Raw genomic sequence first — 53,978 nt, 5'->3', positions numbered from 1 at the left:
TGGCGGGTCTGCCCCGAGCACGGCAACACCCTCGCCTCCAGAGCCGGCGTCTCCACATGCCGGGTGTGCGGTCGCACCTGGAACTACAGCCAGCTCGGCCAGCCGTGCGTGGAGCCGGTGACGTGGAAGGTGCTCGACCGGGCCGGAACGGAGACGAGGATGTGCGACGGGCACGTCCTCGGCGCCCGCGCGGCCGCCGCCGGCGCGACTTTCGTACGCCTCGACCAGCCATGACGTCGCCGGCGTGTTCCTGCTGCTGTCAGAGCTGAAGCAGGCTGCCGTGGTGGTCGATGCGGTCGGCCGACTCGTCGTCGAACCACACGCCGCCGGTTGCCAGGTAGCGGAAGCGGTGGGTCCCCGGAGGGAGGATCACCGACACCGTACGCAGGCCGTTGCGGCGGGGCAGGAGTTCGTGGCGGCCGGGTGACCAGTCGTTGAAGTCGCCGACCACGCTGACGATGCCGGCTGGCTGGTCCGGGGGCAGGGTGAAGGTGATGCGGGTCTTCGTACCGAACAGGGGCGTACGCCTGAGCATGGCAAATCCTCCCGGGGGGCGGGGAACGCCCCTAGCTTGATGGGGCTGGAGAGTCGGGAGGAATAGGACACGCGGGGGCGTAACCTAGTTTTCACGAGAGTTCACAGAACGGCAGCGTAAGACCGGGCTGGGCGGGGCTAGACGTCGACATTCACGTGGGCTTGCCACACGCCGTCGGTCTTGCCGAAGCGCAGGTGGCGTACGGCGACCGCCTTGGGCACCGGGCCCACCCGGTCCACGGTGGCGACCGGCACGGTGGCCAGGCGTACCTCGACCTGCCCTGCAGTGGCCTTTGTGCGCTCGTCGACAGAGACGTCCACCGCCACCCGCCGGCACGCCTCCACCTGGTAGATCGCCTCGTCCAGCACATCGAGGAGCAGCGCCTCGTCCGTCTCCTCGGCCGAGACGATCACGATGCTGTCGTCCGGCACGGCGTCGCCCACGTCGGCGAAGTTCTCCACCAGCGCCTGCACTGCCTCCGCCAGGCACTCCTCGCGAGTGTCCGCCCATGCCTCCACGGCGATGCCGGCGATGTGCGGCACCGCGCGATGCCCCCTACTCACACTGTCCACTCCATCATCAACACGAACCGCTGGGAAGAGGGCGGGGCGATTAGCGGCAAGGAGGGGGACACAGCTGAACGTTTCGATCATGATTGGGCAAGCAGTGCTCCCGCCGACCCCCTCCGGCCGAGAAAGGTGGATCTGGTGATGGCGATGACCGCTTATGGCTCGCTCGCCGAGGAGTCATTAGCCGACCTCATGGTGATCCTGCCCGGCATCGTGCTTTCGGCGTTAATCGCGTTGGCCATTCTCATTCTCGTTCCCGTGCTCGTCGCGCGGACGAAAAGCCCGCGCCGTTCGATACACTCGGCCCCCCCGCCGGACGGGTCTTGGGCGTGGCGTGCCCGCCCTGGCCAGATCTGGTGGGCAGATGTCCCGTACCGCGGCGGAGAGGGATCCAAGGAACGTCCCTGCCTCGTCGTACGCACACACCAGGACGGGATCGAAGTGCTCCAGATAACCAGCAAAGCCAAGCCCCACCTGCCCTTCCGCATGCAAATCCCGACGAAATCATGGGACCCGAAGGCGCGTACGGACAGCACGCTTGACTTCAGTGGCACGCCGCGGTTTGTGGACAACCACCGAGTTCGCCGTCTTCTCGGATCCTGTGATGCCCGGGTGTGGAATGTCGTAACGCAATACCACCAACCTGGCTGGGTTTATGACGCTCAAGAGCCTCGTCGATGAGATGGATCTCGACGAGTTCGCGCTGTACGGGATCGGCGAGCACGAGTTCTGCGACGAGTCGAGCCGGCTGCGTCCGATGAACCTGCGACCTGGTCGAGCCGGGACACCTGCGTGTGCAGGTGTCACCGGACGGCCAGGAGCCGATCAGTGACCGCGCACGGCGCACAGCAGCCGGTTGTTCCCGCGCTGCCAGAGCGTGCCGATCTCGGTGAAGCCGGCCGCGCGCAGCGCCTCGACGTGGTGCGACATCAGGTGTGACTCGGAGCCGTCGTGGGTGGCCCCGGCCGTGGTGCGCTCCTGGTCGAGCTCGGCGAACATCGGGTCCGCCGTGATCGCCTCCCACCAGGCCCGCCACTCCTCCGGCCGGTCCGCGCCGAACGCCCGCTCGGTCTGGCGGTCGTGCACGGCGCGCTCCAGCCGCGCAAGGACGGGCGTGGCGTCGTCGGTGTCCATGTGGTCACCGTTGAGCAGCACCCCGCCCGGCCGCAGCACCTCCGCCAATTCCGCGTAAACGCGGCGCAAGTCAGGACCGGAGATCCAGTGCAGCGCGGTCGTGCTGACCGCGGCGTCGGCGGGCCGGTCCAGGCCGAGCAGCCCCGTCCACCCGCTCGTCCGCAGGTCGGCGGGCACGAACGTCAGCTGCGGATACGCGGCCCGCCCGAGCCCGAGCAGCAGCGGATCGGCGTCGACCGACACGACGGTGGCCTTGGGCAGCCGGTCGAGCAGTCGCGCGGACAACGACCCCGGCCCGCACCCCAGGTCGATGACCAGCGGATCGGGCCGTCCCAGCGCCTCCACGGCGTCGATCAACGCGGTGAACCGCTCCTCGCGGTCGGGAAGGTAGCCCTCCTGCTGCCGGTCCCAGCGCGCGATCCATGCGAGTGCGGCATCGTGAGTGAGCACGAACATCTCCCTGTGACTGTCGTTTAAGCTTTCGGTAGTCACAACGTAAACTACGAAGGTGTAACCGGTCAATTGGATTACAACAGTCACACAGATGCCGTGGTCAGGGTCACGGTCGCCCTGGTGAACGCCCTGACCCCGGGCGAGCAGCGCGGACGCGCCTTTCCAGCGCCTGCCGACGCCGGCGCCGCCGCCGCCGAGGGCCTGGGCAGCGTCTACTCGTCCTACCGCGAGATCACCGCGGAAGAGGGCGCGGAGCTGGCCGAGGTCGCCGCCCGGCTGCGGATGGTCTTCGCCGCCGTCGCCGCGGGAGACATCGACGCCGCGGCCACGCGGGTCAACGAGCTCCTGGAGGAGACCCGCGCCAGACCGCTGCTCGAGAAGCACGACGGCGAGCCCTGGCACCTGCACTTCCACGGCCGCGGCGGCACCATGGCCGGCGACTGGGCGGCCAGTTGCGCGACCGGGCTGGCGATCGTGCTGGGCAGCGAGTTCAGCGACCGCCTCGGGGTCTGCACGGCGCCGCACTGCGACCGCGTCTACGTGGACGTGTCCCGCAACGGCACCCGCAGGTTCTGCTCCACGGCCTGCCAGAACCGCGTCAAGACGGCTGCCTTCCGCGCCAGGACCAAGGCTGACTGATCATTCGGCATCGAGAGAGCCCTCTTACCGCAGGGCGGCTTTCCCCTTACTAGGTCGAACCGCACATACCACGCTCGTCGCGCTCCCCGGCGCGGCCAGCGCGGAAACCCCCAATAACCACATCAACCGGGTCAAGATGACCGGCAAGCAGGAAGTCCCCGGTCCCGGCGACCGGAACGGCTTCGGCGTCTTCGCGTACCAGATCCGCGACGGCAAGCTCTGCTACACCATCACGGCCCGCAAGATCAGATCGGCCACGATGGCCCACATCCACGCGGGCAAGAAGGGTGTGGCAGGCCCGGTCGTCGTCACGCTCAAGGCCCCGGCGAAGGGCTTCGCGAGCGGCTGCGTCAAGGCGGTCAGGCACCAGAACAAGAAGAACGCCGTCGTCGTCCTCACCTTCCGTGAGCTGCGCGGCATCGTGAAGTGGCCGCACCTGTACTACGTCAACGTCCACAACAAGAAGTTCCCGGCCGGCGCCATCCGTGGCCAGCTCGGCTAGAGGTGAGCCCCTGCTCCAGCTCCCCGGCGCGGGCCGGGGAGCTGGAGCCCGTTCATTCGGCGGCCAGCCGTTCTGCCTCTTCGTGCAGCGCGAGGATGAGGACCAGCTCCAGCTGGAGCTTTTCCAGATCCGGCGCCGCAAGGCCGTCAAGGACGCGCATAATGGGCCTCCCTGACTGAACGACGCCCCACAAGTCACAGTGGTTTACCTGCTACGTCTCGCTTCTGAACCGTTCCCACGCTGATTGGCGTGTCATTCCGAGCGAGGCGCCGATGCGCTCCCAGCTGACGTCCCTGCCGCGCAGGTGCCCCACCCAGTCGCGCAGATTGTCGTCGACTTGAGCCTGCACGGCCGCGATTTTCGGTAGATGGTCGAGTATCTGCTCTTCGGTCATCGACTCCCACATGGGAAGGCGGGGCTCGGTGGAGGAGGCGAGTCGTTCCTCTTCGAGGATTGCATTGCACAGCTCGACGCATTGGTCACAAATGTGCACACCAGGACCGGCGATGATTTTCTCCACGTCCGTGCTCTTCTTGTGGCAGAAGGAGCAGCGGATCTTGTCTTTCCAGTCAGGCATGCCCTGACACTAATCCTGTCAGGCGGCACCTGACAACCCCGCACGCCGATCATGTTCCATCTGCGCCTGCAGGATGGCCTGCCGCTCCTCGGTGATCCTGCGGCAGATCGTCACATACGCGGTCAGCACTTTGGAGTACGCCTGGCGGGCCTGCTCCACCTGGGCCCGAAGGCACAGGATGCGATCGGCGTCGCCGAGGCGTTCGGCCCGGGCCAGCAGTGTGCGGGCCTCGTCGACGATCTCTTCGGCCCGCATCCTCGTGCGGCGCAACAGGGCGGCGCATTCGTGCAGCTCCGTCAATCGAGCCGAAGAGACGATGAACTCGGCAGTGTGCACAGATGATCCAGCCGTTCGCCTGCGGAGATCCGCTCCCATTCCCGCCACCTCCCGGTCAAGGTTGCCTAACTGTAGACGCGCAACCCTCGCCGGCGGATCACTCGGACCGCCGGTGGAAGACGTCCCTGCACCCTCCGGAGAGGTTTCTCCTCCCCGGAGGGAAAACCTCTTTCCTGAAGCCCGTTCGGTCGCGGCTGAATGTGGTACTTGACGCCCTTGCCGGGGCCTATTCGAAGAATGCCGTGAATATCCGTTCTCCGGAAAAGCAGGGGATGAAGACCTGCGATCGGGCCCATGACGCCGACCGTTCGTCACATACTGAAACGGAGCGACAGCGGACCGTAGCCCGGGAGTGGTGGCGATGCCGGCGACAGGCAACGACGACGCGGTGGACGTCAGCGTCGTCATCCCCGCACACAACTGCCGGGACTACCTCGACAGATGCCTCACATCCGTGCTCGTGCAGCGGGTCAAGAAGGAGATCGTCGTCATCGACGACGGCTCCACGGACGGCAGTGCCGATCTGCTCGACCTCTACGCCGCCTACCACAAGGCCAGCATCAAGGTGGTGCGCGTCGAGCGCAGCGGCGGCGCGGGCCGCCCGCGCAACGTCGGCCTCGAGCACGCCACCGGGCGATACGTGTTCTTCTGCGACGCCGACGACTACCTCGGCCCCGAGGCGCTGGAGCGGATGGTCGCCATGGGCGACAGGAACGGCTCCGACATCGTCCTGGGCAAGATCGTGGGGCACGGCAGGCGGGCGCCGGCGTCGATGTTCCAGCACAGCGCCGACCGGGCGGAGCTCGGCGAGAGCACCGTCTACAACAGCCTGTGCTGCTTCAAGCTGTTCAGGAGGGACCTGCTCGAACGCCACCGCATCAGGTTCGGCGAGGGCATGCGCGTCGGCGAGGACATCATCTTCACGGTCCACGCCTACTGCCACGCCCGCGTGATCTCGGTGGTCGCCGACTATGACTGCTACCACCTCGTCGCCAGGCCCGACGGCAGCAGCGTCATGCAGCAGCCGGGCAGCAGGGACCCGCTCGCCTGGCTCGCCATGATCAGGGAGCCGATCCGGCTCATGGCCAGGCACATCGAGCCTGGCCCGATCCGTGACCACCTGCTCCGCAGGCATTTCAGGCTTGACGCGTTCGCGCAGCTGGGGGCGGTGTTCCTGGAGAGCGACGACATCCGGCGCAAGGACATCGCGCGGGAGGTCGCCGCTCTCTGCGACGAGTGGTACACGCCGGGCGTGCACGAGCGGCTGGCCAGCATCGACCGGCAGCGTGCGGGTGCGCTGGACGACATCGACCGCCTGGTGCGCCTGGCCCGCATCGAGAGCGCCACCGTGCGGCGCACGCTGACCGGGCTGCGCTGGGACGGCGACCGCCTGGTGGTGACGGGCGCCGCCCGGCTCGACGGCATCAGCAGGGACGACGGCGTGGCCGTGGTGCTGCGCTCACGGTACGCCCCGCACACCGAGCTGGTCGTGCCCGCGCAGCGCAAGGGCGGCGAGTTCACCGTCCGCGTCGAGGCGGGCGCGCTCGACTCCGGCATCTGGGACCTGCGGGTGGCGGTCGAGCTGGAGGGGGTCGTGCGCTTCGGCAGGCTCGGCGCGGAGCGCGACAGCGGCATCACCCTGCCGCTCCCCAGGCTGGTCGGCGACCGGGCGGTCCTGCCGTACTTCACCAGGGACAACGGCAACCTGAGCATCGACGTCGGCGGGCACGTGATCGGGATACCGGGCACGGCCAGGCTGATCAGGACCAGATGGGGGCTCGGACGCCGGCTGCAGGTGGACGGCGAGGTCGCCGTCGCCGGCACCACCCCGGCGGCCGCGGCGATCAGGCGGATCGTCTGGCGCGAGCGGCGCACCGGCCGCGAGCGTACCGAGCCGGTGACGGCGCTGCCCGGGGGCGGGTTCACGGCCAGGCCCGCGGTGGGCAAGCTCGCGCCCGGCACCTGGGACGCCTATCTGGAGCTCGATCTGGGTGGGCCGCCCGCGCGGTTCAGGATCGAGGCCGAGGCCGAGGCGGTCGCGCCGCCGCGCAGGTGGTGGTTCGCCGCCCTGCTGCGGAGCGTGCGGCCGTACGCGACGCCGGACAAGGGGCGGCTGAGCACGGTCGTGCGGCGGCTGACGGCCGGGTCGGTCGTCAGAAAGATCATGCGCTAATTGCCATCTATGTGCAGGTGCAACACGATGCTCTAAAGTAGGAGCGGTTGTTCGTCCCCTTTGGGAGGCATTGTCGTGCACGTACCCGATGGCTTCTTCAATGCAGTTACGTCGGTGTCGGCCGGGGTCGTGGCTGCTGCTGGGGTCGCGGTGTGCCTCCGCGGGGCCCGGCGTGAGCTCGACGACCGCACCGCGCCCATGGCCGGGCTCGTCGCGGCCTTCATCTTCGCCGTGCAGATGCTCAACTTCCCCGTCGCGGCGGGGACCAGCGGCCACCTGATGGGCGGGGCGCTGGCCGCGATACTCGTCGGGCCTTATACCGGCGTCTTGTGCATGGCCGTGGTCCTCCTCGTCCAGAGCGTGTTCTTCGCCGACGGCGGGCTGACCGCGCTGGGCGTCAACATCACGATCATGGGCCTCGTCGGCGTGCTGGTCGGCTGGGCGGTCTTCCGGCTGGTCGCCGGACTGGCCAGGGGTAAGGGCGGGGTCACGCTGGCGGCGTTCCTGTCCGCGCTGATCTCCGTTCCGGCCTCCGCGATGGTGTTCACACTGCTGTTCTCGATCGGCGGCACGGCGCCGATCGAGGTGTCGGCGGTGGCGGCCGCCATGGGCGGCGTGCACCTGCTGATCGGCATCGGCGAGGGCGTGATCACGGCGCTGACCGTCGGCGCGGTGCTCGCCGTCCGCCCCGACCTCGTGTACGGCGCCCGCGGCCTGGCCAAACCGCTCGTCCTGCGCGGCGCGGAGGGCACGACCACCGTAGGCGCGCCCGAGCCCGCTCCTGTCCGCGGCGCCGGCCGGCCGTTCCTGCTCGGCGGGATCGGGGTGACGCTGGTGCTCGCCGGGCTGGTGTCGTTCTTCGCCTCCTCCTCGCCTGACGGGCTGGAGTCGGTGGCCGAGAGCAAGGGTTTCCTCGACCGGGCCACCGACCACGTGTTCAGCGGGTGGGCGCTGGCCGACTACGGTGAGGTGGGCGGGATCCCCGTCGGAGTGGCCGGGATCGTCGGCGTCGGGCTCGTGTTGCTCGTCGCCGGAGGTGTGGCCTACGCCGCCAGGAGCCGAGACAGGATCAAGGTCTGAGACGTGGGCGCCGGGCATCATCACCAGCTCTATCTACCGGGCGGCTCGGTCGTGCACCGGCTGCCGCCGCAGTGCAAGCTGATCGCGGTCTTCGCGTTCGCCGTCGTCGTGGTGGCCACGCCGCGTGAGCGGTTCTGGGCTTTCGCGGCCTATGCGGTGTTGCTCGGCGTCGTCGCGGCGCTGGCGCGAGTGCCGGCCACGTACATCGTGCGGCGGATGGTGATCGAGGTGCCCTTCGTGCTGTTCGCGTTCCTCATCCCGGTCATCGGGCTGGGGGAGCGGGTCACCGTGCTGGGGCTCTCGCTGAGCGTGCCCGGTCTCTGGGCGGCCTGGAACATATTGGCCAAGGCCACACTGGGGGTGGCCGCCTCGATCCTGCTGGCGGCTACCACGGAGCCGCGGGTCATCCTCATCGGGGCGCAGCGGCTGCGGCTGCCGAGCCTGCTCGTGCAGATCGCCATGTTCATGTTGCGGTACATGGACGTGATCATGGATGAGATGCGGCGGATGCGGGTGGCGCGGGAGTCCCGGGGGTTCGAGGCCCGAAATTTCCGGCACATCCCCGTGATCGCGCGGTCCGCCGGTGCGTTGTTCATCCGCTCGTACGAGCGGGGCGAGCGGGTGCATCTGGCGATGCTGAGTCGCGGATACTCCGGGCAGATGCCGATAATTCATGACATGTCGGCATCCGTACCCCAATGGGGCACTGCTCTCGCGCTACCCGCCGTGGCACTGGCAGTGTTGGGACTCGGACTGTGAACTCTCTCGAAGTCAGCCAGCTCGCCTATGCCTATCCCGACGGCACGCAGGCGTTGTTCGGCGTGGACCTGTCGATCTCCCGCGCCGAGCGGGTGGCCCTGCTCGGCCCGAACGGCGCCGGCAAGACCACGCTGGTCATGCATCTCAACGGAATCCTCACCGCAGGGCACGGCACTGTCACCGTCGCCGGCACCCCGGTGCGCAAGGACACGCTCAAAGAGGTCAGGCAGCGCGTCGGCCTGGTCTTCCAGGACCCCGATGACCAGCTCTTCATGCCCACGGTCCGTGACGACGTGGCCTTCGGCCCGGCCAACGCCGGCGTGCGGGGCGAGGAGCTGGACCGGGTGGTCAAGGGCGCCCTGGAGCGGGTCGGCATGCTGGAGGCCATGGACCGGCCGCCGCACCATCTGTCGTTCGGCCAGCGGCGCCGGGTGGCGGTGGCGACGGTGCTGGCCATGGAGCCGGAGATCCTGGTGCTCGACGAGCCCTCGTCCAACCTCGACCCGGCCGCCCGCAGGGAGCTGGCCGAGATCCTGCGTTCCCTGGACGTGACGGTGCTCATGGTCACGCACGACCTGCCGTACGCACTGGAGTTGTGCGAGCGCTCGCTCATCCTCTCCGACGGCGTGATCGCCGCCGACGGGCCCACCCGCGAGCTGCTCGCCGACGCTGATTTGCTCGCCAGGCATCGCCTGGAGCTCCCGTACGGCTTCGCCATCCCCGCCGTGTAGGGCGTTCGGCGCCAATCTTCGTAGTCTTGCATGTCCGGTTTCCGGGGATGTCGAAGTACAGTGGCTCATCGAGGAGGGGCCAAATGAAGCTGCGGCTTGCGCGACATGCCCTGGGAGACGCCGTGGTGGTGGCCGTTGAGGGCGAGCTCGACCTGTTCACCGCACCGTTCCTCCGCGACGAGGTGCGCGATGCGATCAAGCAGGACAGCGCCAGACTCGTGCTCGATCTGCAGCAGCTGTCGTTCATGGATTCCAGCGGGCTGTCGGTGCTGATCGAGGCCTGGCGGCTGGCGACCGGAGAGGGCGGCGGAGTGTCGCTGGCGGCGCCGCAGGCGCCCGTGGCGCGCATCCTCCGCACCACGGGGCTGGATCGGCGGATCAAGGTGTACTCCGACGTCGACAGCGCCGTGGGTGAGATTTGACGACCCCCGAGTAGAACTTCATTCGGTCGCCGGGTTAGGGTCCGGTCTATGGACGTGAACGGATCTGCAGCAATCATCTCCGGCGGCGCCAGCGGCCTCGGCGAGGCCACGGCCCGCGAGCTGGCCCGCGCCGGCGCCACGGTGGTCGTCGCCGACCTCAACGAGGAACGTGGCAAGAGCGTCGCCGACGAGCTCGGCGGCGTCTTCGCCAGGACGGATGTGTCGGATGACGAGCAGGTGCAGGCGGCCGTGGACGCCGCCGTGGCCACGGGCAAGCCGCTGCGCGTGGTGGTCAACAGCGCCGGCATCGGCTGGGCGGAGCGTACGGTCAACCGGGACGGCAGCCCGCACAACCCGGCCACTTACCGCAAGGTCATCGAGGTCAACCTGATCGGCACGTTCAACCTCATGCGCATCGCGGCGGCCGCGATCGCCAAGACCGAGCCGGCCGACGCCGACGGGCAGCGCGGCGTGGTGATCAACACGGCGTCGGTGGCGGCCCTGGAGGGTCAGACCGGGCAGCTGGCGTACTCGGCCTCCAAGGGCGGCATCGTCGGCATGACGGTGCCCGCGGCCCGGGATCTGGCGGCCATCGGCGTACGCGTGAACACGATCTGCCCCGGCATCATCGACACCCCGATCTACGGCTTCTCGTCCAACGCCGAGGAGTTCAAGGCCAAGCTGGTCGCGCCGGTGGTCTTCCCCAAGCGCATGGGCCGGGCCGACGAGTTCGCCCACCTGGTGCGCAGCCTGATCGAGAACGACTACATGAACGCCGAGGTCATCCGCTTCGACGGCGGCATCCGCTTCCAGCCCAAGTGAGGTCTCGTGTCTGACGAAGTGCTCGTCGAGGAGTCCGGCAATGTCGCGATCATTACCATCAACCGGCCCAAGGCCCGCAACGCCGTCAATGGGGCGGTGGCGCGCGGGATCGCGGGCGCGCTCGACGAACTCGATACACGTCCCGACATTTCTGCATATGTCCTGACCGGCGCTGGGGGCACGTTCTCGGCGGGGATGGACCTGAAGGGGTTCCTGACCGGCGACTTCCCGGTGGTGGAGGGGCGCGGGTTCGGCGGGGTGACCGAGGCGCCGCCGAAGAAGCCGCTCGTGGCCGCCGTCGAAGGGTACGCGCTCGCAGGCGGGTTCGAGCTCGCGCTGGCCTGTGACGTCATCGTGGCGTCGTCGGAGTCGACCTTCGGGCTGCCAGAGCCCAAGCGCGGGCTGGTGGCCGGAGCGGGCGGCATCATGCGGCTGCCGCGGCGGATCCCGTACCACGTTGCCATGGAGATCGCGCTGACCGGCGAGCACTATCCAGCCTCCCGCCTGTACGAGCTCGGCCTGGTCAACCGGATCACCGAGCCGGGCGCGGCCCTGGAGGGAGCGCTGGAGCTGGCCCGCAAGATCGCCGGCAACGCCCCGCTGGCCCTTGCGGCCACCAAGAAGGTGATCATCGAGTCGCAGGACTGGTCGCTCGAGGAGATGTTCGCCAAGCAAGGCGCGATCATCAATCCGGTGTTCGGCTCCAAGGACGCCATGGAGGGCGCCGCGGCCTTCGCCGAGAAGCGCGCGCCCCAATGGAAGGGCGAATAGCCGTCCCCCTCCCGGGATCGGGAGGGGGATACTTTTAGCGCATTCATAGCTCTTCCTGCGTACGGTAAAGGGAGAAGACGAGCTACTGGGAGTGCGCATGAGCGAGCGTGGCGAGCGACCAGTCGAACACAGCCGACTGTCGCTCATGCGACGTCCGGAGGAGGGCGCATGAGCGATTATTCGGGTCCGCCGAGGTTCGAGTCCGCCAAACGCGGTGCTGGAGCCCTGTTCTCCGGGGCGCTGAGCGCGCTCATCATCGTGGTCGGCATGCTTGTCGTGATGTGGGTCGTCGAAGGCATCGACTTCGTGCTCAACGGCGCGCTCGACCAGTTCGGCATCCTGGGCTGGGACCCCGAAGGGCTGGTCGGCATCCTGTTCGCGCCCTTCCTGCACGGCGGCTTCGCGCACCTCATGGCCAACTCGCTGCCCCTGCTGGTGCTGGGCTTCCTGGCCGGGCTGCGTGACGTGCGCAAGTTCCTGTGGGCGAGCCTGATCATCATCGTGATCGGCGGCCTGGGCACCTGGCTGACCAGCCCTGCCGTCTACACGGTCGGGGCGAGCGGGCTGGTGTTCGGCTACTTCGGCTACATCCTGTCCAGGGGCGTGTTCGACCGGCGCCTGCTCGACATCGTCATCGCCGTGGGCGTGGGCATCGCGTACTACGGGATCCTGGCTGGGCTGCTGCCCAACCAGGAGGGCATCTCTTGGCAGGGGCACCTGTTCGGCCTCATCGGCGGCGTGGTGGCCGGTTGGGTGCTGCGCCACAAGAAGCAGCGGGAGATCCCGGCTTACTGAAGGTGCGACCGCGTGTGCTCGGCGGGGGACGCCGAGAGCAGGCGGTCGATGAAGGCCAGGCCCACGGCGGAGGCCACGAACGCCAGGTGGATGATCGTCTGCCACATGATCTTGTCGTTGGGGGTCGACTGCGCCCTGATGAAGGTCTGCAGCAGGTGCACCGACGAGATGCCGATGATGGCCGTGGCCAGCTTGACCTTCAGCACGTTGGCGTTGACGTGGGAGAGCCACTCCGGCTCGTCGGGATGGTCGTTGAGGTTGATGCGGGAGACGAACGTCTCGTAACCGCCGATGATCACCATGATCAGCAGGTTGGAGATCATCACCACGTCGATGAGCCCCAGGACCGTGAGCATCACCACGACCTCGGCCGACGGCGTGCCGGACGATGCCGGGGCGGCGTGCAGGAACACCGTCTCGATCAGGTGCCAGAGCTCCAGCACGAACTGCCAGACGTAGACCGCCTGCGCCACGATCAGGCCCAGGTAGAGCGGCACCTGGAGCCAGCGGCTGGCGAACATCAGATAACCGAGGCTCTTGGGGCGCACGGTAACCAGGCGTGGGGGGATATCGGGCAAGAGTCGTTTCCTACTGCTCGAGGGGGGAAGGTCCGCACGCCGTACCGCGACGCCTTCAGGCACGCCGCAGCCGGCACCGACCGGTTGGCGGTGCCGGCGCGGTTCGCGCAGCGCGTCGCGGAGGGACGGTTACGCCGTCAGAGGCGCTCGACCACGTAGTGGACGCAGGTCGTCAGAGGCGCTCGACCACGTAGTCGACGCAGGTCGTCAGCGCCTCGATGTCGGCCGGGTCGACGGCCGGGAACATTGCGATCCGCAGCTGGTTGCGGCCCAGCTTGCGGTAGGGCTCGGTGTCGACGATGCCGTTGGCGCGCAGCACCTTGGCCACGGCCGCGGCGTCCACGTCGTCGGAGAAGTCGATCGTGCCGACCACCTGCGAGCGGAACTCGGGAGCGGCGAACGGCGTGGTGTACGAGGACTTCTCGGCCCACGTGTAGAGGCGCGAGGCGGAGTCCGCCGTGCGGGCGGTGGTCCAGGCCAGGCCGCCGTTGCCGTTCATCCAGTCGAGCTGGTCGGCCAGCAGGAACAGCGTGGCCACGGCCGGGGTGTTGTAGGTCTGGTCCTTGGCGGAGTTGTCGATCGCGACCGGGAGGCTGAAGAACTCCGGCACGTAACGGCCGGTCGCGGCGATCTCCTCGACCCTGGCCAGGGCACGCGGCGACATGATCGCGATCCACAGGCCGCCGTCGGAGGCGAAGCTCTTCTGCGGCGCGAAGTAGTAGACGTCGCTCTCGGTGATGTCGACGGGCAGGCCTCCGGCGCCGGAGGTGGCGTCCACGAGCACCAGCGAGTCGTCCGAGCCGACCCGCTTGATCGGCATGGCGACGCCGGTCGAGGTCTCGTTGTGAGTGAGCGCGTAGACGTCCACGCCCTCCTCGGTCACCGCGGTGGGGTGGGTGCCGACCTCGGACTTGATGACGCTCGGCTCGGCCAGCCACGGGGCCTTCTTGGTGACCGTGGCGAACTTCGACGAGAACTCGCCGAACGACAGGTGCTGCGACTTCTCCCGGACCAGCCCGAAGGCGGCGATGTCCCAGAACGCCGTGGTGCCGCCGTTGCCCAGCACGACCTGGTAGCCCTCGGGCAGCGAGAACAGGTCGGCGAGTCCGGAGCGTACGCGGCCGACCAGGCTCTTGACCGGCTTCTGGCGGTGGGAGGTGCCCATGAGGCTCGCGCCGGAGGCGGCGAGCGCGGCCAGTTGCTCGGTGCGAACCTTCGAGGGCCCGCAGCCGAATCGGCCGTCGGCGGGCTTGATGTCAGCGGGAATCACGATGTCAGCCACGTCATGGAGCCTACCGAGCGGCTCGGAGTGGCTCGCACGGGGTCCGGATTCTGAGACCTGTGAAACTTTCACGTACGGATCCCAGGTCAGAGGCGGTCGCGCCGGACGAGGTCCTGACGAAGCGCTCTTTCGCTCTCACGTTCCTCACAAGTCGCGAGAAGCGGTGACGGCCATGGCTGACGTCGACGTCCTCAGCGCCAGGGAACTGGAGGTCCTCTCCCTGGCCGGCTCAGGCCACAGCGCCCAGGGGGCTGGCGCTCGATTTGCTGGATCTTTACCCGGGTGCGCGCCGCCCGCGCGTGCCGTGCGGCCGCGAGCTGGTGGTGATGCACGCCAGGTGCGTCGTGGCGGCCGAGGTGGTGACGCGGGCCATCATCCGGGGCGGCCGGGCGTTGTACGCCGTCCGGGACTGGACCGTCCACGACGCCTCCTGGGCAGCCGGCCTGCGGTTCACCGCGGTGCTCGTGGACCCGCTGCCCGCGGACTGGCTGCTGCCGGCACGCCTCGATGCCCGCACCGTCGCCGTGCCGTCCGCGCCGCCGGGACCCGCCGCCGTGGCCGACGCCGTGCCCGCGGCGCGTTCGCCGTGTTGTGGCTGGAGGACGTGCCCGACCACCTCTGCGCGGTCCTCGACCTGGTGTCCAGGGAGTACGTGGTGCTCGGCGCGAACATGTGCCGCCGCCTCCTGCCCGCCCCCGCCTCACTGCCCGCGAGCACGACGTGCTGGTCTCCATCGCCGGGGGCCACACGATCAGGCAGACCGCCCGCCTGCTGGGCATCGCGAGCAAGATCGTGGAGAGCACCAGGGCCCGCCTGTTCAGGAAGCTCGACGCGCGCAACCGGTCGGAAGCATTCACCAACGCCTACCGGGCGGGCCTGATCCCGCCGGGGCCGTGCGCCGGGGACTGACCCGGCGCACGGCCCCGCCGTCGCTCACTGGCCGCGGCTTGCCGGGTCCACCCGCGCGAACGTGAGCAGGTCCACCATCCGGAAGTCGCCCGGCTCGACGTGCGCGGCAGGTCCTCGAACCTGCCGCCGCTCTCCAGCCGCAGCTTGGCGGGGTCGGAGGGGTTGTGGAGCTGCGGGTCGGCGGCGGGCCCGCCGCCGTAGACGGAGTCGAGGTCGAGCCCCGGCGTTCGGCTGTTGGGCGACTGCTCGGGGCTCGTCGGCACGCCGAGCGGTGAGGTCTCGTCGAACGTGACGTCGTGGTCGATGAACTGGCCCAGGAACGTCACCCCCGCGGTGTGCGCCGTCTTGTCGACGTTGCTCGGACTGAGCTCCGGGTTCGTGACCAGCCGGACCGGTCCCTCCTGCAGCGGGTCCCGCGCGTCGATGACGCCGCCGGGCCGGCCCATCGCCATCAGAGCCTGCCTCAGGGAGGGCGCGTTGAAGTCGGCGAACGGGGTGAGGTTGAAGATCCGGCCGAGTCGTCGGTCGACTGGAGTATGACGTGCCTCCTTGCTGGTCTCCCACCGAAGGAGGGCAGGCGCGCGCCGACAACCCGCTACGCGTGATTGTCCGGCCTGCTCGTGGGAGACTGGGGGGTGCCTGGGCCAAGGCTGGTCCCTCGACAAGAGGCGGTCAAGGACGACTTTCCCTTAAGGCTTTCCGTCCGAGGCAGTCCCGCTCAAGGCTGTCCCGCTCAAGGCTGTTCCGCTCAAAGGCCTTCCCACGAAAAACGGCTACCGGGCGGGTGCAAGCCGCGCAGTAGCCGTTGTGACGTGGATCAGTAAGCGCCGACCACCTGGTCCGCGCCGGGCACCTCGCTGAGCGGACGCGTCGTGGGGCCGACGTAGTTCGCGCTGGGGCGGACCAGCCTGCCCGTGCGCTTCTGCTCCAGGATGTGCGCGGCCCAGCCGGCCGTGCGGGCGCAGGTGAACATCGAGGTGAACATGTGGGACGGCACCTCGGCGAAGTCCAGCACCACGGCCGCCCAGTACTCGACGTTGGTGGCGAGCACCCGGTCGGGCTTGCGTGCGTGCAGTTCCTCCAGCGCGGCCTGCTCCAGCGCCGCCGCGACCTCGTAGCGAGGTGCGTCGAGCTCCTTGGCGGTACGGCGCAGCACGCGGGCCCGCGGGTCCTCGGCGCGGTAGACGCGGTGGCCGAAGCCCATGAGCCTGTTGCCCTTGTCGAGCTCGCTCTGGACGTACTTCTTGGCGTCGCCGAGCTGCTCGACGCCCTCGATCATGTGCAGCACCCGGGCAGGGGCGCCGCCGTGCAGCGGGCCGGACATGGCGCCCACGGCGCCGGAGAGCGCGGCCGCCACGTCCGCGCCGGTGGACGCGATGACGCGGGCGGTGAACGTCGAGGCGTTCATGCCGTGCTCGGCGGCGGAGGTCCAGTAAGCGTCGATGGCCTTCACGTGCTTGGGATCGGGCTCACCGCGCCAGCGGATCATGAAACGTTCGACGATGGTCTTCGCCTCGTCGACCCGGCTCTGCGGCACCATCGGGAGGCCGAGCCCGCGAGCGGACTGCGCCACGAACGACAGCGCCATCACGGAAGCACGCGCCAGCTGGTCGCGGGCCTCCTCGTCACTGATGTCGAGCAGCGGCTTGAAGCCATAGGCGGGAGCCAGCATGGCCAGCGCACTCTGCACGTCTACGCGGATGTCACCGGAGTGGACAGGGATGGGGTACGGCTCCGCCGGGGGCAGGCCCGGCTGGAACGTGTTGTCGACCAGCAGGCCCCACACTGCCCCGAACGGGACACGGCCGACCAGCTCCTCGATGTCAACGCCCCGGTATCGAAGGGCGCCCCCTTCTTTGTCCGGTTCCGCGATCTCGGTCTCGAAAGCTACGACGCCTTCGAGCCCGGGTTTGAAGTCGGACATACTCGGCCGCCTCCCTTTCTGCCATGTTCCGGCAATGCAAAGCCTTGATGTCGAGATACCGGCGGGTCAATTTAACCCCCTAGCAGGTCATGCTTGGTCTCGGGACCCGCCGTAAGGCCAAACCCGCTGGTCGGAGCGGTCTCAGAAGCCGGCATGAGATCGCCATGACACAGCGGTCTCAGTAGTCTGCATGAGATCGCCATGACAGATCGCCGTGACAGATCGGCGTGAGATCGCCGTGACACGACGGTGCGTGGGATCTTCCAGGCAAGCGCGCAAGAATACCGTCTCGTGGATGCCACCCCGCGCCCGCCCGTGTTGGCGGGGCTTCGCCGTACGTACGAGGGCGAGCCGCTGCTCGAATCAGACCTCGCGTCCGATCCCATAGCGCAATTCACTGTCTGGTTCCAGGACGCGGTCGAGGCCGGTCTGCCGGAACCCAACGCCATGATCCTGGCCACCGCCTCCGCCGGCGGCCGGCCCAGCGCCAGGACGGTCCTGCTGAAGGGCTACGACGAACGCGGATTCGTCTTCTACACCAACTACGAGTCGCGCAAGGGCCGCGACCTCGCCGAGAACCCCCGCGCCTCGCTGTTGTTCCCCTGGCACCCCATCCGCCGCCAGGTCCGCATCGAGGGGACCGTCGCCAAGATCTCCCACGAGGAGTCGGCCGAATACTTCAGTTCCCGCCCGTACGGCTCGCGCATCGGCGCGTGGGCCTCGCGCCAGTCGGCCGTCGTCCGCTCCAGGGAGGAGTTGGACGACCGCTACCGCGAGCTGGCTGACCGCTGGCCGGACGATCCGCCGGTGCCCGACTTCTGGGGCGGCTTCCGCGTCGCCCCGATCGAGGTGGAGTTCTGGCAGGGGCAGCTCGACCGGATGCATGACCGGCTTCGTTACCGGAGGACCCGACCCGGCTGGGCCCTGGAGAGACTCGCACCTTAATGTGCATGGAGTGGCATTCGGGGAGTTCGTCAAACGTCATCTGGTGGACACTCGTCCGCTGCGCGTGCCCGCGTACCGGCGGATCTGGGTCGGCCAGGCCGTCTCGCACGTCGGGGTCGGGGTCACCGTCGTGGCGGTCGGCCAGCAGGTCTACGAGCTGACGCACTCCTCGTTCTGGGTCGGGCTGCTCAGCATGGCCAACCTGGTGCCACTGGTGGTGTTCGGCCTGTGGGGCGGGGCGGTCGCCGACGCCCTGGACCGGCGCAGGGTGCTGGTCGTCGGCTCGCTCGTGGCCTGGGCGGCCACCCTGTTCATCCTGGTCCAGGCGCTGCTCGGGCTGGGGAACGTCTACCTGATCTTCGCGGCCGTCGCGTTGAACGCCACCGGATTCGCCATCACCGGGCCGACCAGGGGTGCGATCATCCCGAGGCTCCTGGAGCCCGAGCTGGTGCCCGCCGCCAATGCGCTCAACTCGCTGGTGTACAGCATGGGCGCGGTGATCGGGCCGATGGTCGGGGGCGTGCTGCTCGCCACGGGCGGGTTCGCGGCGGCGTACGCGGTGGATGCCCTGCTGTTCGCCGCAAGCCTCTACGCGGCTCTCAGGCTGCCCTCACTGCCTCCGAAGGGCGAGGTGAGCCGTCCGGGTGCACGGGCGGTGCTGGAGGGGCTCAGCTTCATCGTCAGGAGCCGGGTGCTGCTGATGTCGTTCGTGGTGGACATCATCGCGATGGTGTTCGCGCTGCCGCGGGCGCTGTTCCCGGAGCTGGCCGACAAGTCGTTCGGCGGGTCGGAGATCGCGCTCGGCCTGCTGAACTCGGCCATGGCCGGCGGCTCCGTCATCGGCGCGTTGTTCTCCGGATGGGTGGGTCGGGTCACCCGGCAGGGGATGGCGCTGGTCGTCGTCATCGCCGTCTGGGGGCTGGCCGTGGCCGCGGCGGGGCTGGTCCAGGAGTTGTGGCTGGTGGTGGCGTTCATGGCCGTCGGAGGCGCGGCCGACGTGGTGTCGTCGGTGTGGCGGCAGTCGATCCTGCAGCTGTACGCGCCCGACGAGATGCGGGGACGGCTGCAGGGCGCGTTCATGGTGGTCGTGGCGGGCGGGCCGCGCCTGGGCGACCTGCGGGCCGGCGCGACGGCGACGGCGTTCGGGCTGACCGGCGCGTGGGTGGGCGGCGGACTGGCGTGCGCGGTCGCGGTCCTCGTCGTGGGCCTGTCCGTGGCCACCTTCAGGAACTACCGGGCGGGTACGGCCGGCAAGCATGACCAGGTGCCCGCCCCTGACTAGGCCGCGAGCGGTCAGGCCACCCGCGCCGCCGCTTGGAGGTCGGCGAGGAAGCCCTTGTACGCCGTGTCCCTGTCCGGCGCGCGCAACACGGCCGACGGGTGGATGGTGGCCACGGCGAGCGCGTCCCCGAGCGGCACCGGCTCGCCCCTGTGCTGCGTCACCCGGAACGTCCGTCCCAGCAGCGCCCGCGCGGCCGTGGCCCCCAGCACCACGACCACCCGGGGATCCACCACGGCCAGCTCCGCGTCGAGCCATGGATGGCAGGCCTCGATCTCGGCCGCGGTCGGCTTCTGGTGAATACGCCTTTTTCCCCTCGGCACGAAGGAAAAATGCTTGACCGCGTTGGTGACGTAAACGTCGTCACGCGCGATCCCCGCCTCCGCCAGCCCTTTGTCCAGAATGCGCCCGGCCGGACCGACGAACGGATGCCCCTGGCGGTCCTCCTGGTCCCCGGGCTGCTCGCCCACCAGCATGAACGTCGCCTGGGCCGGCCCCTCGCCGAACACCGTCTGCGTGGCGTTCCTGTACAGCTCGCACCCTTCGCAGCAGGCCGCGGCGCGCCGCAGCGACTCGAGGTCCAACTGGTCGGGAAGGAACTCGGCCGCGCTGTTGTTGCCGTCCTTATCCATCGTCGGTCGTTCTCCCAATAGGGTTCTTGTGAGGCCTGTGCCCAAGGCGGACGGGCTCAGTCCTGGGTCGGGTGGTCAGCCTCCGGAGGGGCCCAAAACGCCACGACCGGCGTAACATTCAGTTGGGAGGACTGTCTTGACCGCACACGGCCTGATCGATACGACGGAGATGTACCTCCGCACGATTTACGAGCTCGAGGAGGAGGGCATCGTCCCCCTTCGCGCGCGCATCGCCGAGCGGCTGCAGCAGAGCGGCCCCACGGTGAGCCAGACCGTCGCGCGCATGGAGCGTGACGGCCTCGTCCGGGTGGAGGGCGACCGGCACTTGTCGATGACGGAGCTCGGCCGTCAGCTCGCCACGCGGGTGATGCGCAAGCACCGGCTCGCGGAGTGCCTGTTGACCCAGGTGATCGGACTTCCCTGGGAAGAGGTGCACATCGAGGCCTGCCGCTGGGAGCACGTCATGTCGGAGTCCGTGGAGGCGCGGCTGGTCACGTTGCTGGACAACCCAACGGTGTGCCCGCACGGCAACCCGATCCCCGGGCTCGCCGAGCTGGGCGCGAAGGAGGCAGACGCCGGCACCAATCAGCTGACCTCCATGAGCGACCTGGCAGGGCCGAGAGATATACCCGTCGTGGTCCGGCGAATTAGCGAACAAGTGCAAAGTGATCCCGCTGTGATGCTTAAACTCAAGCAAGTTGGGATACAACCCGGACGCGAGGTCACGCTCGCGGCGAGCGACGACGGTGTGCGGGTGACAGGTGACGGTGACGCGAACGACACTCCCGCGGAGCTTCCGCGCGATGTTGCCGCGCACGTTTTTGTCTCCAAGCGCTGACGCGCGCGCAGCTGCTTGGTTGAATCCCTCCTGGGAGACCCTCCACTCCCCCCTGGCCAAGACTGTTGCAGGAGCGCTCGTGGTTCGCTTTGCATGCTCGCCACCCCGAGGAGTGGTCTCCGGATGAAGCGTTGGGGGGATCTGTCACAAGATGCGGCTGATCACCTTGCTGCCGGATCCGTGCTAGACCACGCGGAAATGGCGGTGGTCGTCACCGACCGTTTCAGCAACCTCCTCTACTGGAACCCGTTCGCCGAGAAGCTCTTCGGCCGTCCGGGCGGCGCGCCCACCCGGGGCACGTCCGTCCTGTCCCTCGGAATCATGGAGCGGGACCACCCGCTGGCGGTCGAGCTGGCCAAGCACGTGCTCAAGGGCGGTGTGTGGGAGGGCACGTTCGACATCAAGCGCGGCGACGGCACCATCGTCTACGTCCGCGCCCAGGCCGTGCCGTTGCGCCACCCCTCGGGATCGGTGACGGGCATCGTCATCGTGGCCCGCGAGGCGCTGCGCAGCAACGAGCGGGAAAAGGACCGTTTCGGGCTGCTCGAGCGCATCGGCGAGCGGCTGGCCGGCTCGCTCTACGTCGAGGAGACGCTCAAGCGCGTCGCCGAGATGCTCGTCCCGCAGTTCGCCGACCACTGCTTCATCGAGCTGATGGAGGGTGACCGGCTCGTCCGCCGGGTCTCACAACACGTGCAGGGGTGGACGCCGCCGTCGGGCACATGGAAGCCGGTGGGCGCGGAGATCCGCTACCCCTCCGGCCACTACGCGGACACGGCGCTGCGCCGCCAGGAGACCATCCTCGTCGAGGACTTCTCCAGCAGCAACTACCCGTCCCCACACGACGACAGCGCGCGGCTGTGCGGCGAGATCGGCATGACCTCGGCCATCGTCGCCCCCTTGCTGGTGCGCGGTGAGACCCTCGGCCTGATGTACCTCGGCCTGTCCAACCTCACCGACCGCCACAGCCCCCACTACGACGCGTTCGACCGCGACTTCGTGGGCGCCATCGCCACCAGGGTCGCGCTCGCGATCGACAACGCGCTGCTGTTCGAGGAGGAGCGGCACACCGCCGAATCGTTTCAGAAATACCTGCTGCCCAGGGCGCTGCCGCAGCTCGACGGCCTGGAGATCGCGGTGCGCTACTACCCCGCGGCGCCGCTGGCCTCCCACGGGCAGGGCATCCAGACTCAGGTCGGCGGCGACTGGTACGACGTGATCCCGCTGTCCGCGGGTCGCGTCGGCATCGTGATCGGCGACGTCGAGGGCCGGGGCGCCAAGGCGGCGGCCATCATGGGCCAGCTGCGGGCCGCGCTGCGGGCCTTCGCGCAGGACGACAAGTCGCCCGCCGACATCCTGGCTCGGCTCGACGAGTGGACCCGCATCATCGCCACCCCCGAGCAGGACGACAACGGCGCCGACGTCAGCATCCCGCCCATCGTGACCTGCCAATACCTGGTCTACGACGCCTGGTCCAGGCAGCTGTCCTTCGCCAACGCGGGGCACGCCCCGCCGCTGCTGCTGGTCGACGGCCAGTGCGTGGAGCTGGACATCGAGGAGGTCGGCCAGCCGCTCGGCGTACGCGCCAAGGGCATGCACGCCGACCTGGTCTACAAGGAGGAGACCCGCACGCTCCCGCCGGGCGCGGCGCTGCTCCTGTACACCGACGGCCTGGTCGACCGCCGTCCCGGCCGCGACGGCAGGATGCCGAGCGAGGAGGAGACGCTCGGCGTGCTCTGCGACAAGCTGGCCAAGATGGCCGACGCCGACGTCGAGCGCATCGCCGACGCCGCCACGGTCGCGGTGCCCGGCGAGATCGACGACGACATGGCGATCCTGGTCGTGCGCTCCAGCGATGTGGATCTCGACGTCGAGGAGCGGACGTTCCCCGCACAGCCGATCATGGTCGGCGAGGCGCGCCGGATGGCCTCGGAGGCGTTCGCGAGCTGGAACGTGCCCGAGGAGCGGGCCGAGCTGGCCTGCCTGCTGGTCTCCGAAGTCGTGACGAACGTGGTCCTGCACGCCGCCAGCGCCAGCGTGCCGCGCAGGGAGCTGGTCGTGGAGGGCCCGCCGCTGCCGTTCGAGGAGTCCTGGGACATGCCGGGCTTCGAGGACGAAGTGGTCGGCGACAAGGAGTTCATCCTGCGGCTGCGCAGGGGCGAGGAGTCGGTCTGGGTCGAGGTGTTCGACCAGGACCTGCGCCTGCCACGGATCCGCAGCGCGGGGGAGAACGACGAGGGCGGGCGCGGCCTCTACCTCGTCGACCAACTGGCCAGGCGCTGGGGCTCGCGACCCACCAGGGAAGGCAAAGCCGTCTGGTTCGAGATTCCCACGCGCGGCCGATGAGTGATTCACTGGCGGCATGGAGCTGGCCTTCGAACGGCGTGGCGCCGGTCCGCCGCTGATCCTCGTCCACGGCATCGGCCACCACTGGCAGGCCTGGACGCCGGTGCTGGACCGCCTGGCCGCCTCCCGTACCGTGATCGCGATCGACCTGCCCGGGTTCGGGGCGTCGCGAGGGCTGCCTGACGGCACGCCGTACACCGCGGAGTCGCTGGCCGACGCGGTCGAGTCGTTCTGCGCGTTGCTCGGCATCCGCGAGCCGCACGTGGCGGGCAACTCGCTCGGCGGCTACATCGCGCTGGAGCTGGCCGCGCGCGGGGTCGTACGCACGGCCACGGCGTTGTCGCCCGCCGGCTTCTGGTCCCGATCCGAGCTGCTCTACTGCCAGACCGTGCTGCGCGCGTTGCGGGCCACCGCGCGGGCGATGCCGCCCGAGCAGGCCGTCAGGACGGCGGAGAGCCCGCTCCTGCGTGCTCTGTCCACCGGCGTGCTGGTCGCCCACCCGTCCAGGATGGAGCCGGCCGCGCTGATCGCCGCCACGCGGGCGCTGGCCGAGTCGAGCGGCTTCGACGAGACGCTGGAGTCGTTCGCCGGAGTGATGCCGCCCGCGCCGCCCAAGTCGCCGATCACGATCGCCTGGGGCGAGCACGACCGCCTGCTGCTGCGCCGCCAGGCCGTACGCGCGGCCCGGTGGTCGGGGCAGCGGGTCAAGCTGCTGAAGGGCTGCGGGCACGTGCCGATGAGCGATGACCCGGAGCTGGTGGCCCGCGTCCTCCTGGAGGCCTCGGCTTCATGAGGCCACCGGCGCCGTGAGGTTGTCGGCCATGCGGCGAAGCACGTCCACGGTCGTCCGATATTCCTCCGGGGTCACGCCCGCGCCCGCCTGCCGCCTGAACCGGCCCACCCGCTCGGCGATCTCCACGTGCGCGGCCCTCCCTGCCTCGGTGATCCGGCCGTCCGCCAGCCATCCCCGGGCAGTGAGCTGCGCCACCGCCTCCTCCACCCCGGTGAACGGCGCCAGCTCGTCCGGCTGGGCTCCATGCGCGGCGGTATTGAGCACCTGCCACTCGCGCCGGGACATCTGCAGCGCGTCGTCCATGGCGCTTTCCAGCACCGTGTCCAGATTCTTCACCCAATAGCCAATGTGCTTCTCCATGCATGTACAATAACAACTATATGTATAAAGACAAGGAAATTGTGGCGATCGAGCGGGCGATGGTCGCCATCAGGCGCAGGCAGAGCAGGCGGGTGCTGGCGAAGGCCCAAGGTGCCGGACCCGAGTACGACGTGCTGGACGTGATCGAAGGCGCCCGCGAGCCCGTCACCGTGACCGCCGTCGCGCAGGCGTTGAGCGTGGACCAGCCGCGGGCCAGCCGGCTGGTGGCCGCGGCCGTGGAGGCGGGTCTGGTCAGGCGCGAGGCCGACCAGGCGGACGGGCGCAGGTCGCACCTGGCGCTGACGGACGAGGGGAGTGCCGCGCTGGAGCACGCCCACCGCGCCCGGCAGGCGGCGTTCGCGGCGGCGATGGAGGGCTGGTCGGCGGCCGAGCGCGCCGAGTTCGCCCGCCTGCTCACCCGCTTCGTCGACGCGATCGCCTAGATCCTGGCCTGGGCCCTAGACCTTGGTCTGGCCCCAGACGAGCAGCATGGCGATGATGAACACGATCATCACGCCGGCATAGCCCACGGGACCCAGGCGGAACGCCCGGCGCACACGATTGAGCCCCCAGGCGACCAGCAGCGCCAGGAAGACCAGAAGGATCAGGCCGCTGTCCATCGGGGTCGCGCGGAGGGGCTCGCCTGCTTCGGGCGGCGGGGAATCCGCGCTCCCTCCCTTCGGATTTTGTCGGTGCTGGTCGGTACGGTTTGATCAAGCGTGAAAGGCCCAGGGAGGTGGGCGTGCGTAGGTCGTACAAGTTCTTGCTGCGGCCCAGCGATCAATCGGCAGAGATGAAGGGAATTCGCGCCGACGACCCAGGCGGGCAGGGACGGTGGTCGTTCTCCTCCCAGCAAGCCACGCTCCGCCGCCTGGATAAGGCGTTCACGGCGTTCTTCCGGCGGATCGGTCGGGGACGCACGCCCGGTTTCCCTCGTTTCAAGGGGCGAGGCTGGTTTGACACGGTGGAGTGGCCCAAGGATGGTGACGGCTGCCGATGGGACTCTCAGCCAGCGCACCCGACAACGACGTTTGTTCGCCTTCAGGATGTGGGTCACGGACGTGTCCACCAGCACCGCCCTATCAAGGGCCGAGTGAAGACGATCAGTGTGAAGCGGGAGGGCGTTCGCTGGTACGTCGTGCTGTCGTGTGATGAGGTGCCTGCCGATACCTTGCCTGCGACTGGCGCGATGGCCGGGATTGACATGGGCGTGGCCTCGCTTGTCACCACTAGCGATGGCAACCACCTGGTCAACCCGCGCCACCTGGCCAAGACCGCTGACCGTCTTGCGACGGCCCAACGAGACCTTGCCCGTAAGACACGAGGCAGCAAGCGCCGCGTCAAGGCCGTCGCACGGGTTGCCCGACTGCATGCGAAGGTGCGCCGTCAGCGTTTGGACGGCACTCACAAAGCCACGCTCTCGCTGGTTCGCGCCTACGACGTGATTGTGCACGAGGCCTTGCACGTCGCGAACATGACTAGGCGAGCTGCGCCCCAGCCTGATGGCCAGAGTGGATTCCTGCCTAATCGCGCATCCGCCAAATCCGGCCTGAATCGTTCGATCCTCGATGCGGGTTGGGGGGTGTTCCTGACGGTCCTCGCGCACAAGGCTGAAAGCGCCGGTCGAGAGTTGATCGCAGTGAACCCCGCCAACACCTCCCGCATCTGTGCCCGCTGCGGACACAGCGCGAAGGAGAACCGCATCAGCCAAGCCGCGTTCCGATGCACCGCCTGCGGTCATGCGACGCACGCCGACGTCAATGCGGCGATCAACGTTCTCAGGGCAGGGCTTGCCCTTCGCGACGCTGCGGGTGCGGCTTAGCGAGAAGCCGCTCCCCTCAGGGAGCGGAGGAGTCACGCTGTCCAGTATGCGGTGTCGCCCGCTTGCCCGCGCGCCAGGAATCAGAACCCGAATGACCGGCCGATGATCTCCTTCATGATCTCGGTGGTGCCGCCGTAGATGGTCTGGACGCGGCTGTCCAGCCACGCCTTGGCGACCGGGTACTCCGTCATGTAGCCGTACCCGCCGTGGAGCTGGACGCAGCGGTCGATGACCTTGGTCTGCAGCTCGGTCGTCCACCACTTGGCCTTGGCCGCGTCCACCGCGCTGAGCTGCTTGGCGTTGAGCGCCACGATGCACTTGTCGACGTAGTGGCGGGCGATCTCGGTCTCGGTGGCCAGCTCGGCCAGGACGAACCGGGTGTTCTGGAACGAGCCGATGCTGCGGCCGAAGGCCTGGCGGGTCTTGCAGTACTCGATGGTCTGCTCCAGGACGGACTCCGCCGCGGCCACCGCTGCCACGGCGATCGACAGGCGTTCCTGGGGAAGGTTGTGCATGAGCTGGAAGAAACCTTCGCCGTCGTTCGGGCCGAGCCGGTTGGCGACGGGCACGCGGACGTTCTCGAAGAACAACTCGGCGGTGTCCTGTGCCTTCATGCCGACCTTGTCGAGGTTCCGGCCCCGGCCGAACCCCTCCATGCCCCGCTCCACGACGATCAGCGTCGTCCCCCTGGCCCCCGCCTCCGGGTCGGTCTTGGCCACCACGACCACGAGGTCGGCGTTGATGCCGTTGGTGATGAACGTCTTCTGACCGTTGACGACGTAGTGGTCGCCTTCGCGGATGGCCGTGGTCCTGATGCCCTGCAGGTCGCTGCCCGCGCCCGGCTCGCTCATCGCGATCGCGGTGATCAGCTCCCCGCCGGCGAATCCGGGCAACCACCGCTGCTTCTGCTCGTCGTTGGTCAGATCCACCACGTACGGGGCCATGACGTCGTTGTGCAACGAGAAGCCGAGCCCGGTCGCGCCGTGCCGCATGATCTCCTCGACGATCACGGTGTTGTACCGGAAATCCGTGACGCCGGCGCCGCCGTACTCCTCGGGGACCGAGAAGCCGAACATGCCGAGCTCGCCGGCCTTCTTCCACACCTCGCGCGGGACGATGCCGTCCTTCTCCCACTGCGCGTGGTGCGGCACGACCTCGCGAGCCATGAACTCGCGCACCGTGTCCCTGAAGAGCAGGTGTTCCTCGTCGAAGAGGTCTCGTTCCATTCTCGCCTCCCGAACAGGATTCTGTTGCTGGACACGTCTTTATCACAAGTGTTGGAAGATGCCGGATTCAGCATGTGTTGCAGGTGTTTTCGACTCTAAGATCTACCCTCGGTCTATTTGTGGTGATCGGAGTCTCCCGTGAGTCGGTGGCGCAAGGCGTTGATCGCCGCATCGGTGGGCGTGGCCGCGTCAGCGGCGTTCGTGATGACGCCCGCGGACGCGCAGTCGTTCAATCTCGTGGTCGGGTACAGGTGCACGGGCGGCATCGCCGGCAACGGACCCGTGACGCTCGAGGCGCGCGTGAACATCCCGACCGCGGTGCAGGTCGGCGGATCGATGAATCTCGCGTGGACGCTGCGGTACACCGGCAACCGCCGGTTCATGTCGCCGGACTACTACGAGGCGGGGGCCCTGACCTCCGTCCGCGCCAACATGGAGCTCAACGGCGCGTGGAACGGCATACTGACGGCCGACGGCACCAGGGCGCAGGCCGCGCTGCAGCCCAACGTCCGGGTCGAGACGCCGGAAGGGCTGAGCTCTTCCGCCCATCTCACCGAAGAAGGAGTGATCCAGCTCCGTCCCCGGGGCATGACCGTGGACTTCCTCCCGCCGGAGGGTGTGACCGTGGTCAACAACGACAAGCTGGATCGCGTGTCGTACTCGGGCTCCTGGGCGCATGACTCGTCGACTCGGGAGGAGTACCACGACTACCTCCGGGACGTCCACACCCTCACCAACCCCGGCGTTGGGGACAGTGCGAGCATCACGTTCCGTGGCACCGGGTTCGAGTACATCGGCCGCCGCATGCCCGACGTGAGCAGGGTGCGGGTGACCGTGGACGACGACACTTCTGGCGAAGTCGATCCCACGAAGACCACGAGTGGCCAGCCGACGAACGCCATCGAGGGGAACCAGTCCCTCTGGAAGCGGACCGACCTTGATTACGGCGAGCACACGGTCACGATCGAGGCCTTGGACAACGCCCCCATCCACCTGGACGCGTTCAAACTGCACACCAGGTCCATGATCGAGCCGCCGACGCTGCACCGGAGCACGTGCGTGGTGACCAGCGCGCCGGACGTCGTCGAGATCGTCGTCGGCGGGACGAGCACGCCGACGTCCAGCCCGACCTGGACGCCGACGACCGACCCCACGAGCACTGGGACTCCCACCAACGGGACCAGCCCCTCGAACACTCCCACCACGGGCACGCCGAACCCCACCTCGCAGTACACCCATCCTGGGGTCGTGGTCGTCGTCCCCGGGGTCGTGAGTACCGCGACACCGACCACCAGCACCACGACGTCCGTGAAGCCGACGGCGACGAAGTATGTGAGGCCGCAGGTCGCCAAGACCCCCAAGGGGGGAGTGGAGACCGGTGAGGCGCCCGATCCGCCCATGGATACGGGAGCGTACGGACTGATCGCGAGCGGATCCGTGATGATCATGGGTAGTGCGGCCGGAGGCCTGCTGTTCTGGCGCCGTCGCGCCGCGCACGCCGGAGGTGTGAAGTAATGACCGAGCAGCAGCAGCAGAAGTCGCCGCTCAACAAGGCGCTGCCGGGCCTGCTGATCGCCGGTTCGCTGGCCGGGGTGGGCGCTGTCATGGTGGGCCTGCTCTCCCTCGCGCCCCCGGTGGACGACGGCTCAGGACCTGGCCTCGCGGCCATGGAGGAGCCGGGTGCGGTCCAGATCGAGAACGCGGGCGCGTTCGTCCTGCCGCCGACCGTCGGCCCCGGCGGTCAGTCCGGGCTCACCCCGGCCCGCCTCGACGCCCCGCCGCCGCTCGCCGCCGTGCCGACCGTGGCCCCGATCCCGGTGCCCAAGACCAAGGCCGCCAAGGTCAAGGCCAAGCCGTCCCGCATCAAGATCCCCAAGATCAAGGTGAATGCGCCGGTGGGGCCGGTCACGGTGGACATCAAGGGCAACCTGGGGACCCCGCCGCTGTCCAAGCGGAACCAGACCGGCTGGTACCGCTTCTCGCCGGCCCCCGGTGAGGCGGGGCCCTCGATCATCAACGGCCACGTCAGCACTCGCCAGGGCGCCGCTGTTTTCGCCCGCCTGTCGGAGCTGGTCAAGGGTGACCAGATCTACGTGTACCGGTCGGACGGCAAGGTTGTCCGGTACACCGTGAGCGGGATCGAGCAGGTGAGCAAGTCGACGTTCCCGACGAAGCGGGTGTACGGCAACACCGGTGGAGCCGAGCTCAGACTCATCACCTGTGGTGGTGTCTTCAACAAGGGGGCGCACAGCTACAAGGACAACGTCATCGTGTACGCGACGTTGTCCAAGAAGAAGACGTGACGAGATGGCTGTGGCCGATTTGGCGGTTTACGGGAAGTTGACAGGGTCAGTTCGTATGATCTCAACCTAACCGTGACAATCGGCTGGGATTCTGGCACGACTGTTGATACTGCGCTGTATTGGAGATGGAAGTGCAGACGTCCAAGGCGCGGCGCCGCCTCGCCCTCAAGACATCCGCTTTGGCCGTCCTAGGCGCAGGGATCTTCGGCGGGCTACCTGTGGTGGCTGCTATCGCGGCCCCGGTGCCCGTGGTCTACGCCTGCACGGGCGCGGCGCCAGCAGGCGGGGCAATCCCCACCACGACCGTCACCTTCTCCATGGAGGTGAAAACTCCGGCCTCGCGTCCGAGCCCCAGCTCGACAGCGACCCTTACGTGGGAGATCATCCAGCCAGCGGCCAGTCCCTTGCTGGCGACGGCTTCGATCAGTCCGAGCAGCATTGTGACGGCGGCGGGAACCGTCAGCCCCAGCGGCGCACCGGTGGCTTCCGCGCAGGTGGTGGCGACCGGTACAGCCGCGCCTGCGACGGCCATCACGTCGGGTGCTCCCTTGCCCATCCCCACGATGACCATGGTGGTCACACCGACTGCGAGCGGGACGGTCGTTTTCAAGGGTGAAGGCTTCGCGGTCCAGGTCAATGGCGCGAGCTACAACTGTCAGCCGACAGCTTCCGGTGCCGGCCCCGCCGCCACCCTGGTCGTCGGCACCGGCACGAGCACCGCCACCGGCACAAATACCCCAACCACCTCCAACACGCCGAGCACCACGCCGCCGACTTCGAGCACCCCCAGGAACACCAGGACCACCACCGCCACGGTGACCATTACCCCGTCCGAGAACACCAACAAGTCCAAGACCCCCAAGGCAGGCGCGGACACCGGGGCGGGCGGCGAGATGGGCCCCGACGGGCGGATGTTCATTCTGACCGGCACCGCGCTGGTCGCCGCCGCGGCCGTGGGCGGTCTGGTCATGCGACGCCGTAACGCGACCAGGGGCTGACTGAAGTGTCTGGGTACTACCCGTACGGGGGCGGCCAGGCGGCACCGCCCCCACCCGAGGACAAGGGGGGCACGGCGCTCAGGACCGTGCTGATCGTGGCCGTCGTCGCCGGCGTCGTCACCGTGGTGGCCGGGCTGCTGATCGTGCTCCGCTCCCCGGACGAGTACGGCCTCCAGTCCAGCAGGGACAGCCTGGCGCTGCAGTCGCAGCCGAACGGCAGCGGCAAGCCGGAGCAGGCGCTGTTCCAGGCGGCCCCCGACGTGCCGCCGCCGCTGCCGCAGATCACCCCGGCCCCGGCGATGATGCCGTCCACCCCCGTCCGGATCGTGATCAAGCGGCTGGGGATCAACGCGCCGATCAAGGCCGTCGGCCTGGCCAAGGACGGGACGATCCAGGTGCCGCCGCCGGACAACCCCAACCTGGTGGGCTGGTACCGGAACATGTCCACCCCGGGCCAGGCGGGTCCCGCCGTGCTGCTCGGGCACAAGGACACCAGGACGCGCAGCGCGGTGTTCAGCGCGTTGTTCCAGATCAAGAACGGTGACACCATCGAGGTCAAGCGCCAGGACAGGACCACGGCGGTCTTCACCGTGGGTGGCGTGGAGCAGGCGAACAAGAAGACGTTCCCGACCCAGCGGGTCTACGGGCCGCAGGACAACGCCCAGCTTCACCTGATCACCTGTGGCGGGACCTACGACCGGCGTACCGGGCACTACACCGACAACATCATCGTCTACGCGACGATGACGAGCTCCTATCGAAGCTGAGCGCGGAGGCGGACATGGGCTGGATGGCGAAGCGGAGACTGCGTACTGGGCCCACGGCGGCATTGCCGGCCAAACCTGATCCGGCCGAGCTGCTACGCATCGTCCAGCTCGCCGACCCGGGTGCCAGGAAGGACGGCGACGACATCGTCGCCACCGACGTCCGGATCTGCGCGCCCGTGGAGGCGGACACCGACCTGACGGGCGGTGAGCTGGAGAAGGTCTGGGCGGTCCGGGTGGCCGCGGAAGGGCCGCTGCCGCTGGACTTCTTCGACCGCTACCTGGCCGAGGGCATCGCCTTCAGGCTCAAGGGGCTCGCGGTCTGCCGCGGCGAGGTGAGCGATCCGGCCGACGAGGAGAACGCGGGTCCCGCGGTCATCCTCCCGGTACGTCCCACCGCGGAGGAGCTGGCGCCGCTGCTGGAGCCGCAGGAGGACGACGAGTTCACGTTCACCGCCGGCGACATCAAGGCCGTGCTGGTCCCGCAGAAGGGCCAGCCTCCGGCCGTACAGGAGCTGCTGCCCTTCGCTACGGAGCTCACCGCGATCGAGTTGCGCGGCGACGAGCAGGTCAAGCTGGGGACGTTGGCGCTGGAGCTGTCCGAGGCGCTGAACGGCCTGGTCGTGGACCGTTGGCGGTTCAGGGTGGACTCGGCGGAGGATCTTCTGCCTCCGGCGTGAGCAGCGCCCGAACGTCGTTCTGTTGTAGTCTGCCCCTAGTAACCGAATAATGCTCGGTTCCCAGGAGGCACTGTGGCAGAGGCGTACATCGTCGGGGCGGTCCGCACCCCGGTCGGAAAAAAGAAGGGCGGCCTTTCCACCGTCCACCCCACTGACCTGGCCGCGCACACGCTGAAGGCGCTGATCGACCGCACGGGCGTCGACCCCGCGGCGGTCGAGGACGTCATCATGGGGTGCGTCATGCAGTTCGGCCCCCAGAGCATGGACATCGCCCGCAACGCCTGGCTGTCGGCCGGTCTGCCGGAGACGACCGCCGGCGTCACGATCGACCGGCAGTGCGGCTCCTCGCAGCAGTCGATCCACTTCGCCGCGCAGGGCGTCATGTCCGGCACCCAGGACCTGGTCGTGGCCGGCGGCGTCGAGTCGATGAGTATCGTGCCCATGGGCTCCTCGATCACGGCCGCCCTGGAGAAGGGCATGCCGTTCCCGTTCGGCGACAAGTGGGTCGAACGGTACGGCAAGCAGGAGATCTCGCAGTTCCGCGGCGCGGAGCTGATGTGCGAGAAGTGGGGCTACACGCGGGAGGTGCTGGAGCAGTTCGCCCTCGAGTCCCACCAGCGAGCCGCCAAGGCGATCGCGAACGGCCACTTCAAGGACCAGATCGAGCCGATCAACGGCGTCGAGGACGACGAGGGCCCGCGTGCGGACACGACGCTGGAGAAGATGGCCTCGCTGAAGACGCTTAAGGAGGGCGGCCAGATCACCGCCGCCACGTCCTCGCAGATCTCCGACGGCTCGGGCGCGGTGCTGATCGCCTCCGAACAGGCTGTCAGGGACCACGGGCTGACGCCGCGCGCCCGGATTCACCAGCTCGCGCTCATGGGCGACGACCCCATCTATATGCTGACCGCGCCGATCCCCGCCACACGGCGGGCGCTCGAGAAGTCCGGCCTGTCGATCGGCGACATCGACGTCGTGGAGATCAACGAGGCGTTCGCGCCGGTGCCGCTGGCGTGGACGCACGAGCTCGGCGCCGACCCCGCCAAGGTCAACCCCAACGGCGGCGCCATCGCGCTGGGCCACCCGCTCGGCGGCACGGGCGCGATCCTCATGACCAAGCTCCTGCACGAACTGGAGCGCACGGGCGGCCGCTACGGGCTGCAGACGATGTGCGAGGGCGGCGGCCAGGCCAACGTCACGATCATCGAAAGACTGTGAGGGGATGCGAGCGCCGCCTCCGGGCGTAAGAAGGGAGGCGGCGCTCGCGCTAACTACCCATCCAGGTAGTGGTCTCAGCGGCCCTTGGACGGGATGCGCCGGGGCGGCGCGATCGGACGCTGCGGCATCCGGGGCATCTGTCTGGGCCCGGGCGGAAGCTCCCGCCCGGGGAAGGCCGGGGTCTTCTTGCCCTTTTTGGCTGCGCGAACTCGCATGAGAAGCTCCTTTACGTAAGTCACGACGCGGCACACGAAAGGCCGGTCGACATGCTCAGCTGCCGCGTCTGGACGGTCGGACGGGACGCACTGAAGCTGCGAATTACTGGTAAAGGCGCATGTCCATGACAGTACGGGGCATCCGGAACCCCCCGCAACCGAATTAAAGGTCGGCGAAAACGTCAGGTCTCCGGGAGGCGGGTCGGGACGGCCTTCTGGACCTGCTGGAAGACCACCGAGGTGCGGAAGCCGACGATCTCCTTGCGCTTGCTCAGCTTGTCCAGCAGGAACGAGTGCAGGGCGTCCAGGTCCTGGACGGCGACGTGCAGCAGGAAGTCGTCCCCGCCCGCGAGCACGAACACGCTGAGCACCTCGGGCATCTCCGCGGCGGACGACTTGAACGCGTTGATCACCGCCCGGCTGAGCGGCCGTACCTGGACCGAGACCATGGCCTGCACACCGCGATTGAGCGCGGCCGGGTCGATGTCGGCGTGGTAGCCACGGATGACGCCGCGGCGGGTGAGCGATCGGACCCGCTCCAGACAGGTCGAGGGTGCGATGCCGAGTTGTCGAGCGAGCTCCCGGTTGGACTGCCGCGCATCCGTTTGGAGCAGCCGCACGATGGCCGAATCAAGTTCATCCATGTAGGGATATTTGCACGTCTGTCCGGCCAGACGTTCGGTACGCACGCGCCTGTTTCGGTCAGATGAGTAATTTCTGGGGTTATGACACAACGGATGACCGCTGGGCAGGGGACGGCGCTGCTGGTCGGGGCGGTGCTGGGGCCGGGGATGCTGGTGCTGCCGCATCTGGCGGCGGACGCCGCGGGACCTGCCTCGGTGCTGGCCTGGGCCGGGTTACTGGCGCTGAGCGTCCCGGTCGCGCTGACCTTCGCCGCGCTCGGCGCGCGGCACCCGGACGGCGGTGGGGTGGCGAGCTTCGTCGGGCTCGCGTTCGGCCGGCGCGCCTCCGCCGTGGCCGGCTGGTGGTTCTTCGGCGCCGTCCCCATCGGCACCGTCGCCGGCGCCTTCGTGGGCGGTCAGTACGTCGAGGCGTGCCTCGGCGTCGACGGCACCCTCGCCGCCTGGCTCATCATGATCGCTGCCTTCGCCGCCAACGCGGCGGGCCTGCGGACCTCGGGTCGGCTGCAGATCGCCTTCGTCGTGCTCCTCGTCGCCCTGCTGGCCGCCGCCGTGATCAGTGCCGCGCCGCACGCCGACCTGGCCAACTTCACCCCCTTCGCCCCGTACGGTCTGGGGGGCGTGGCCGCCGCGGCCGGGGTGCTCATGTTCGCGTTCGTCGGCTGGGAGGCGGCCAGCCACCTGTCGGCCGAGTTCGCCGACCGGAGGAACGGCCTGGTCAGGGCCACGGTCGTGACGCTCGCCGTGATCGCCGTGTTGTACGTCGGGGTGTCCGTCACCTCGGTGGGCGTGCTGGGCGCGGACATGACCGGCGTGCCGCTGACCGCGATGCTGGAGATCGGCCTCGGCGGGGCCGCCCGTCCGGTGACCGGGGTGGTGGCCGTGCTGCTGACGTTCGGGGCGGTCAACACCTACATCGCCGGAGCCGCGCGGCTGGGGGCGGCTCTGGCCAGGGACGGGGCGCTGCCCGGTTGGTTCGCTGTAGGCGGGGAGCCCGGGCGCGTGCCGTACCGGAGCCTCGGGCTGCTGGCCGTGTTGTGCCTGCCCGTGCTGGTGTGGGCGGTGGATCTGGACCTGCTGATGCGGGCGACCTCGGCGTGTCTGGCCGCGGTCACGGCGGCCGGCGTGGTGGCGGCGGTGCGGATGTTGCCCGCGGGCCGGCACCGGAACACGGCCGTGGTGGGCGCGGTGATGTCGGTCGCCTCGCTCGCGTTCTGCGGGGTCTACCTGGTGCTTCCCGTCGTGCTCGCGCTCGTGGCGACCGCCGTGCGGCCGGTAGGTGCTCGCCGTCCGCTGAAAAAGGGCATATAAACGGCGAAGGGCGCCGTCAGGCGGGCACTACTCATAAGCACAGGACGGCGCAATGTCGGGAGGTGCTATGACCGAGCACGCCAAGTACGAGGAGTCCAGGGCAGTAGGCGAGCAGGCCCGCGAGAAGGACTGGGCCCTGCCGAGCTTCGCCAAGCAGCTGTTCCTCGGCGACTTCCGGCTGGATCTGGTGCATCCGGCACCCGCGCTGCCCGACGAGGCGACCAAACGCGGCGAGGAGTTCGTCCGCGCGGTGCGCCGCTACCTCGACGCGCACGTCGATCCGGCGCTCATCGAGCGGACCGGACAGGTGCCCGACGAGGTCGTCAAGGGGCTGGCGGGGCTCGGCGCGTTCGGGATCACGATCGGCGAGGAGTACGGCGGCCTCGGACTGCCGTACCTGTACTACTGCCGGGCCCTCATGCTGGTGGGCTCGTACTGCCCGGCTCTGGCGACGTTGTTGTCGGCGCACCAGTCGATCGGGGTGCCGCAGCCGCTGAAGTTGTTCGGCACGGAGGAACAGAAGCGACAATTCCTACCAAGGTGCGCGGCGGGCGAAATTTCGGCTTTTCTGCTGACCGAGCCGGACGTCGGTTCCGACCCCGCCCGCCTGGCCACGACCGCCGTCCGCGACGGCGACGACTACGTGCTCGACGGCGTCAAACTGTGGACGACGAACGGCGTCGTCGCCGACCTGCTCGTGGTCATGGCCAGGACCGGCAAGAAGATCAGTGCGTTCGTGGTCGAGGCCGACTCGCCGGGCATCACGGTCAAGCGCCGCAACAGCTTCATGGGACTGCGCGGCATCGAGAACGGCGTCACCGAATTCTCCCAGGTCAGGGTCCCCGCGAAGAACCTGATCGGGCGTGAGGGGGATGGGCTGCGGATCGCGCTCACCACGCTCAACACCGGCCGCCTGTCGCTCCCGGCCACGTGCGCGGGGAATGCCAAGTGGGCGCTGAAGATCGCCCGCGAGTGGGGCAACGCCCGCGTGCAATGGGGACACAAGATCGGCCGGCACGAGGCCGTGGCCACGAAGATCGCCTTCATCGCGGCCACCGCGTACGCGCTGGAGGCCGTCATGGAGCTCACCAGCCGCCTGGCCGACGACAAGCGCAACGACATCAGGATCGAGGCCGCGCTGGGCAAGCTCTACGCGACGGAGCTGTCCTACCAGGCGCTCGACGAGCTGGTCCAGATCAGAGGTGGCCGCGGCTACGAGACCGCCGAGTCGCTGGCCGCCCGCGGCGAGCGCGGCGTGCCCGCCGAGCAGATGCTCCGCGACTCGCGCATCAACCGCATCTTCGAGGGCTCCTCCGAGATCATGCGCCTGATGATCACCAGGGAGGCGGTGGACGCGCACCTGTCGGCCGCCGGCGAGCTGATCAACCCGGAGGCGTCCCGCCAGGAGCGCACCCAGGCGCTCAAACGGGCCAGCCGCTTCTACGCCAAATGGCTGCCCACGCTGGTGGCCGGCACCGGCAACCTGCCCACCGCGTACGCCGACTTCGGCCCGCTGGCCGCGCACCTGCGTTTCGTGGAGCGGACCAGCAGGAAGCTGGCTCGGTCCACCTTCTACGGCATGTCCCGTTGGCAGGGCAGGCTGGAGCACAAACAGTCGTTCCTGGGCAGGATCATCGACATCGGGGCCGAGCTGTTCGCCATGACCGCCGCCTGCGTCAAGGCCGAGGAGGATGCCAAGGACCTGGGACGCCGGCCCTACGAGCTGGCCGACACCTTCTGTCACCAGGCACGACGCCGCGTGGACGCACTCTTCGAACGGCTCTGGGACAACAGCGACGCCCATGACGCGCGGCTGGCCGGATACGTGCTGGAAGGCCGCTACGGCTTCGTCGAGGAGGGCATACTCGACCCGTCCATCGAGGGGCCGTGGATCGGCGCGCCGGAGGGCGGCGAGAACGTCCGGAGGAAGATCCTCTGACGTCCGGTCTAGACCGGTTATGCGCCCTTACTGGTAACAGTGTTTTCAAATCGAGACAAGCCGGTATAGACCGGCTCCTGAACGCTGGCTTACGCTGACGCAAACGCGTCGAGGCCCGCCTCGCGCGTGCCATCCCCCCAGGGCGGGCTCCGGTGGCTGGTACGGACCAGCGTCACCCGTCCGACGAGAAGGCGGTATCTCCAGTGAACATGAAGCTTGTGGGCGGCGCCGCTCTCGGCCTAGCCACGGTGCTGGTCCTGTCCAGCTGCGGCTCCGGCGGCTCCGGAGACGGCGGCAACACCCAGGCGTCGGGCGGCGGCCAGGTCACGCTCAAGATGGTCGCCGCGGACTACGGCGACGGGCCCGGCAAGCCGAACTCGGGCGAGACGTTCTGGAAGGGCGTCGTGGACGAGTTCCATGCCGCGAACCCGAACATCAAGGTCGAGGTCCAGGTCATCAACTGGAACGACATCGACAAGCAGGTCGCCACCATGGTCCAGAACGGCCAAGTGCCCGACATCCTGCAGACCGGCGACTACTCCGGCTTCGTCAAGGACCAGCTCCTGTACAAGGTGGACGAGGTCCTGTCCCCGAACGTCTCCGGCGACATGCTGCAGAAGTTCGCCGAGTTCGGCAAGGTCGACGGGACCGCGTACGGCATCCCGTTCGTCTCCTCGGCCCGCGCCCTGTTCTACAACAAGGACCTGTTCGCCAAGGCCAACATCACCGAGCCGCCGAAGACGTGGGACGAGCTCAAGGCCGCGGCCGAGAAGCTGAAGGCGGCCGGCGTGACGCAGCCGTTCGGCCTGCCGCTCGGCCAGGAAGAGGCCCAGGCCGAGTCGTTCCTGTGGATGCTCGGCAACGGCGGTGGCTACAAGGACGCCTCCGGCAAGTGGGCGATCAACTCGCCGCAGAACGTCGAGACCTTCACGTACATGAAGGGCCTGGTCGACGCCGGTCTGACCACCCCGAACCCGGGCACCAAGGACCGCAAGACGGTCTGGGAGGACTTCGGCGCAGGCAAGGTCGGCATGGTCAACGGCGGCCCCATGTCCATCCCGATCTTCGACGCGGCCGGGCTGAAGAACTACGGCGTCGCGCCCATCCCCGGCAAGGCCGGCCCGCTCGACACCACGCTCGGCGTCATGGACTGGATCATGGCGTTCAACAAGAACGGCCACGCCGCCGAGATCAAGAAGTTCTTCGACTTCTTCTACACCGGCAACGCCGCGACGAAGATCTCCGACACCTACAAGCTGCTGCCCGTCACCAACGGCGGCATCGAGAAGTTGTCGAGCGACGAGAAGCTGAAGCCGTTCCTGGACGCGCTGCCCAACGCCAGCTTCTACCCGTTCCAGGACCCCAAGTGGGCCGAGGTGAACCCGGCGATCAAGCAGACCATCGGCGGAGCCGTCAAGGAGGACCCGGCCAAGGTCCTCGGCGAGCTCCAGAAGGTCGCCGAGGCCGGTTGATCCGGTGGATGGCCCAGCGTCCCCACGCTGGGCCGTCCCTTTCACGGAAGGCTTTGCATTGAGAAGGTTGCGCGCCCTGGAGCCCATCGCCTGGGTCGGGCCTGCCGTGGTGCTCATCGTGCTGGTCGTGCTCTGGCCCGTGATCGAGATGATCAGGTCCTCGTTCCTCAAGATCAGCCGGTTCGGCGTGGTCCAGGGAAGCAACGGGCTCGCCAACTACGACAAGCTCTTCAACGAGAAGGACTTCGCCGACATCATGGTCCGCAGCGTGATCTGGGTGGTCGCGGTCGTCGCGCTCACCGTGCTGATCTCGCTGGCTCTGGCCCAGCTGTTCAACCAGCGCTTCCCGGGCCGCAAGATCGCCCGCTGGGCGCTGATCGCGCCGTGGGCGGCCTCGGTCCTGATGACGGCGATCATCTTCAAGTGGATGCTCGACCCCGAGGTCGGCGTGATCAACCAGATCCGGCTGAAGCTCGGACTCATCGACGCCATGGGCGGGGCCGCGGCCGACCAACTCGGTGACGCGTCCACCGCGATGCCGTGGCTGGTGTTCGTGGCGGTCTTCGTGTCGGTGCCGTTCACCACGTACGCGTTGCTCGCCGGGCTGGCGACGATCCCCTCTGACGTCTACGAGGCCGCCAGGATGGACGGGGCCGGACGGCTCCGTACGTACTGGTCGATCACGCTGCCGCTGCTGCGCCCGGCGCTCACCGTCGCGGCCCTCATCAACGTGATGAACGTCTTCAACAGCTTTCCGATCATCTGGGCGATGACGCACGGGCAGCCCGGTTATTCGACGGCCACCTCGACGATCCTCATGTTCATCCTCAAGGGCTCCGACATCGGTGAGTCGGCCGCCATGTCCGTCGTCAACTTCGGCATGGTCATCGTGCTGACCGTGATCTTCCTTCGGGTGTCCCGGTGGAACAAGGAGGTGGCGTGATGGCCGTCAACACGATCCCGCGCAAGGCCGGCTCCCACCACCACGCCCGGCCCCGGCCCACCGCCGCGCGCGGCATGCCCCGGCTCAAGACCGTGATCGTCGCGGCGAGCGCGTACCTCATCGCGTTCGTCTTCCTCTTCCCGTACGTGGTGATGTTGCTCACCTCGCTGCGGGCTCAGGACTCGCTGCGGGACGTCACCTTCTGGCCCGACGAGTGGGTGTGGTCGAACCTCACCAACTTCTGGACCAGCGGGCTGGCCGGGAACCTCTGGGTCACGATCAAGGTGGCGGCCGGGTCGACGATCCTCGTGCTGCTGGTGGCGTTGCCGGCGGCGTACTACTCGGCCAGGCACCGCTTCAGGGGGCGGACCGCGTTCCTGATCCTGGTGCTGATCACCCAGATGTTCCAGCCCACCGCCATGCTGGTCGGCATCTACCGCGAGTTCTTCCAGTTCGGTCTGGTGGACTCGGTGTGGTCGCTGATCCTCGTCAACGGCGGGTTCAACCTGGCGTTCGCGGTGTGGATCCTGAACGCGTACTTCGCCTCGATCCCGCGTGAGCTGGAGGAGGCGGCCTTCATCGACGGGAACGGGCGCTTCGGCGCACTGTTCAGGATCACGTTGCCGCTGGCCATGCCGGGCGTGATCACCGCACTGATCTTCACGTTCATCGCAGCGTGGAACGAGTTCGTGGTCGCCCTGACCCTGACCACGACGCCCGAGAACCAGCCGCTCACCGTGGCGCTGAACTCGTTCATCGGGCAATACCAGGTGGACTGGCAGAACCTGTTCGCCGGATCCGTGATCGCCACCATCCCGGTGATCATCCTGTTCGCGCTGATCGAGCGCAAGGTGGTGGGCGGGCTGACCGCCGGCTCCATCAAGTAGACCCAGGGGGAGCCTTCCCCCTGGGTCTTACTTCTGCGGCACCCGGGCCACGCAGAACACCGTCTGGCCGAAGGGCGGGCGGACGAACCGCTCGATCAGGCGGGTCAGCGGGACCACCGTCCGGTCGTAGATCTTGACCAGCCGCGGGTCCGGGTAGCCGACGCCGCCCCGGCGCACCGCCGCCCACCAGGCGATGCCGCCCAGGAAGTTGATCGGCTTGAGCACCTCGACGTCCAGACCGGCCTTGGCGACCGCCGAGGCCAGCGTCTTGGGCGTGTAACGCTGGACGTGGCCCACCTTGCGGTCGAAGTCTCCATAAAGCTGCATGTAGCCGGGCACCCAGATGATGATGCGGCCGCCGGGCAGCGTGACCCGGGCCAGCGAGCGCAGGGCCCCGGCGTCGTCCTCGATGTGCTCCAGCACGTTCATCATGACGACGGTGTCGACCTTGTCCTCGAGCGGGATGTCGGTCGGCAGCCCGAACTGCAGGACGTCGATGTCGTCGCGGCCTTCGAAGCGCGTACGCAGCTGCTCGACGCAGTAGGGGTCGAAGTCGCTCACGACCAGCCTGTCGAGTCGCGGCAGGAACTGCTCGGCGAAGTGGCCCAGTCCTGAGCCGATCTCCAGCATCGAGCGGCCGACATGCGGGGCGACCATGTCGAACTCGTACTGCCGATAGTTCTTGGCCTCGTCCCCACCTAGGTGGTTCTCCAGGGCCTCGTCACCGGCCGCCGGTTGTACTACACGGTCATACCCAGAAGACATAATCCCGTTCCTTCTAGCGGGCACATGGATTGCCCGAGTCTAATGCCCCTGTCGGCGGTGGGGGTCACGCGATCCGCGAAACACCCTTCCCCGCAGGCCCCTCGGTGCGATGGAATCTGACTCGCCATGGACGACGACGAGGCGGTCGCGCGCTCGCTCGACGGCGACTTAGCTGCCTACGAGGCGCTGGTCGCCCGCTACAGCGCGCTCGCCCACCGTACCGCGTACATGCTGGGTGCGGGCGACGAAGCCGAGGACGTGGTGCAGGAGGCGTTCGTCAAGGCGTTCCGGCACCTGGCGAGCTTCCGCCGGGATGCGCCGTTCCGGCCGTGGCTGCTGCGCATCGTGGCCAACGAGACGCACAACCTGACCCGGTCGCGGGGGCGGCGTGCCGAGTTGGCGGTCCGGCTCGGCGCGACCGCCGATGCCACCGCGCCCGACGACCCCGAGGGCACGGCCGTGGCCACCGACCGGCGGGCGCGGTTGCTGGTGGCGGTCCGCGGGCTGCCCGAGCGGGAACGTCAGGCCGTGGTGTGCCGGTACTTCTTACAGCTGAGCGAGGCGGAGACGGCACAGGTGCTCGACTGGCCGGTCGGCACCGTCAAGTCCAGCACCCATCGCGGGCTGGCCCGGTTGCGGGAGGAGGTGGGCAATGAGTTCGCGTGAGCCTTTCGACGACGGGCTGGAGGCGGAGCTAATGGCGCTCGGCGACCTGATCGACGTGCCCGCACCCCCTCCCGCCGACGTGGCCGCCACCGTCCGCGCCCGCCTCGAATCCCAGCCCACCGATCCCGTCTCGGCTCCGGACGCCCCCTCGCCTCCCGAGCCCGTCTCGCCGCCTGACCCCGTCTCGCCTCCTGACGCCGTCTCGGCTCCCGATCTCGCGGACGGGCCCGATCCGGCGCATGGCCCCTACAACTCCCCTGTCAGGCCGGCGCGAGCCCGGCGGCCGGGGCGGCGGGACGACGGGCGGCGGCCGGCGAAGCGCGGGCGGCGGGCGCGGTGGACGATCGTGGCGGCGGTGGTGGTCGTCGTCATCGCCATCACGGCCGCCACCCCCCAGGGCCGGGCCGCCGTGGCGCGGATCCTGCGGTTCGCCGGGGTCGAGCTGGAGGTCGGCGAGAGCACGCCCCCACCGGTCACCACCACGGCGTCCCTGCCGGGCGAGCGCACCGTGTCCCCGTCCGAGGCGCGGAGCCAGGCCAGGTTCGAGGTCAAGGTGCCGTCCAGGCTGGGCCCGCCGCAGAGCACGTCGGTCTCCGACAACGGCAGGGTGGTGTCGATGTTCTGGCCGGGCGGTGTCCGGCTCGACCAGTTCGACGGCTACATCGACCCCTATTTCTTCAAGAAGGCGGGCCCGCCGTACCCCGACTTCGTGGACGTCGGCCCGTACGACGCATGGTGGCTCAAGGGCGAGCACCCGCTCGGCTACATCGCACGTGAGGACGGCACCCACGTGCCGCTGCGCCAGGCGGCCGCCACGCTCATCTGGCGGCAGGTCGCGATCAACTACCGCCTGGAGGGTGTGCGCACCAAGGAGGAGGCCATCAAGATCGCCGAGTCACTCCAATGAGCCGGTCAGCCAGTCGTCCACACCTTTGAGCAGCTCTTTGCGTACGGACTCAGGAGCCGCCGACGAGCGTACGGACTGCCGCGCCAGTTCGGCGATCTCGGCGTCGCTGAAGCCGTAGACCTCCCTGGCCAGCTCGTACTGCCGCAACAACCGCGCCCCGAACAGCAGCGGGTCGTCCGCCCCCAGCGCGATCGGCACCCCCGCGTCGAACAGCCGCCGCACCGGCACGTCGGCGGTGCGCTCGGCCACCCCCAGGCCCAGGTTGGACGTCGGGCATACCTCGCAGCAGATCTGCCGGTCGGCCAGCCGCCGCATCAGCCACTCGTCCTCGGCCGCTCGCACCCCATGCCCGATCCGGTCCGCCCCCAGGTCGTCCACACACTGCGCCACGCTGCGCGGCCCCATCAGCTCGCCCCCGTGCGGCACGGACAGCAGCCCGCCCCGCTTGGCGATCCTGAACGCCCGCTCGAACTCCCTCGCCTCGCCCCGCCGCTCGTCGTTGGACAACCCGAACCCGACCACGCCCTTGCCCACGTATTGCGTGGCCAGCCTGGCCAGTGTGTTCGCGTCGAGCGGATGCCGGGTCCTGTTCGCCGCCACGACCACCGCGATCCCCACCCCGGCGTGGTGGGCCGCTTGCCGTACGGCGTCGAGCACCAGGTCCAGCGTTGCCGTCAGACCGCCGAACCGCTGGGCGTACCCCGACGGGTCCACCTGGATCTCCAGCCACCGCGACCCGGCCGCCGCCTCGTCCTCGGCCGTCTCGCGCAACAGCCGGTAGACGTGTTCAGGGCGGGTCAGCACGGACCTGGCGATGTCGTACAGCCGCTGGAACCTGAACCAGCCGCGCTCGTCGGTGGCCCGCAACGTCGGCGGCCAGTCCTCCTCCAGCGCGTCGGGCAGATGCAGCCCCTGCTCCCTGGCCAGCTCGATCAGCGTCGTGTGCCGCATCGAGCCGGTGAAGTGCAAGTGGAGATGCGCTTTGGGAAGGGCGTCCAGGGGCCGTGGCATTTGATTATCTTGCCACTCAACCTGGGGGTGAGCTGGCGCGTTGAGGAGGGAGGAGGGGGTCCCTCGCTCATGACAGATGACGACGAAGCGGCGTTCGACGAGTTCCTCGCCGCACGGAGCACCTCGCTGCCGCATGCGGCGATGCCGGTCTGCGGGGCGACCGTGCACGATCGCCCGAGACCGCCGCCGACACCCCCGACCTGGAGTTGCGCGACACGCTCATCAGGGAGTCACTCAGCTCTGACTACGTCAAGGAGGTCGACGGCGTCGCGGAGCCGAAGAAGATCGCGGAAAGTATCCAGGAGGAGGAGTGAACCTCGCGGTAAGGGTAGGGCGAAACTGGGGATCAACGATGCATGATCCCTGAGGTACGCGATGGCGGTCGGGGATGGCGCGCGGCGGTGGCGATGGTGGCGTTCGGGGCGACGGGTCTCATCATCTACGCGCTGTTCTCCTCGGGATACGGCCGCATCGCCCGTCCTGCCGAGAAGGCACCCCTGCCCCTTGCCGTGGCGCCTTTGGAGACCCGGCTCGATGGGAGCCCGGCGGAGGTCCGGCCGGCGTCGGCCGCCCTCGCGGTGGTCTCCGACGACTTCTGGCTCACCTACCTCCCCGCCGGGCTCGACCGCAGCGGCGGCGGAGCGATCGAGCCCGAGCCGGGGGTCGAGGGCGGCTGGGCCAGGTTCGGCACCGCGGGCCGATTCGTCGAAGCGCAGGTCGAGCACGGTATCGTGGCGGCGGACTGGCAGAGCTACCGCTCCCGGGTCACCGTGCTCGACGCCCGTGACACGACCGTGCGCGGCCGGCCCGCCGCGGTCGGCAGGCACCCGAACGGCGGCCGTGTGATCGTCTGGCTCGAACGCACCGGCACGGGCGCGTGGATCAGGGTCAGTGAACCCCTCAGCGGGGAACTCGTCGCAGTGGCCGCCTCTGTGAAGGCTCCTGTAGGAGACTAGGAAACCTTCCCAGTCTCTCGCTCTGGGTATCCACACGTCATGGGGGGTCGATGCGGCGTCTGGCGGCAGTGCTCCTCGTGCTCCTCGTGCTCTCGCTCACCGGCTGCGGCGGCGGTGACACCGTGCCCGACCCCGAGCCGACCGGCATCACCGCGCCGCCGTCACCGAATCCGGCAAGGAGCAAGACCTTCTCGCTGTCCTGCGGCGGCGCCGAGGTACGCCTGCCCGCCATGCCCGCGAAGCTGAAACGTGCGGGCTCGTTCGGCCACCTGGCCTCGCTCGTCCGCCGGCTCGACGTGGAGGGCCTGATCTGGCGTAGGAACGACGAGCACCTGTACGTCGGCGTGGTGTGCGGCGTGCGTACCGCCGAGCAGTTCGCCACGCTGGTCGCCAGGTCGACGCTGACGGTGTACAAGGGCCGGCCGGCGCTGCGCTGGACCACCAAGAAGGGCCTGCGCAACTTCATGTGGCTGGAGCGGCCGGGCACCGCGGTCTACATCGGCGCGACACCCGGCCTGGCCCCCCAGATCAAGCAGATCGCCGGGGGAGTGTCAGCGAGCCTCGGCCAATAGCTTGGCCACGCGGCTGACGCCCTCCACCAGGTCGTCGTCGCCCAGCGCGTACGACAGCCTGAAGTAGCCCGGAGTGCCGAACGCCTCGCCGGGCACCACCGCCACCTCGGCCTCCTCCAGGATCAGCTCGGCCAGCTCCGCGGAGGACTGGGGCCGCCTGCCCCGCAACTCCTTGCCGATCAGCTCCTTGACCGAGGGGTACGCGTAGAACGCCCCCTTCGGCTCGGGGCACAACACGCCCGGGATCTCGTTGAGCATGCGCACCATCGTCTGGCGGCGCCGGTCGAACGCCGTGCGCATCTCCGCAACCGCCGACAGGTCACCGGAGACCGCGGCCAGCGCCGCCATCTGCGCGACGTTGGAGACGTTGGAGGTGGCGTGCGACTGCAGGTTCGTGGCGGCCTTGACCACGTCGGCCGGGCCGATCAGCCAGCCCACCCGCCAGCCGGTCATCGCGTACGTCTTGGCCACGCCGTTGAGGATCACCATCCGGTCGCCGAGCTCGGGGACGGCCGTGGCGATGCTGGTGAACTCGGCGTCGCCGTACACGAGGTGCTCGTAGATCTCGTCGGTGACGACCCACAGGCCGTGCTCGGCCGCCCAGCGGCCGATCGCCACGGTCTGCTCGCGCGAGTAGACGGCGCCCGTGGGGTTGGACGGCGAGACGAACAACACGACCTTCGTACGCTCGGTGCGCGCGGCCTCCAGCTGCTCGACACTCGCCAGGTAGCCGGTGGTCTCGTCGGTCACGACGTCCACCTGCACGCCCCCGGCCAGCTTGATCGCCTCGGGGTAGGTGGTCCAGTAGGGCGCGATCACCAGGACCTCGTCGCCCGGGTCGAGCAGCGTCGCGAACGCCTCGTACACGGCCTGCTTGCCGCCGTTGGTGATCAGCACCTGGGACGGCTCGACGGCGTAGCCGGAGTCGCGTCTGGTCTTGTCGGCGACGGCCTGCTTGAGCTCGGGGAGCCCGCCCGCCGGCGTGTACTTGTGGAAGCGCGGCTGACGGGCCGCCTCGATCGCCGCCTCGACGATGTAATCGGGCGTCGGGAAGTCGGGCTCGCCCGCGCCGAAGCCGATGACGGGACGTCCGGCGGCCTTCATCGCCTTGGCCTTGGCGTCCACGGCGAGGGTGGCGGACTCGGAGATCGCGGAAATTCTTGCGGAGACGCGAGGTCGGGTGGACATGGGTCCATCGTCCCATGAGCGCGTGACCTGGGCGATCAGGTTTGGGTTCGACGTACCGGGCATTCCCCCGTATGCTTTCGCCTGGTCCTTCCGCCGCATGTCGCCGAGCGGTTCGGTCCGGGCAGTGAGTCGATCAGGGTACTCTGGTTGATGACATAGGGCACTGGCGCAATTGGTAGCGCACCGGTCTCCAAAACCGGCGGTTGGGGGTTCGAGTCCCTCGTGCCCTGCGAGTGCGGTCCGCGCAATGATAGGCGTGTAAGCGCGCCGCAAAAACTGCGTTGGATACCGACGAATTCAGGTGAGGACTGTGGCGATCGACACGCGCGGCGAGACCGCAGACAAGCCCAGTGGCGAAAAGAAGACGCGCACTTCGCCTGCCCTTTTCTACCGGCAGGTCGTCGGCGAGCTTCGTAAAGTCATCTGGCCGACACGCAAGGATCTCATCACCTACACCACGGTCGTTCTGATATTCGTTCTGATCATGGTTGGCATCGTGTACGGCCTCGACGCCGCTCTGGGATGGGTGGTGCTCCGCGTCTTCGGCGGAGCCTGATCCCGGCGCCGCCGGTGCCTGCCTGACGGAGTCGCCATCGATACGTGCTCAATCGATTAGACGAAAGAGGAAGAGTCACCGTGTCCGAGTCTTCTGTTCCGGCCGACGAGTCCCGCGAGGAGTGGGGCGACGAGCTGGAAGAGGCCACTGAGGAAGCCGCCGAGGCGGCTCTCGAAGAGGCCGAGGTCGCGGAGAGCGACGAGGCGGCCGAGGTCGAGGCCGCTGCCGCCGAAGACGCTTCGGCCCTTCCCGACGTCGACCCTGTCGAGGAGTTCAAGCAGTCGCTGCGCGGTCTGCCCGGCGAGTGGTACGTCATCCACTCCTACGCCGGTTACGAGAACCGCGTGAAGTCCAACATCGAGAGCCGCAACGTGTCGCTCAACATGGAGGACTACATCTACCAGGTCGAGGTGCCGACGCACACCGTCCAGGAGTTCAAGAGCGGCAAGAAGGTGCCGGTCAAGGAGCGGGTGCTGCCCGGCTACGTGCTGGTGCGCATGGAGCTGACCGACGAGTCCTGGGCCGCGGTGCGTAACACGCCCGGCGTGACGGGCTTCGTGGGCCTGTCCAACAAGCCGAGCCCGCTCAGCCTCGACGAGGTCGCCAAGCTGCTCGCGCCCGAGCCGACCGAGGAGGCCAAGAAGGCCACGGCCAAGACGGCCACGGGTCCGACGGTCGAGTTCGAGATCGGCGAGTCGGTCACGGTCATGGACGGCCCGTTCGCGACGCTGCCCGCCTCGGTGAGCGAGATCAGCCCCGAGTCGCAGAAGCTCAAGGTGCTCGTCTCGATCTTCGGCCGTGAGACCCCGGTCGAGCTGTCGTTCAACCAGGTCTCGAAGATCTAGGACGATCACCTACACTTAGACGTTCGGGCGGCCGCCTTCGCGAGGGCGGCCTCCGACATGTCCGGGGCTGTAATCCGCAGTCCGGACGGCATCAGAATCAAAGACCCGGAGAAGGACAAATGCCTCCGAAGAAGAAAATCGCCGCGTTGGTGAAGGTCCAGCTTCCCGCTGGCCAGGCCACCCCGGCGCCGCCGGTGGGTACCGCCCTCGGTCCCCACGGCGTCAACATCATGGACTTCGTCAAGCAGTACAACGCTGCGACGGAGGCCCAGCGGGGCAACATCATCCCCGTTGAGATCACCATTTTCGAGGACCGCAGCTTCACCTTCATCACGAAGACGCCGCCGGCCCCCGAGCTGATCAAGAAGGCCCTCGGCCTCGACAAGGGCAGCGCGGTCCCGCACCGCGACAAGGTCGGCAAGCTCAGCCGCGAGCAGCTGCGCAGCATCGCCGAGACCAAGATGCCCGACCTCAACGCCAACGACATCGAGGCCGCCGAGAAGATCATCGCCGGCACCGCCCGGTCGATGGGCATCACGGTCGCCGAGTAACACCCTTTCAGACGTTCGTGGGAGGGCCGCCAGGCCCGTTCACCACTAGGAGCCAAAAATGAAGCGCAGCAAGGCGCACAAAGACGCGGCCGCCAAGGTCGACCGCGACAAGCTCTACTCGCCCGTCGAGGCCGCGAAGCTCGCCAAGGAGACGTCGACCACCAAGTTCGACGCCACCGTCGAGGTCGCGCTGCGGCTGGGCGTCGACCCTCGCAAGGCCGACCAGATCGTGCGTGGCACGGTCAACCTCCCGCACGGCACCGGTAAGACCGCCCGGGTTCTGGTCTTCGCGACCGGTGACCGTGCCGAGGCGGCCCGCGAGGCGGGCGCCGACATCGTCGGCGCCGACGAGCTGATCGACGAGATCTCCAAGGGCAACAGGCTCAACGAGTTCGACGCGGTCGTGGCCACGCCGGATCTGATGGGCAAGGTCGGCCGCCTGGGCCGCGTGCTCGGTCCGCGTGGTCTCATGCCCAACCCGAAGACCGGCACCGTGACGCCCGACGTCGCCAAGGCCGTGACGGAGATCAAGGGCGGCAAGATCGAGTTCCGTACCGACCGGCAGGCCAACCTGCACTTCATCATCGGCAAGACGTCGTTCGGCGAGCGCCAGCTCCTGGAGAACTACGCCGCCGCCCTTGACGAGGTGCTGCGTCTCAAGCCGTCGGCGGCCAAGGGCCGTTACCTGAAGAAGGTCACGTTCTCCACGACGATGGGCCCGGGCGTCCCGGTCGACCCCAACGTCACCCGCGGCATCACCGCCGACCTGGAGAGCTGATCCAGCTGTTTCACGAAACCCCCGCCCGTGTTCGGGCGGGGGTTTTCGCTTGCCCGCGGTGTGCGCTGCGGCTGATGGCCCTCCAGGAAAACGCCCACTGAGCCCTTCACCGGCTGAGCGCCGTTACGTGCGCCCAGTACTCGGGAGCTCCGGGCACCCTCCAGCGGGCGGCCGGAGCTTACGTATGGTGGATTGTGGAGATGGTGTGAAGGGCTTGTGGGGGATAACCCTGGGTTTTCCCCTAATTATGCGGGGAAGGCGCTACAGCCGTGGAAAGCAAACGTAGGGTCAAGACATGCTGAAGCGCACGATAAGTCTCGCCGCGGCCGGAGCCGCGCTCGTCGTGGCCGCGGTTGCCGGTTGTGGCACGAATGCCCAACCCATCCAGGTCAATTTGGCGGCCTCGGAGGTCCTGGCGCAGGCCGCGCAGAAGACGGCGGAGGTCTCGAGCTACTCCGTCGACGCCGTGGTGAACGCGACGCACCCCCAGCAAGGCAACGGCCGGGTGCAGGGCCGCATGCTCTACCAGAAGCAGCCCCTTGCCGTGGACCTGACCCTGGACACCGTCGATATGGGCGGTCAGAGCCTGCCGGGCGGCGTGCGCGCCGTGCTGCAGGGCGACGCCGTCTACGTCAAGGTCGAGGCGCTCAAGGAGCTGGTCGGCGGCACCAAGCCGTGGATCAAGGTCTCGCTCTCCGAGATGGGCGACTCCAACCAGGTGAACCAGTACCTGTCCCAGATCCAGCAGTTCGATCTGGCCAACGTGACGAAGCTCGTCACGGCCTCGCAGGACGTGAAGTCGGTCGGCAACGAGAGCGTCAACGGCGAGGACACCACCCACTACAGCGGTAGCTTCCCGGTCGACGCGGCCGTGCTGTTGCTGCCCGCCGAAGAGCAGCAGCAGGCCCGTACGAACCTCGCCGAGCTCAAGGACGTCAAGTTCGACATCTGGGTGGCCGCCGACGGGCTGCCGCGCAAGCTCGCGCTGAACGGGCAGAAGGAAGGCGCCACGCTCGACGCCACGCTGTTCTTCAAGGACTTCAACAAGCCCGTGACCATCGAGACCCCGCCCGCGGACCAGATCGGAGAGCTGCCCAAGGGCACGACCAACTGAGAACGATTTGGAAACTCGGCGGCCAGGACGTAGTCTGGTCGTTGCCGAAGACCGTCGGTCGTCGTCAGGTGCTCAAACCTGGCGGCCGAAGGATCCACATCATGTGGACGACCCGCGCAGGTGTGATACGAGTTTCCCGCATGGTCTGATCCATGTGTGTGAGCCCCGTGTGCGCTCCTGCGCCCGGGGCTGTTCTCATGTTCAGGGGCCTTCGCCGGCGGCACATCTGGAAGGAGGCCCATGGCGAGGCCGGATAAGGCGACAGCGGTTGCCGAGCTCAAGAGCGAGTTCGAGGGCAGCGCTGCGGCCGTTCTGACCGAGTACCGCGGTCTCACCGTCGCTCAGCTCAAGGAGCTGCGCAGCTCTCTCGGTGGGAATGCGAAGTTCGCCGTGGCGAAGAACACCCTGACCAAGATCGCCGCCAACCAGGCCGGCGTGAATGGTCTTGACGACCTGCTGGTCGGCCCGACCGCCGTTGCCTTCGTCAAGGGCGACGTCGTGGAGGCGGCCAAGGGTCTGCGTGACTTCGCCAAGGCCAATCCCCTTCTGGTGATCAAGGGCGGCGTGCTCGAGGGCAAGACGCTCAACGCTACCGAGATCACCAAGCTCGCCGACCTCGAGTCCCGCGAGGTCCTCCTCGCGAAGCTTGCCGGTGCGCTCAAGGCGAAGCAGAGCGCTGCTGCCGCGATGTTCGCCGCGCTGCCCACGCAAATGGCTCAGCTGGCCGACGCCCTCCGCGCGAAGCGCGAAGAGGCGGGCGAGTAATACCGGGGATTGCCGCACTACCGCGGTCCCGTTCCTAGTTTTCTGCAAGTCCTAAACGTAAGGAAAGCATCATGGCGAAGCTCAGCACCGAAGAGCTGCTCGACTCGTTCAAGGAGATGACCCTCCTCGAGCTGTCCGAGTTCGTGAAGCAGTTCGAAGAGGTCTTCGACGTCAAGGCCGCCGCCCCCGTCGCGGTCGCCGCCGCCGCCCCCGCCGGTGGTGGCGCCGAGGCCGCCGCTGTTGAGGAGCAGGACGAGTTCGACGTCGTCCTCGAGGCTGCCGGCGACAAGAAGATCCAGGTCATCAAGGAGATCCGCGCCCTCACGTCCCTGGGCCTCAAGGAGGCCAAGGACCTGGTCGACGGCGCTCCGAAGAACGTCTTCGACGGCAAGGTCAACAAGGAGCAGGCGGAGAAGGCCAAGGCTGCCCTCGAGGGCGCCGGCGCCACCGTGACCGTGAAGTAAGACGGTCCTGTCTCTTCTGAGAAGGGGCGCGAGACATCCTGGTGCCGGATGTCTCCGCCCCTTTTCGCATTTCCTGAGCGGCGCCGTCCGCGTGGGGCTCAGGAGATTCTCATCCTGGTCTCATCGCCTCGCCAATCGGCATGCCTAGCGTTCCGGGTGTGGTTACCGAAGCTAAGTCTCGTTGGGCGCTGGCCGCCCTTCTCGTGGGCACCGGCCTGTTGTACATCTGGGGCCTGGGGGCATCAGGCTGGGCCAATTCGTATTACTCGGCGGCCGTGCAGGCCGGCAGCCAGAGCTGGACGGCGTTCTTCTTCGGGGCCTCCGACGCCGCGAACGCGATCACCGTCGACAAGACGCCTGCCTCGCTCTGGCCCATGGTGCTCAGCGTGCGGCTGTTCGGGCTGAACTCGTGGGCCCTCCTCGTCCCGCAGGCGCTGATGGGCGTCGGCGCGGTGGCCATGGTGTACGCCTCCGTACGCCGGTTGTTCAGCCCATGGGCGGCACTGCTGGCCGGGGCGGTCATGGCGGTCACGCCGGTGGCCGTGCTCATGTTCCGGTTCAACAACCCCGACGCGCTGCTGGTCCTGCTGCTGACCGTCGCGGGCTATTGCGTGGTGCGGGCCCAGGAACGGGGCGCGACCCGGTGGCTGGTGCTGGCGGGGGCGGCGATCGGGTTCGCGTTCCTGGCGAAGATGATGCAGGCGTTTCTCGTACTGCCGGGGTTCGCGTTGGTCTACCTCCTGACCGCGCCCGTGGCGTTCTGGCGGCGGATCTGGCAGCTGCTGGTGGCCGGGGCCGCGATGGTGGCCGCCGCGGGGTGGTGGCTGCTGGCGGTGGCGCTGGTGCCCGCCTCGGAGCGGCCGTACATCGGGGGCTCGCAGACCGACAGCGTGCTGGAGCTGGCGCTCGGCTACAACGGCATCGGCCGGCTCAACGGAGCCGATTACGGCGGGCTGGGGAACCTCAACCAGCAGGCCGGATGGTTGCGGATGTTCGACACCGAGGCGGGCGGGCAGATCTCCTGGCTGCTGCCCGCGGCCCTGGTGCTGCTGGTCGCGGTCACGTGGCTGACCCGCCGGGCGCCGCGGGTCGACCCGGTCCGCGCCGCGTTCTGGGTGTGGGGGAGCTGGCTGATCGTGACGGGGCTGGTCTTCAGCCTCATGCAGGGGATCTTCCACGCGTACTACACCGTGGCGCTGGCGCCGGCCATCGCCGTGCTGGTCGGCATGGGGGCCGCCGTGCTCTGGGAGCGGGGCGCGCGCTGGCTGCCAGCCGTGATCACGGCGGGGACGGCCGTGTGGTCGTACGTGCTGCTGTCGCGCAGCGCCGACTGGAACTCCTGGCTGGGGGTCGCCGTCGCGGTGGCGGGCCTGGGGGCGGCGCTGGCGCTGGTGCTGACCCGCCGCGTCCTGGCCGTGGCCGCGGTCGCCCTGGCGGCGTGCCTGGCGGGGCCGGCGGCGTACGCCGTGGACACCGCCGCGTCCCCGCACACCGGGGCCATCCCGACGGCCGGGCCCTCCACCGGCGGTGGGCCCGGTGGTGGACAGGGCGGCGGCTTCCGGCGGCCCGCCGGCGCCGGGTTCCAGCGCCCAGGCGGGGGCGGGTCCCAGCAGCCCGGCGGGGGCTGTCTCTTATCCACATCTCCGAGCCCACGAGACCCTAAGACAGCTCGTATGCCGTCTTCTGCTTGAAAAAACAACTGGCCCTGAGCCAGGAAGCGGCCCAGCCATTTGCGCACAGTCGGCGCGGTGACCCCATAGGCGCGGGCCGCTTCAGGCACACAAACTTGATGGGCGATCAATTGCTGGACCATTTCGAGTCGACGTAGGAAGGTCAATCGGGCATGCTTATGGGTGTTCATCCGGCCGGGCTCCTTGAGTGAACTGGGGGGGTGGCGATTTCCAGTTTCTCAAATCCGGTTCGGATGAACCATGCATACAACCTATTGAATCTTCACAGCTAGCGTTCGTGGCGTGTGACGGGGAGCCTGTCCCCGTGGGGACAGGCTCCGGGAGGAAAAAGAAACGGACGCCAGCTTTTGGCCGGCGTCCGTTGGGTTGGAGGGTTGTGCGCCCCTGCCTTGCGTGGCGGCTTGCGCCGCCGTTCCCCTTTGGCTGCTGCTTATTTCTTGCGGGCCGCGATCGATTTCTCGGCCAGGTCGACCAGTTCGGCGCCGATCTGCTTCTTCCACTTTTCATAGACCGGCTCGGTGGCCGCCACGAATTCGGCGTGTTGGC

The 53,978-nt window shown here is 68.5% G+C and carries 64 protein-coding genes, 1 tRNA gene and 1 pseudogene (1 of these 66 running past the window's edge); 44 read left to right on the top strand and 22 right to left on the bottom strand.

Annotated elements, in window-relative coordinates; all coding sequences use genetic code 11:
* Window positions 1–234, top strand: partial view of a hypothetical protein gene (locus ETD86_RS09005; RefSeq protein WP_138665646.1) — the 3' portion only. It extends 222 nt beyond the left edge of the window; 234 of the gene's 456 nt are visible here — the last part of the coding sequence; its start codon lies off the left edge, out of view; its stop codon occupies window positions 232–234.
* A gap of 25 nt (window positions 235–259) precedes the next feature.
* Here the strand turns inward: ETD86_RS09005 and ETD86_RS09000 are convergent, their stop codons facing one another.
* Both ETD86_RS09000 and ETD86_RS08995 read right to left on the bottom strand, forming a co-directional pair.
* Window positions 260–535 carry an isoamylase early set domain-containing protein gene (locus ETD86_RS09000; protein ID WP_138665645.1) on the bottom strand — a complete coding sequence of 92 codons (276 nt, stop codon included), beginning with the start codon at window positions 533–535 and terminating at the stop codon, window positions 260–262.
* 137 nt (window positions 536–672) lie between these two features.
* Window positions 673–1,098, bottom strand: a complete 426-nt coding sequence (locus tag ETD86_RS08995; protein ID WP_170222964.1) for an archease — start codon at window positions 1,096–1,098, stop codon at window positions 673–675.
* Window positions 1,099–1,245: 147 nt separating this feature from the next.
* On the opposite strand from ETD86_RS08995, the gene ETD86_RS08990 reads away from it, so the two are divergent.
* Window positions 1,246–1,785 (top strand): type II toxin-antitoxin system PemK/MazF family toxin, encoded by a 540-nt coding sequence (locus ETD86_RS08990; RefSeq protein WP_246147801.1) that lies wholly within the window; start codon window positions 1,246–1,248, stop codon window positions 1,783–1,785.
* 144 nt (window positions 1,786–1,929) lie between these two features.
* On the opposite strand, the gene ETD86_RS08985 is transcribed toward ETD86_RS08990, so the two are convergent.
* A complete protein-coding gene (locus ETD86_RS08985; RefSeq protein WP_138665642.1) occupies window positions 1,930–2,688 on the bottom strand; it encodes a class I SAM-dependent methyltransferase in 759 nt (252 codons plus the stop codon).
* 99 nt (window positions 2,689–2,787) lie between these two features.
* On the opposite strand from ETD86_RS08985, the gene ETD86_RS08980 reads away from it, so the two are divergent.
* A complete protein-coding gene (locus tag ETD86_RS08980; RefSeq protein ID WP_246147795.1) occupies window positions 2,788–3,330 on the top strand; it encodes a CGNR zinc finger domain-containing protein in 543 nt (180 codons plus the stop codon).
* A gap of 136 nt (window positions 3,331–3,466) precedes the next feature.
* Complete coding sequence (locus ETD86_RS08975; protein ID WP_138665640.1) at window positions 3,467–3,832, top strand: CHRD domain-containing protein; 366 nt, start codon at window positions 3,467–3,469, stop codon at window positions 3,830–3,832.
* A gap of 211 nt (window positions 3,833–4,043) precedes the next feature.
* On the opposite strand, the gene ETD86_RS08970 is transcribed toward ETD86_RS08975, so the two are convergent.
* Window positions 4,044–4,409 (bottom strand): ClpX C4-type zinc finger protein, encoded by a 366-nt coding sequence (locus ETD86_RS08970; RefSeq protein WP_138665639.1) that lies wholly within the window; start codon window positions 4,407–4,409, stop codon window positions 4,044–4,046.
* An 18-nt stretch (window positions 4,410–4,427) separates the two neighbouring features.
* Window positions 4,428–4,745: a hypothetical protein gene (locus ETD86_RS08965; protein ID WP_138665638.1), complete on the bottom strand. Its 318-nt coding sequence runs from the start codon at window positions 4,743–4,745 to the stop codon at window positions 4,428–4,430.
* 361 nt (window positions 4,746–5,106) lie between these two features.
* Between ETD86_RS08965 and ETD86_RS08960 the strand changes: the two genes are divergently transcribed.
* The 8 genes from ETD86_RS08960 (at window position 5,107) to ETD86_RS08925 (ending at window position 12,298) form a co-directional block, all read left to right on the top strand.
* Window positions 5,107–6,918: a glycosyltransferase family 2 protein gene (locus ETD86_RS08960; protein ID WP_138665637.1), complete on the top strand. Its 1,812-nt coding sequence runs from the start codon at window positions 5,107–5,109 to the stop codon at window positions 6,916–6,918.
* A gap of 75 nt (window positions 6,919–6,993) precedes the next feature.
* Window positions 6,994–7,998: an energy-coupling factor ABC transporter permease gene (locus ETD86_RS08955; protein WP_138665636.1), complete on the top strand. Its 1,005-nt coding sequence runs from the start codon at window positions 6,994–6,996 to the stop codon at window positions 7,996–7,998.
* Between the two features lie 3 nt (window positions 7,999–8,001).
* Window positions 8,002–8,757 (top strand): cobalt ECF transporter T component CbiQ, encoded by a 756-nt coding sequence (gene cbiQ, locus ETD86_RS08950; protein WP_138665635.1) that lies wholly within the window; start codon window positions 8,002–8,004, stop codon window positions 8,755–8,757.
* Window positions 8,754–9,488 carry an energy-coupling factor ABC transporter ATP-binding protein gene (locus ETD86_RS08945; protein WP_138665634.1) on the top strand — a complete coding sequence of 245 codons (735 nt, stop codon included), beginning with the start codon at window positions 8,754–8,756 and terminating at the stop codon, window positions 9,486–9,488. The genes cbiQ and ETD86_RS08945 overlap by 4 nt, the downstream gene beginning before the upstream one ends.
* A gap of 83 nt (window positions 9,489–9,571) precedes the next feature.
* A complete protein-coding gene (locus ETD86_RS08940; protein WP_101785558.1) occupies window positions 9,572–9,910 on the top strand; it encodes an STAS domain-containing protein in 339 nt (112 codons plus the stop codon).
* Window positions 9,911–9,958: 48 nt separating this feature from the next.
* On the top strand, window positions 9,959–10,732 hold the full coding sequence (locus ETD86_RS08935) for an SDR family NAD(P)-dependent oxidoreductase (RefSeq protein ID WP_138665633.1): 774 nt from the start codon (window positions 9,959–9,961) through the stop codon (window positions 10,730–10,732).
* Between the two features lie 6 nt (window positions 10,733–10,738).
* Window positions 10,739–11,503, top strand: coding sequence for a crotonase/enoyl-CoA hydratase family protein (locus tag ETD86_RS08930; protein ID WP_138665632.1), 765 nt, complete (start codon window positions 10,739–10,741; stop codon window positions 11,501–11,503).
* 168 nt (window positions 11,504–11,671) lie between these two features.
* Window positions 11,672–12,298 (top strand): rhomboid family intramembrane serine protease, encoded by a 627-nt coding sequence (locus ETD86_RS08925; RefSeq protein WP_138665631.1) that lies wholly within the window; start codon window positions 11,672–11,674, stop codon window positions 12,296–12,298.
* Here the strand turns inward: ETD86_RS08925 and ETD86_RS08920 are convergent.
* The 3 genes from ETD86_RS08920 to ETD86_RS54960 form a co-directional block, all read right to left on the bottom strand.
* The gene (locus ETD86_RS08920) at window positions 12,292–12,846 is read right to left on the bottom strand and encodes a TIGR00645 family protein (RefSeq protein ID WP_246147794.1); all 555 of its coding nucleotides are present in this window, start codon (window positions 12,844–12,846) and stop codon (window positions 12,292–12,294) included. The two genes, ETD86_RS08925 and ETD86_RS08920, sit on opposite strands and share 7 nt — an antisense overlap.
* Window positions 12,847–13,048: 202 nt before the next feature.
* On the bottom strand, window positions 13,049–14,158 hold the full coding sequence (serC, locus tag ETD86_RS08915; protein ID WP_138665629.1) for a phosphoserine transaminase: 1,110 nt from the start codon (window positions 14,156–14,158) through the stop codon (window positions 13,049–13,051).
* 274 nt (window positions 14,159–14,432) lie between these two features.
* A complete protein-coding gene (locus ETD86_RS54960) occupies window positions 14,433–14,774 on the bottom strand; it encodes a hypothetical protein (RefSeq protein ID WP_170222962.1) in 342 nt (113 codons plus the stop codon).
* A 56-nt stretch (window positions 14,775–14,830) separates the two neighbouring features.
* Here ETD86_RS54960 and ETD86_RS54955 point away from each other — a divergent pair, with 56 nt between their 5' ends.
* Window positions 14,831–15,067 carry a response regulator transcription factor gene (locus ETD86_RS54955; RefSeq protein WP_170222961.1) on the top strand — a complete coding sequence of 79 codons (237 nt, stop codon included), beginning with the start codon at window positions 14,831–14,833 and terminating at the stop codon, window positions 15,065–15,067.
* Here the strand turns inward: ETD86_RS54955 and ETD86_RS08900 are convergent.
* Window positions 15,022–15,519 (bottom strand): hypothetical protein, encoded by a 498-nt coding sequence (locus ETD86_RS08900; RefSeq protein ID WP_138665626.1) that lies wholly within the window; start codon window positions 15,517–15,519, stop codon window positions 15,022–15,024. The genes ETD86_RS54955 and ETD86_RS08900 overlap by 46 nt on opposite strands.
* 365 nt (window positions 15,520–15,884) lie before the next feature.
* A complete protein-coding gene (locus tag ETD86_RS08895; protein ID WP_138665625.1) occupies window positions 15,885–16,991 on the bottom strand; it encodes a citrate synthase 2 in 1,107 nt (368 codons plus the stop codon).
* A gap of 291 nt (window positions 16,992–17,282) precedes the next feature.
* On the opposite strand from ETD86_RS08895, the gene pdxH reads away from it, so the two are divergent.
* Window positions 17,283–17,936 (top strand): pyridoxamine 5'-phosphate oxidase, encoded by a 654-nt coding sequence (gene pdxH, locus ETD86_RS08890; RefSeq protein WP_138665624.1) that lies wholly within the window; start codon window positions 17,283–17,285, stop codon window positions 17,934–17,936.
* Window positions 17,937–17,946: 10 nt separating this feature from the next.
* Complete coding sequence (locus tag ETD86_RS08885) at window positions 17,947–19,218, top strand: MFS transporter (protein WP_246147793.1); 1,272 nt, start codon at window positions 17,947–17,949, stop codon at window positions 19,216–19,218.
* 11 nt (window positions 19,219–19,229) lie between these two features.
* Here ETD86_RS08885 and ETD86_RS08880 read toward each other — a convergent pair whose 3' ends face one another.
* Complete coding sequence (locus tag ETD86_RS08880; protein WP_138665622.1) at window positions 19,230–19,847, bottom strand: UdgX family uracil-DNA binding protein; 618 nt, start codon at window positions 19,845–19,847, stop codon at window positions 19,230–19,232.
* A 136-nt stretch (window positions 19,848–19,983) separates the two neighbouring features.
* Between ETD86_RS08880 and ETD86_RS08875 the strand changes: the two genes are divergently transcribed.
* The 3 genes from ETD86_RS08875 (at window position 19,984) to ETD86_RS08865 (ending at window position 23,824) form a co-directional block, all read left to right on the top strand.
* Window positions 19,984–20,685, top strand: coding sequence for an iron-dependent transcriptional repressor DtxR (locus tag ETD86_RS08875; RefSeq protein ID WP_138665621.1), 702 nt, complete (start codon window positions 19,984–19,986; stop codon window positions 20,683–20,685).
* A gap of 123 nt (window positions 20,686–20,808) precedes the next feature.
* Window positions 20,809–23,031, top strand: coding sequence for an ATP-binding SpoIIE family protein phosphatase (locus ETD86_RS08870; RefSeq protein ID WP_138665620.1), 2,223 nt, complete (start codon window positions 20,809–20,811; stop codon window positions 23,029–23,031).
* A 16-nt stretch (window positions 23,032–23,047) separates the two neighbouring features.
* On the top strand, window positions 23,048–23,824 hold the full coding sequence (locus ETD86_RS08865) for an alpha/beta fold hydrolase (RefSeq protein WP_138665619.1): 777 nt from the start codon (window positions 23,048–23,050) through the stop codon (window positions 23,822–23,824).
* Here ETD86_RS08865 and ETD86_RS08860 read toward each other — a convergent pair.
* Window positions 23,819–24,184 (bottom strand): helix-turn-helix domain-containing protein, encoded by a 366-nt coding sequence (locus ETD86_RS08860; RefSeq protein WP_138665618.1) that lies wholly within the window; start codon window positions 24,182–24,184, stop codon window positions 23,819–23,821. The two genes, ETD86_RS08865 and ETD86_RS08860, sit on opposite strands and share 6 nt — an antisense overlap.
* A 20-nt stretch (window positions 24,185–24,204) precedes the next feature.
* On the opposite strand from ETD86_RS08860, the gene ETD86_RS08855 reads away from it, so the two are divergent.
* Entirely contained in the window at window positions 24,205–24,627 is a 423-nt protein-coding gene (locus ETD86_RS08855) for a MarR family winged helix-turn-helix transcriptional regulator (RefSeq protein ID WP_138665617.1), read from the top strand.
* A 15-nt stretch (window positions 24,628–24,642) separates the two neighbouring features.
* Here ETD86_RS08855 and ETD86_RS54950 read toward each other — a convergent pair whose 3' ends face one another.
* The gene (locus ETD86_RS54950) at window positions 24,643–24,804 is read right to left on the bottom strand and encodes a hypothetical protein (protein WP_170222960.1); all 162 of its coding nucleotides are present in this window, start codon (window positions 24,802–24,804) and stop codon (window positions 24,643–24,645) included.
* 173 nt (window positions 24,805–24,977) lie between these two features.
* On the opposite strand from ETD86_RS54950, the gene ETD86_RS08850 reads away from it, so the two are divergent.
* Window positions 24,978–26,006, top strand: coding sequence for an RNA-guided endonuclease InsQ/TnpB family protein (locus ETD86_RS08850; RefSeq protein ID WP_246147799.1), 1,029 nt, complete (start codon window positions 24,978–24,980; stop codon window positions 26,004–26,006).
* Between the two features lie 80 nt (window positions 26,007–26,086).
* On the opposite strand, the gene ETD86_RS08845 is transcribed toward ETD86_RS08850, so the two are convergent.
* Window positions 26,087–27,232: an acyl-CoA dehydrogenase family protein gene (locus ETD86_RS08845; RefSeq protein WP_138665615.1), complete on the bottom strand. Its 1,146-nt coding sequence runs from the start codon at window positions 27,230–27,232 to the stop codon at window positions 26,087–26,089.
* A gap of 138 nt (window positions 27,233–27,370) precedes the next feature.
* On the opposite strand from ETD86_RS08845, the gene ETD86_RS08840 reads away from it, so the two are divergent.
* Both ETD86_RS08840 and ETD86_RS08835 read left to right on the top strand, forming a co-directional pair.
* A complete protein-coding gene (locus tag ETD86_RS08840) occupies window positions 27,371–28,747 on the top strand; it encodes a hypothetical protein (protein WP_138665614.1) in 1,377 nt (458 codons plus the stop codon).
* Window positions 28,747–29,535 (top strand): class F sortase, encoded by a 789-nt coding sequence (locus ETD86_RS08835; protein WP_138665613.1) that lies wholly within the window; start codon window positions 28,747–28,749, stop codon window positions 29,533–29,535. The genes ETD86_RS08840 and ETD86_RS08835 overlap by 1 nt, the downstream gene beginning before the upstream one ends.
* A 253-nt stretch (window positions 29,536–29,788) precedes the next feature.
* Here the strand turns inward: ETD86_RS08835 and ETD86_RS08830 are convergent, their stop codons facing one another.
* The gene (locus ETD86_RS08830) at window positions 29,789–30,172 is read right to left on the bottom strand and encodes a hypothetical protein (RefSeq protein ID WP_170222959.1); all 384 of its coding nucleotides are present in this window, start codon (window positions 30,170–30,172) and stop codon (window positions 29,789–29,791) included.
* An 18-nt stretch (window positions 30,173–30,190) separates the two neighbouring features.
* A complete protein-coding gene (locus ETD86_RS54945; RefSeq protein WP_170222958.1) occupies window positions 30,191–30,349 on the bottom strand; it encodes a hypothetical protein in 159 nt (52 codons plus the stop codon).
* Between the two features lies 1 nt (window position 30,350).
* Between ETD86_RS54945 and ETD86_RS08825 the strand changes: the two genes are divergently transcribed.
* From ETD86_RS08825 to ETD86_RS08810, 4 genes are all read left to right on the top strand, one after another.
* Window positions 30,351–30,533 (top strand): hypothetical protein, encoded by a 183-nt coding sequence (locus ETD86_RS08825; RefSeq protein ID WP_138665611.1) that lies wholly within the window; start codon window positions 30,351–30,353, stop codon window positions 30,531–30,533.
* 5 nt (window positions 30,534–30,538) lie between these two features.
* A complete protein-coding gene (locus ETD86_RS08820) occupies window positions 30,539–31,300 on the top strand; it encodes a class F sortase (RefSeq protein ID WP_138665610.1) in 762 nt (253 codons plus the stop codon).
* Window positions 31,301–31,323: 23 nt separating this feature from the next.
* Window positions 31,324–31,977, top strand: a complete 654-nt coding sequence (locus ETD86_RS08815) for a hypothetical protein (RefSeq protein ID WP_211369918.1) — start codon at window positions 31,324–31,326, stop codon at window positions 31,975–31,977.
* A 72-nt stretch (window positions 31,978–32,049) separates the two neighbouring features.
* Window positions 32,050–33,195, top strand: coding sequence for an acetyl-CoA C-acetyltransferase (locus ETD86_RS08810; protein WP_138665608.1), 1,146 nt, complete (start codon window positions 32,050–32,052; stop codon window positions 33,193–33,195).
* A 74-nt stretch (window positions 33,196–33,269) separates the two neighbouring features.
* Here ETD86_RS08810 and ETD86_RS54940 read toward each other — a convergent pair whose 3' ends face one another.
* Window positions 33,270–33,410, bottom strand: coding sequence for a hypothetical protein (locus ETD86_RS54940; RefSeq protein WP_170222957.1), 141 nt, complete (start codon window positions 33,408–33,410; stop codon window positions 33,270–33,272).
* A 182-nt stretch (window positions 33,411–33,592) separates the two neighbouring features.
* Window positions 33,593–34,054: an Lrp/AsnC family transcriptional regulator gene (locus tag ETD86_RS08805; RefSeq protein ID WP_138665607.1), complete on the bottom strand. Its 462-nt coding sequence runs from the start codon at window positions 34,052–34,054 to the stop codon at window positions 33,593–33,595.
* 93 nt (window positions 34,055–34,147) lie between these two features.
* On the opposite strand from ETD86_RS08805, the gene ETD86_RS08800 reads away from it, so the two are divergent.
* The 5 genes from ETD86_RS08800 to ETD86_RS08780 all read left to right on the top strand — a co-directional run bounded on the left by ETD86_RS08800 (window position 34,148) and on the right by ETD86_RS08780 (window position 40,603).
* Window positions 34,148–35,362: an APC family permease gene (locus tag ETD86_RS08800; protein ID WP_211369917.1), complete on the top strand. Its 1,215-nt coding sequence runs from the start codon at window positions 34,148–34,150 to the stop codon at window positions 35,360–35,362.
* A 67-nt stretch (window positions 35,363–35,429) separates the two neighbouring features.
* Complete coding sequence (locus ETD86_RS08795; RefSeq protein WP_138665605.1) at window positions 35,430–37,301, top strand: acyl-CoA dehydrogenase family protein; 1,872 nt, start codon at window positions 35,430–35,432, stop codon at window positions 37,299–37,301.
* Between the two features lie 209 nt (window positions 37,302–37,510).
* Window positions 37,511–38,773 (top strand): extracellular solute-binding protein, encoded by a 1,263-nt coding sequence (locus ETD86_RS08790; protein ID WP_246147798.1) that lies wholly within the window; start codon window positions 37,511–37,513, stop codon window positions 38,771–38,773.
* A 58-nt stretch (window positions 38,774–38,831) separates the two neighbouring features.
* Window positions 38,832–39,716 (top strand): carbohydrate ABC transporter permease, encoded by an 885-nt coding sequence (locus ETD86_RS08785; RefSeq protein WP_246147792.1) that lies wholly within the window; start codon window positions 38,832–38,834, stop codon window positions 39,714–39,716.
* Entirely contained in the window at window positions 39,716–40,603 is an 888-nt protein-coding gene (locus ETD86_RS08780) for a carbohydrate ABC transporter permease (RefSeq protein WP_246147791.1), read from the top strand. The genes ETD86_RS08785 and ETD86_RS08780 overlap by 1 nt, the downstream gene beginning before the upstream one ends.
* Before the next feature lie 27 nt (window positions 40,604–40,630).
* Here the strand turns inward: ETD86_RS08780 and ETD86_RS08775 are convergent, their stop codons facing one another.
* Window positions 40,631–41,368 carry a class I SAM-dependent methyltransferase gene (locus tag ETD86_RS08775; protein WP_138665604.1) on the bottom strand — a complete coding sequence of 246 codons (738 nt, stop codon included), beginning with the start codon at window positions 41,366–41,368 and terminating at the stop codon, window positions 40,631–40,633.
* A 126-nt stretch (window positions 41,369–41,494) separates the two neighbouring features.
* On the opposite strand from ETD86_RS08775, the gene ETD86_RS08770 reads away from it, so the two are divergent.
* Entirely contained in the window at window positions 41,495–42,034 is a 540-nt protein-coding gene (locus ETD86_RS08770) for an RNA polymerase sigma factor (protein ID WP_138665603.1), read from the top strand.
* Window positions 42,021–42,941 (top strand): hypothetical protein, encoded by a 921-nt coding sequence (locus ETD86_RS54935; protein ID WP_170222956.1) that lies wholly within the window; start codon window positions 42,021–42,023, stop codon window positions 42,939–42,941. The genes ETD86_RS08770 and ETD86_RS54935 overlap by 14 nt, the downstream gene beginning before the upstream one ends.
* On the opposite strand, the gene ETD86_RS08760 is transcribed toward ETD86_RS54935, so the two are convergent.
* Window positions 42,930–43,952, bottom strand: coding sequence for an adenosine deaminase (locus ETD86_RS08760; RefSeq protein ID WP_138665602.1), 1,023 nt, complete (start codon window positions 43,950–43,952; stop codon window positions 42,930–42,932). The genes ETD86_RS54935 and ETD86_RS08760 overlap by 12 nt on opposite strands.
* A gap of 356 nt (window positions 43,953–44,308) precedes the next feature.
* Here ETD86_RS08760 and ETD86_RS08755 point away from each other — a divergent pair, with 356 nt between their 5' ends.
* Window positions 44,309–44,908 carry a hypothetical protein gene (locus ETD86_RS08755; RefSeq protein WP_138665601.1) on the top strand — a complete coding sequence of 200 codons (600 nt, stop codon included), beginning with the start codon at window positions 44,309–44,311 and terminating at the stop codon, window positions 44,906–44,908.
* Window positions 44,909–44,958: 50 nt separating this feature from the next.
* Window positions 44,959–45,480: a hypothetical protein gene (locus ETD86_RS08750; RefSeq protein WP_138665600.1), complete on the top strand. Its 522-nt coding sequence runs from the start codon at window positions 44,959–44,961 to the stop codon at window positions 45,478–45,480.
* Here the strand turns inward: ETD86_RS08750 and ETD86_RS08745 are convergent.
* Complete coding sequence (locus ETD86_RS08745; protein WP_138665599.1) at window positions 45,460–46,668, bottom strand: pyridoxal phosphate-dependent aminotransferase; 1,209 nt, start codon at window positions 46,666–46,668, stop codon at window positions 45,460–45,462. The two genes, ETD86_RS08750 and ETD86_RS08745, sit on opposite strands and share 21 nt — an antisense overlap.
* A gap of 157 nt (window positions 46,669–46,825) precedes the next feature.
* Between ETD86_RS08745 and ETD86_RS08740 the strand changes: the two genes are divergently transcribed.
* The 9 genes from ETD86_RS08740 to ETD86_RS08700 all read left to right on the top strand — a co-directional run bounded on the left by ETD86_RS08740 (window position 46,826) and on the right by ETD86_RS08700 (window position 53,432).
* Window positions 46,826–46,898, top strand: a tRNA-Trp gene (locus ETD86_RS08740).
* 80 nt (window positions 46,899–46,978) lie between these two features.
* Entirely contained in the window at window positions 46,979–47,224 is a 246-nt protein-coding gene (gene secE, locus ETD86_RS08735) for a preprotein translocase subunit SecE (RefSeq protein ID WP_138665598.1), read from the top strand.
* A gap of 80 nt (window positions 47,225–47,304) precedes the next feature.
* A complete protein-coding gene (gene nusG, locus ETD86_RS08730; RefSeq protein WP_138665597.1) occupies window positions 47,305–48,069 on the top strand; it encodes a transcription termination/antitermination protein NusG in 765 nt (254 codons plus the stop codon).
* Between the two features lie 119 nt (window positions 48,070–48,188).
* A complete protein-coding gene (gene rplK, locus ETD86_RS08725) occupies window positions 48,189–48,620 on the top strand; it encodes a 50S ribosomal protein L11 (RefSeq protein ID WP_127939574.1) in 432 nt (143 codons plus the stop codon).
* Between the two features lie 58 nt (window positions 48,621–48,678).
* Complete coding sequence (rplA, locus tag ETD86_RS08720; protein WP_138665596.1) at window positions 48,679–49,398, top strand: 50S ribosomal protein L1; 720 nt, start codon at window positions 48,679–48,681, stop codon at window positions 49,396–49,398.
* 295 nt (window positions 49,399–49,693) lie between these two features.
* Entirely contained in the window at window positions 49,694–50,512 is an 819-nt protein-coding gene (locus ETD86_RS08715; protein WP_246147790.1) for an SCO4651 family lipoprotein, read from the top strand.
* Window positions 50,513–50,752: 240 nt separating this feature from the next.
* Window positions 50,753–51,277 carry a 50S ribosomal protein L10 gene (gene rplJ / locus ETD86_RS08710; protein ID WP_138665595.1) on the top strand — a complete coding sequence of 175 codons (525 nt, stop codon included), beginning with the start codon at window positions 50,753–50,755 and terminating at the stop codon, window positions 51,275–51,277.
* A gap of 71 nt (window positions 51,278–51,348) precedes the next feature.
* Window positions 51,349–51,741 carry a 50S ribosomal protein L7/L12 gene (gene rplL, locus ETD86_RS08705; protein ID WP_138665594.1) on the top strand — a complete coding sequence of 131 codons (393 nt, stop codon included), beginning with the start codon at window positions 51,349–51,351 and terminating at the stop codon, window positions 51,739–51,741.
* A 158-nt stretch (window positions 51,742–51,899) separates the two neighbouring features.
* Window positions 51,900–53,432, top strand: coding sequence for a glycosyltransferase family 39 protein (locus ETD86_RS08700; protein ID WP_246147789.1), 1,533 nt, complete (start codon window positions 51,900–51,902; stop codon window positions 53,430–53,432).
* A gap of 11 nt (window positions 53,433–53,443) precedes the next feature.
* On the opposite strand, the pseudogene ETD86_RS08695 reads toward ETD86_RS08700, so the two are convergent.
* Window positions 53,444–53,602: pseudogene (locus ETD86_RS08695) on the bottom strand (leucine zipper domain-containing protein); the annotation flags it as partial.
* Between the last annotated feature and the right edge of the window lie 376 nt (window positions 53,603–53,978).

This window comes from Nonomuraea turkmeniaca (genome assembly GCF_005889735.1).
Taxonomy (GTDB): Bacteria; Actinomycetota; Actinomycetes; order Streptosporangiales; family Streptosporangiaceae; genus Nonomuraea; species Nonomuraea turkmeniaca.
Note: the sequence above shows the minus strand (reverse complement) of the source record. Positions and strands in the feature narration are given on the sequence as shown.

Coding starts and splice junctions, on each gene's coding strand:
- ETD86_RS08860 (WP_138665618.1), bottom strand. CDS start 24,184: ATGGAGAAGCACATTGGCTATTGGGTGAAGAATCTGGACACGGTGCTG.
- ETD86_RS54935 (WP_170222956.1), top strand. CDS start 42,021: ATGAGTTCGCGTGAGCCTTTCGACGACGGGCTGGAGGCGGAGCTAATG.
- ETD86_RS08795 (WP_138665605.1), top strand. CDS start 35,430: ATGACCGAGCACGCCAAGTACGAGGAGTCCAGGGCAGTAGGCGAGCAG.
- ETD86_RS54940 (WP_170222957.1), bottom strand. CDS start 33,410: ATGCGAGTTCGCGCAGCCAAAAAGGGCAAGAAGACCCCGGCCTTCCCC.
- rplA (WP_138665596.1), top strand. CDS start 48,679: ATGAAGCGCAGCAAGGCGCACAAAGACGCGGCCGCCAAGGTCGACCGC.
- ETD86_RS08715 (WP_246147790.1), top strand. CDS start 49,694: ATGCTGAAGCGCACGATAAGTCTCGCCGCGGCCGGAGCCGCGCTCGTC.
- ETD86_RS08895 (WP_138665625.1), bottom strand. CDS start 16,991: ATGTCCGACTTCAAACCCGGGCTCGAAGGCGTCGTAGCTTTCGAGACC.
- ETD86_RS08960 (WP_138665637.1), top strand. CDS start 5,107: ATGCCGGCGACAGGCAACGACGACGCGGTGGACGTCAGCGTCGTCATC.
- rplK (WP_127939574.1), top strand. CDS start 48,189: ATGCCTCCGAAGAAGAAAATCGCCGCGTTGGTGAAGGTCCAGCTTCCC.
- ETD86_RS08780 (WP_246147791.1), top strand. CDS start 39,716: ATGGCCGTCAACACGATCCCGCGCAAGGCCGGCTCCCACCACCACGCC.
- ETD86_RS08800 (WP_211369917.1), top strand. CDS start 34,148: ATGACCGCTGGGCAGGGGACGGCGCTGCTGGTCGGGGCGGTGCTGGGG.
- ETD86_RS08865 (WP_138665619.1), top strand. CDS start 23,048: ATGGAGCTGGCCTTCGAACGGCGTGGCGCCGGTCCGCCGCTGATCCTC.
- ETD86_RS08760 (WP_138665602.1), bottom strand. CDS start 43,952: ATGCCACGGCCCCTGGACGCCCTTCCCAAAGCGCATCTCCACTTGCAC.
- ETD86_RS08805 (WP_138665607.1), bottom strand. CDS start 34,054: ATGGATGAACTTGATTCGGCCATCGTGCGGCTGCTCCAAACGGATGCG.
- ETD86_RS08790 (WP_246147798.1), top strand. CDS start 37,511: ATGAAGCTTGTGGGCGGCGCCGCTCTCGGCCTAGCCACGGTGCTGGTC.
- ETD86_RS08845 (WP_138665615.1), bottom strand. CDS start 27,232: ATGGAACGAGACCTCTTCGACGAGGAACACCTGCTCTTCAGGGACACG.
- ETD86_RS08900 (WP_138665626.1), bottom strand. CDS start 15,519: ATGGCGATGGGCCGGCCCGGCGGCGTCATCGACGCGCGGGACCCGCTG.
- ETD86_RS08815 (WP_211369918.1), top strand. CDS start 31,324: ATGGCGAAGCGGAGACTGCGTACTGGGCCCACGGCGGCATTGCCGGCC.
- ETD86_RS08770 (WP_138665603.1), top strand. CDS start 41,495: ATGGACGACGACGAGGCGGTCGCGCGCTCGCTCGACGGCGACTTAGCT.
- ETD86_RS08775 (WP_138665604.1), bottom strand. CDS start 41,368: ATGTCTTCTGGGTATGACCGTGTAGTACAACCGGCGGCCGGTGACGAG.
- ETD86_RS08990 (WP_246147801.1), top strand. CDS start 1,246: ATGGCGATGACCGCTTATGGCTCGCTCGCCGAGGAGTCATTAGCCGAC.
- ETD86_RS08835 (WP_138665613.1), top strand. CDS start 28,747: ATGACCGAGCAGCAGCAGCAGAAGTCGCCGCTCAACAAGGCGCTGCCG.
- ETD86_RS08925 (WP_138665631.1), top strand. CDS start 11,672: ATGAGCGATTATTCGGGTCCGCCGAGGTTCGAGTCCGCCAAACGCGGT.
- rplL (WP_138665594.1), top strand. CDS start 51,349: ATGGCGAAGCTCAGCACCGAAGAGCTGCTCGACTCGTTCAAGGAGATG.
- ETD86_RS08855 (WP_138665617.1), top strand. CDS start 24,205: ATGTATAAAGACAAGGAAATTGTGGCGATCGAGCGGGCGATGGTCGCC.
- ETD86_RS08975 (WP_138665640.1), top strand. CDS start 3,467: ATGACCGGCAAGCAGGAAGTCCCCGGTCCCGGCGACCGGAACGGCTTC.
- ETD86_RS08970 (WP_138665639.1), bottom strand. CDS start 4,409: ATGCCTGACTGGAAAGACAAGATCCGCTGCTCCTTCTGCCACAAGAAG.
- ETD86_RS08880 (WP_138665622.1), bottom strand. CDS start 19,847: ATGGATAAGGACGGCAACAACAGCGCGGCCGAGTTCCTTCCCGACCAG.
- ETD86_RS08755 (WP_138665601.1), top strand. CDS start 44,309: ATGATCCCTGAGGTACGCGATGGCGGTCGGGGATGGCGCGCGGCGGTG.
- ETD86_RS08850 (WP_246147799.1), top strand. CDS start 24,978: ATGAAGGGAATTCGCGCCGACGACCCAGGCGGGCAGGGACGGTGGTCG.
- ETD86_RS08870 (WP_138665620.1), top strand. CDS start 20,809: ATGAAGCGTTGGGGGGATCTGTCACAAGATGCGGCTGATCACCTTGCT.
- ETD86_RS09000 (WP_138665645.1), bottom strand. CDS start 535: ATGCTCAGGCGTACGCCCCTGTTCGGTACGAAGACCCGCATCACCTTC.
- ETD86_RS54950 (WP_170222960.1), bottom strand. CDS start 24,804: ATGGACAGCGGCCTGATCCTTCTGGTCTTCCTGGCGCTGCTGGTCGCC.
- ETD86_RS08940 (WP_101785558.1), top strand. CDS start 9,572: ATGAAGCTGCGGCTTGCGCGACATGCCCTGGGAGACGCCGTGGTGGTG.
- rplJ (WP_138665595.1), top strand. CDS start 50,753: ATGGCGAGGCCGGATAAGGCGACAGCGGTTGCCGAGCTCAAGAGCGAG.
- ETD86_RS08750 (WP_138665600.1), top strand. CDS start 44,959: ATGCGGCGTCTGGCGGCAGTGCTCCTCGTGCTCCTCGTGCTCTCGCTC.
- ETD86_RS08935 (WP_138665633.1), top strand. CDS start 9,959: ATGGACGTGAACGGATCTGCAGCAATCATCTCCGGCGGCGCCAGCGGC.
- ETD86_RS08745 (WP_138665599.1), bottom strand. CDS start 46,668: ATGTCCACCCGACCTCGCGTCTCCGCAAGAATTTCCGCGATCTCCGAG.